The organism is Paenibacillus sp. MB22_1, from assembly GCF_047200555.1.
Lineage (GTDB): Bacteria > Bacillota > Bacilli > Paenibacillales > Paenibacillaceae > Fontibacillus > Fontibacillus phoenicis.
In genome coordinates this window covers 2,058,199-2,105,000 of record NZ_JBLADV010000002.1, presented here as the reverse complement: position 1 = coordinate 2,105,000, position 46,802 = coordinate 2,058,199, and the positions used below count along the sequence as shown (strand labels likewise).

General features: G+C 55.2%; 38 protein-coding genes and 1 riboswitch (2 of these 39 only partly in view). Of the genes, 9 read left to right on the top strand and 29 right to left on the bottom strand.

Annotated elements, in window-relative coordinates; all coding sequences use genetic code 11:
- The 7 genes from ACL02P_RS21430 to bcp all read right to left on the bottom strand — a co-directional run.
- A protein-coding gene (locus tag ACL02P_RS21430) for an NCS2 family permease (RefSeq protein ID WP_009226962.1) crosses the window boundary here: on the bottom strand, positions 1–205 show its 5' end (the start). The gene continues 1,196 nt to the left of window position 1, outside the view; 205 of the gene's 1,401 nt are visible here — the first part of the coding sequence; it begins with the start codon at positions 203–205; its stop codon lies beyond the left edge, outside the window.
- A gap of 241 nt (positions 206–446) precedes the next feature.
- A riboswitch (purine riboswitch) is annotated at positions 447–547 on the bottom strand.
- A 264-nt stretch (positions 548–811) separates the two neighbouring features.
- Complete coding sequence (gene guaA / locus ACL02P_RS21425) at positions 812–2,350, bottom strand: glutamine-hydrolyzing GMP synthase (RefSeq protein ID WP_260071747.1); 1,539 nt, start codon at positions 2,348–2,350, stop codon at positions 812–814.
- A 78-nt stretch (positions 2,351–2,428) separates the two neighbouring features.
- Positions 2,429–4,831 carry a transglutaminase domain-containing protein gene (locus tag ACL02P_RS21420; protein WP_323079027.1) on the bottom strand — a complete coding sequence of 801 codons (2,403 nt, stop codon included), beginning with the start codon at positions 4,829–4,831 and terminating at the stop codon, positions 2,429–2,431.
- The gene (locus ACL02P_RS21415; protein ID WP_260071745.1) at positions 4,818–6,056 is read right to left on the bottom strand and encodes a DUF58 domain-containing protein; all 1,239 of its coding nucleotides are present in this window, start codon (positions 6,054–6,056) and stop codon (positions 4,818–4,820) included. Before ACL02P_RS21415 ends, ACL02P_RS21420 begins: the two co-directional genes overlap by 14 nt.
- Entirely contained in the window at positions 6,053–7,021 is a 969-nt protein-coding gene (locus tag ACL02P_RS21410) for an AAA family ATPase (RefSeq protein WP_260071744.1), read from the bottom strand. Before ACL02P_RS21410 ends, ACL02P_RS21415 begins: the two co-directional genes overlap by 4 nt.
- A gap of 129 nt (positions 7,022–7,150) precedes the next feature.
- Entirely contained in the window at positions 7,151–8,521 is a 1,371-nt protein-coding gene (locus ACL02P_RS21405; protein WP_323079024.1) for a polysaccharide deacetylase, read from the bottom strand.
- 175 nt (positions 8,522–8,696) lie between these two features.
- Positions 8,697–9,182 (bottom strand): thioredoxin-dependent thiol peroxidase, encoded by a 486-nt coding sequence (bcp, locus tag ACL02P_RS21400; RefSeq protein WP_412838042.1) that lies wholly within the window; start codon positions 9,180–9,182, stop codon positions 8,697–8,699.
- Positions 9,183–9,312: 130 nt separating this feature from the next.
- Here bcp and ACL02P_RS21395 point away from each other — a divergent pair, with 130 nt between their 5' ends.
- The 3 genes from ACL02P_RS21395 (at position 9,313) to ACL02P_RS21385 (ending at position 13,454) form a co-directional block, all read left to right on the top strand.
- The gene (locus ACL02P_RS21395) at positions 9,313–10,407 is read left to right on the top strand and encodes an LCP family protein (RefSeq protein WP_323079021.1); all 1,095 of its coding nucleotides are present in this window, start codon (positions 9,313–9,315) and stop codon (positions 10,405–10,407) included.
- 627 nt (positions 10,408–11,034) lie between these two features.
- On the top strand, positions 11,035–12,345 hold the full coding sequence (locus ACL02P_RS21390; protein WP_412838041.1) for a glutamate-1-semialdehyde 2,1-aminomutase: 1,311 nt from the start codon (positions 11,035–11,037) through the stop codon (positions 12,343–12,345).
- A 137-nt stretch (positions 12,346–12,482) separates the two neighbouring features.
- On the top strand, positions 12,483–13,454 hold the full coding sequence (locus ACL02P_RS21385) for a bile acid:sodium symporter family protein (RefSeq protein ID WP_412838272.1): 972 nt from the start codon (positions 12,483–12,485) through the stop codon (positions 13,452–13,454).
- A 392-nt stretch (positions 13,455–13,846) separates the two neighbouring features.
- On the opposite strand, the gene ACL02P_RS21380 is transcribed toward ACL02P_RS21385, so the two are convergent.
- The 16 genes from ACL02P_RS21380 to ACL02P_RS21305 all read right to left on the bottom strand — a co-directional run bounded on the left by ACL02P_RS21380 (position 13,847) and on the right by ACL02P_RS21305 (position 32,693).
- Positions 13,847–15,313, bottom strand: coding sequence for an ABC transporter substrate-binding protein (locus ACL02P_RS21380; RefSeq protein WP_412838040.1), 1,467 nt, complete (start codon positions 15,311–15,313; stop codon positions 13,847–13,849).
- Positions 15,314–15,445: 132 nt separating this feature from the next.
- Entirely contained in the window at positions 15,446–16,312 is an 867-nt protein-coding gene (locus tag ACL02P_RS21375; RefSeq protein ID WP_009226949.1) for a carbohydrate ABC transporter permease, read from the bottom strand.
- Position 16,313: 1 nt separating this feature from the next.
- Complete coding sequence (locus ACL02P_RS21370) at positions 16,314–17,258, bottom strand: carbohydrate ABC transporter permease (protein ID WP_412838039.1); 945 nt, start codon at positions 17,256–17,258, stop codon at positions 16,314–16,316.
- Between the two features lie 104 nt (positions 17,259–17,362).
- Complete coding sequence (locus ACL02P_RS21365; protein WP_009226947.1) at positions 17,363–18,688, bottom strand: response regulator; 1,326 nt, start codon at positions 18,686–18,688, stop codon at positions 17,363–17,365.
- A gap of 20 nt (positions 18,689–18,708) precedes the next feature.
- The gene (locus ACL02P_RS21360) at positions 18,709–20,538 is read right to left on the bottom strand and encodes a sensor histidine kinase (protein WP_412838038.1); all 1,830 of its coding nucleotides are present in this window, start codon (positions 20,536–20,538) and stop codon (positions 18,709–18,711) included.
- 227 nt (positions 20,539–20,765) lie between these two features.
- Positions 20,766–21,398, bottom strand: a complete 633-nt coding sequence (gene pgmB, locus ACL02P_RS21355; RefSeq protein WP_323079012.1) for a beta-phosphoglucomutase — start codon at positions 21,396–21,398, stop codon at positions 20,766–20,768.
- Positions 21,399–21,444: 46 nt separating this feature from the next.
- Positions 21,445–23,814, bottom strand: a complete 2,370-nt coding sequence (locus tag ACL02P_RS21350; RefSeq protein ID WP_412838037.1) for a glycosyl hydrolase family 65 protein — start codon at positions 23,812–23,814, stop codon at positions 21,445–21,447.
- A complete protein-coding gene (locus ACL02P_RS21345) occupies positions 23,811–26,129 on the bottom strand; it encodes a glycoside hydrolase family 65 protein (RefSeq protein ID WP_412838036.1) in 2,319 nt (772 codons plus the stop codon). Before ACL02P_RS21345 ends, ACL02P_RS21350 begins: the two co-directional genes overlap by 4 nt.
- 271 nt (positions 26,130–26,400) lie before the next feature.
- Positions 26,401–27,660, bottom strand: coding sequence for a stalk domain-containing protein (locus ACL02P_RS21340; protein ID WP_009226942.1), 1,260 nt, complete (start codon positions 27,658–27,660; stop codon positions 26,401–26,403).
- A gap of 22 nt (positions 27,661–27,682) precedes the next feature.
- On the bottom strand, positions 27,683–27,931 hold the full coding sequence (locus ACL02P_RS21335) for a hypothetical protein (RefSeq protein WP_198136241.1): 249 nt from the start codon (positions 27,929–27,931) through the stop codon (positions 27,683–27,685).
- A gap of 56 nt (positions 27,932–27,987) precedes the next feature.
- Positions 27,988–28,857, bottom strand: a complete 870-nt coding sequence (locus ACL02P_RS21330; protein WP_009226940.1) for an inositol monophosphatase family protein — start codon at positions 28,855–28,857, stop codon at positions 27,988–27,990.
- Positions 28,858–29,060: 203 nt separating this feature from the next.
- Entirely contained in the window at positions 29,061–29,831 is a 771-nt protein-coding gene (gene fabI / locus ACL02P_RS21325) for an enoyl-ACP reductase FabI (protein WP_009226939.1), read from the bottom strand.
- Between the two features lie 102 nt (positions 29,832–29,933).
- On the bottom strand, positions 29,934–30,101 hold the full coding sequence (locus tag ACL02P_RS21320; RefSeq protein ID WP_009226938.1) for a hypothetical protein: 168 nt from the start codon (positions 30,099–30,101) through the stop codon (positions 29,934–29,936).
- Between the two features lie 62 nt (positions 30,102–30,163).
- A complete protein-coding gene (locus ACL02P_RS21315; RefSeq protein ID WP_009226937.1) occupies positions 30,164–30,484 on the bottom strand; it encodes a hypothetical protein in 321 nt (106 codons plus the stop codon).
- A 55-nt stretch (positions 30,485–30,539) separates the two neighbouring features.
- Positions 30,540–31,634, bottom strand: coding sequence for a D-alanine--D-alanine ligase (locus ACL02P_RS21310; protein ID WP_036646606.1), 1,095 nt, complete (start codon positions 31,632–31,634; stop codon positions 30,540–30,542).
- A 54-nt stretch (positions 31,635–31,688) separates the two neighbouring features.
- Positions 31,689–32,693 carry an amidase domain-containing protein gene (locus ACL02P_RS21305; protein ID WP_036646604.1) on the bottom strand — a complete coding sequence of 335 codons (1,005 nt, stop codon included), beginning with the start codon at positions 32,691–32,693 and terminating at the stop codon, positions 31,689–31,691.
- A 234-nt stretch (positions 32,694–32,927) separates the two neighbouring features.
- Between ACL02P_RS21305 and acnA the strand changes: the two genes are divergently transcribed.
- Positions 32,928–35,645: an aconitate hydratase AcnA gene (gene acnA / locus ACL02P_RS21300; protein WP_009226934.1), complete on the top strand. Its 2,718-nt coding sequence runs from the start codon at positions 32,928–32,930 to the stop codon at positions 35,643–35,645.
- A 79-nt stretch (positions 35,646–35,724) separates the two neighbouring features.
- On the opposite strand, the gene ACL02P_RS21295 is transcribed toward acnA, so the two are convergent.
- Positions 35,725–36,162: a GNAT family N-acetyltransferase gene (locus ACL02P_RS21295; RefSeq protein WP_412838035.1), complete on the bottom strand. Its 438-nt coding sequence runs from the start codon at positions 36,160–36,162 to the stop codon at positions 35,725–35,727.
- A gap of 145 nt (positions 36,163–36,307) precedes the next feature.
- Between ACL02P_RS21295 and ACL02P_RS21290 the strand changes: the two genes are divergently transcribed.
- Genes ACL02P_RS21290 through ACL02P_RS21280 form a run of 3 tightly spaced genes read left to right on the top strand, consistent with a single transcriptional unit; the run spans position 36,308 to position 39,462 of the window.
- Positions 36,308–36,694 carry a GntR family transcriptional regulator gene (locus ACL02P_RS21290; protein ID WP_036646601.1) on the top strand — a complete coding sequence of 129 codons (387 nt, stop codon included), beginning with the start codon at positions 36,308–36,310 and terminating at the stop codon, positions 36,692–36,694.
- Positions 36,695–36,700: 6 nt separating this feature from the next.
- Entirely contained in the window at positions 36,701–37,804 is a 1,104-nt protein-coding gene (locus ACL02P_RS21285; RefSeq protein WP_339301348.1) for a DUF1648 domain-containing protein, read from the top strand.
- A gap of 35 nt (positions 37,805–37,839) precedes the next feature.
- On the top strand, positions 37,840–39,462 hold the full coding sequence (locus ACL02P_RS21280) for an alpha/beta fold hydrolase (RefSeq protein ID WP_412838034.1): 1,623 nt from the start codon (positions 37,840–37,842) through the stop codon (positions 39,460–39,462).
- Positions 39,463–40,371: 909 nt separating this feature from the next.
- Here the strand turns inward: ACL02P_RS21280 and ACL02P_RS21275 are convergent.
- Positions 40,372–41,112 carry an IclR family transcriptional regulator gene (locus tag ACL02P_RS21275; RefSeq protein ID WP_412838033.1) on the bottom strand — a complete coding sequence of 247 codons (741 nt, stop codon included), beginning with the start codon at positions 41,110–41,112 and terminating at the stop codon, positions 40,372–40,374.
- 238 nt (positions 41,113–41,350) lie between these two features.
- Here ACL02P_RS21275 and ACL02P_RS21270 point away from each other — a divergent pair, with 238 nt between their 5' ends.
- On the top strand, positions 41,351–42,382 hold the full coding sequence (locus tag ACL02P_RS21270; RefSeq protein WP_412838032.1) for an alpha/beta hydrolase: 1,032 nt from the start codon (positions 41,351–41,353) through the stop codon (positions 42,380–42,382).
- Between the two features lie 68 nt (positions 42,383–42,450).
- Positions 42,451–43,893, top strand: a complete 1,443-nt coding sequence (locus tag ACL02P_RS21265) for a Fe-Mn family superoxide dismutase (RefSeq protein ID WP_412838031.1) — start codon at positions 42,451–42,453, stop codon at positions 43,891–43,893.
- A gap of 185 nt (positions 43,894–44,078) precedes the next feature.
- Here ACL02P_RS21265 and folE read toward each other — a convergent pair whose 3' ends face one another.
- The 4 genes from folE to queG form a co-directional block, all read right to left on the bottom strand.
- Positions 44,079–44,672 carry a GTP cyclohydrolase I FolE gene (gene folE / locus ACL02P_RS21260; protein WP_260071319.1) on the bottom strand — a complete coding sequence of 198 codons (594 nt, stop codon included), beginning with the start codon at positions 44,670–44,672 and terminating at the stop codon, positions 44,079–44,081.
- A gap of 42 nt (positions 44,673–44,714) precedes the next feature.
- Positions 44,715–44,957 (bottom strand): YneF family protein, encoded by a 243-nt coding sequence (locus ACL02P_RS21255; protein WP_009227073.1) that lies wholly within the window; start codon positions 44,955–44,957, stop codon positions 44,715–44,717.
- 97 nt (positions 44,958–45,054) lie between these two features.
- Positions 45,055–46,089: an HD-GYP domain-containing protein gene (locus ACL02P_RS21250; RefSeq protein WP_412838030.1), complete on the bottom strand. Its 1,035-nt coding sequence runs from the start codon at positions 46,087–46,089 to the stop codon at positions 45,055–45,057.
- A 27-nt stretch (positions 46,090–46,116) separates the two neighbouring features.
- Positions 46,117–46,802 carry the 3' portion of a tRNA epoxyqueuosine(34) reductase QueG gene (gene queG / locus ACL02P_RS21245; protein WP_412838029.1) on the bottom strand. The gene runs 505 nt beyond the window's last position, so only the last 686 of its 1,191 coding nucleotides appear in the window; its start codon lies off the right edge, out of view — the gene reads right to left on this strand; its stop codon occupies positions 46,117–46,119.

Here is a 46,802-nt window from a genome sequence, read left to right as displayed (position 1 = left end):
GGCCCATGGCAATCGTGAAAATCCCAGCGGAAAGCGCCGTTGCCAAGAATACGGAGTACCAACCCATTTCGATCTGGCCAAACGCCGTCAGCGTGTTCGGATTAACCGTCAGGATGTAGGCCATCGCCATAAATGTGGTCAGGCCCGCCATAATTTCCGTACGTACCGTTGTACCGTTCTGTTTCAGTTTAAAAAACCGATCCATGATAAAATTACTCCCCCTTAAAAATTGACAATCCAGGTTCAAACAACTGGCATGACAGCACCACTTTGTTGAATTTCCTTCGGAAAACGACAAAAAGCCCGAGGCGACATCCCTCGGGTTACCGTACATCCAGAAGAAACGATCGTTCGGATCAGCCAACAGCCATAGGCTTCCGTGAAGCAAGCATCGCAGCATTCGTCCGAGCAACATCCCCGAACTTTACCCAACCTGTTTCAACTATACGTTCGTTTCTTCCTTTCGTAGCCAGATCATTTACGGTGACCTCGTAGAGACTTCCGGGCCAATTCCCGGAATTATACGAAAAGAACTATGCGGTTTTGTCGATATCCAGACAAGCCATGTCAGCAAGGCTTATCACATGATTTATTCTAGGCGGAGGGTCCTAAAATGTCAACAGAAAAAACGAATATTCGATTCAATTCGTGATATTATTGTTCGTAATTTGAATTATTCGTGAAAATTTACACTGATTTCAAAGTAATCAAGAGACCCAAAGCAATAGATACAACAGTAAATTAACCAAAAATGCTCTCCTTTATTTGCCTGAACCGGCATCTAAAGGAGAGCATTTGTGAGTTTGATAACCTATTCCCATTCAATCGTGGCCGGCGGCTTCGACGTAATGTCGTACACGACGCGGTTCACGTTCTCGACCTCGTTGACGATCCGTACGGAAATCTTCTCCAGCACGTCCCACGGAATACGCGCCCAGTCGGCGGTCATGCCGTCGATGGACGTCACGGCACGGATGCCTACTGTGTAGGAGTAAGTACGAGCGTCGCCCATAACCCCTACGCTGCGCATATTCGGCAATGCCGTGAAGTATTGCCAAATCTCACGATCCAGTCCCGCTTTGGCGATTTCTTCGCGCAGGATGTAGTCGGAATCCCGAACGATTTGCAATTTCTCTTCCGTCACTTCGCCTAAGACGCGGATAGCGAGTCCCGGTCCCGGGAACGGTTGTCTCCACACGATTTCCCGAGGCAGACCCAGCTCTTCGCCAACCTTGCGGACCTCGTCTTTGAACAACGTTTTCAGCGGTTCGATCAGCTTGAACTTCATATCTTCCGGCAACCCGCCAACGTTATGGTGGGACTTAATCGTTTGGGCCGTTGCCGTGCCGCTCTCGACAATATCCGTATACAACGTTCCTTGGGCCAGGAATGTAAAGTCATCGAATTTCGCCGACTCTTCGTCGAACACGTAGATAAATTCGTTACCGATGATTTTGCGCTTCTGTTCCGGGTCATCCACGCCAGCCAGCTTCGAGAGGAAACGCTCGCGCGCATCAATCTTGACGACCTTCATGTCGAACTTGCCGACGAAGGTCTCCATGACGCTCTCCGCTTCGCCTTTGCGCAGCAGACCGTGATCGATGAACATGCAGGTTAACTGGTCGCCAATCGCTTTATGAATCAGCATGGCCACCACCGAAGAGTCCACGCCGCCGCTCAACGCGCAAAGCACTTTGCCGTCACCGACTTGGGCGCGAATATCGCGCACCGCGTCTTCGATAAACGTCTCCATGCTCCAGTTGCCTTCGCAACCGCAAATGTCGTAAAGGAAATTGCGGATCATTTCATTCCCATGTACGGAATGCCGCACTTCGGGGTGAAATTGTACGCCATACATCTTCCGGTCCGGATTCGAAAACCCGGCGATAGGCGCATGCTCTGTCGATGCATCAACCACGAAGCCGTCCGGAAGCTGGGTCACGTGGTCCCCGTGGCTCATCCATACCGTCTGCTTCGAATCCAAACCGCGAGTTAATGCCGAATGTTCGGCAAAATCCACGTCCGCTTTGCCGTACTCGCGTTTTGCCGCACGTTCGACCTTACCGCCAAGCTGGTGAGCCATTAACTGCATACCATAACAGATGCCGAAGATCGGCACACCGATGTCGTACACGGCCGGGTCAATGTGCGGTGCATCCTCCGCATAAACGCTGGACGGACCACCCGAAAAAACGATGCCTTTCGGCGCGATTTCCCGCAGGCGTTCTACCGGCGTATTATACGGCAGCAATTCGCTGTACACGCCTAAGTCGCGGATCCTTCTTGCTATTAACTGATTGTATTGTCCTCCGAAGTCAAGGACCACAATCATTTCATTAGGTTTATTCATGACCGAGCCTCCCTCAAATTATGACACCTATTATACGAAACGACAAAAGAGGTCGTCAAGGAAGCCCAAACGCCAATTTCAGCGTCGGCGAGAGGCCAACTTCCGGCATTGTTCTAGGAATTTCACGCTTTCCTGTCGCTCCAGCCGCAGGCCTCCATAGTAGATCCTTTCCCAGGTCCGCACGAACTGCTCAGCACACTCCGCTTGCGCCTGATCTTCGCTGAAAGCGCTCTGGATATATTCCCGGGCTGTCATGGACGCAGGCTTGGGGCCGTAAAGCAATGCCAATTCGTGCCAAACCCGATCCGCCGAAGCCAGCAGCTCGCGGCGTCCAGGAAAGGCACTGCTTAGCCGCAACCGTCCGAAGGCAAGAAGCAGCAAGTGTCCGCGCAGCCTCATTTCCCGTGCGAACAGCAAAGCGAAACCGGCAACCAAAGCCAAGGCAGTCCAATCGAACGGGCGCAGCCGCGGGTTCAGGTGGGAAAGTTGTTCGTAGGCGGCTTCCGCAAGCCTCGGTTGCAAGTGCTTGGCCACCTCAACTGCTTTGGCTAACCATGGAAAGGCCGCTCCTGCATCTGCTTCGCTTAATCTGTAATCCGCTAAGGTGCTGACGCTTAAAGCTATGGATTCGCCAAACCCCGGCGTCGGATCAAAGGCAACCCAACCCGCTTCAGGAAAATAAACCTCTACCCACGAATGCGCATCGGCATAGGTTACGGAATACCGGTGCATCTCTGCGGAAGCTGTACTGTTTGCGAACGAGGCGGACTCTAACCCGCTCCCCGCTCCGGCGGAAGCCGCAGCTGCAGATGGCGCAGGATCTCCCGGCGCGAAGCCCTTGACCCAGCGAGCCGGAATCCCGCCGCTGCGCAGCAAGATGACCATCGCCGTCGAGAAATGGTCACAATAGCCGATGCGGTCGACGAACAGAAAGTGGTCGACGAAATCGGCGCCTTCCGGCGGCTGACGGGAATCGAGGCTGTAAGCGTAGCGATGCTTAAGGTAGCTCTCGACGGCGGCCGCCGCATCATAGCGGTTGCTTTCTCCGGCGACAAGCTGCTCGCCCAACTTCCGCACCCGCTCCGGCAATGCGTCCGGCAGCTGCAGAAAGCGGTCACGGACCTCTACAGGGTCCGGCCCCTCTTCTTGGCGCAGCTTGTCCGCAGACGCCGTCGGCACCGCCGACGTCAGCTCATAGCCGTAAATCTGCTCCGCCGGGGCAGCATAGTCGACGATCAAGGCATCGGCCCAGGCATCAAACCGAGGCTCAATCTGCACCGACTCGTTTCCGTCACCGGCGATGATCCGTTCCGCCTGGACCGGAAGCCCGCCCGAGAGCAGGGCTACCCTCCCCGACAACGGCGCTTCGAACGTCACCGTTTGCCGTATGAGCTCGCGGCCGGTGTCGACCTGGGCCTCGGCTGTGATGGCTTCGCCTTCAGCCGCCTCGCCCGTTACGCCGCCGGAGCGCTCCGCCCCGGCGATCGCGGGCGCGCCTTCCCCGGCCGGTTGAATCCAGCCCCGGCCGGTGTACACGCTTTTGCTTTCGCCGCGCCAGTACGTATTGTACGGCGACAACGCCGTAAAATACGGGTCATGGCGCAGGCGCAGCGGCCCGCCCAGCTTGGAGTCGTCCCGGCCGTAGCCGGATACATTGACAGCCGCAGCATGGCCCGGCGTGCCTGTCAGCTCGGCTCCGCTCCACTCCGACAAGCTGCGCGCGACCTGCTCCCAAGAGATCGCCCGCACCGGCTGCAGCGGCAGCAGCGAGCTGAGCAGCGCTGCGCCCGCCACGCAGGCGAGCACGACGGCCCCGCCGGCGATGCTCCCGGTTCCCCGGCTCGGTCCAGACTCGCCGCGATGGAACGCTGCCGCCTGCAGGGCCAAGCCCAACGCCGCCGAGCGGATGACGCCCAAATACAGCTCCAAGCCGACGGCAGCTTCCAGCACGAGCAAGTAGATCACCGTGGCGGACAAGAACAGCAAAATACTCTGGCGCGATAACGCCAGCATCTGTACGGAAACGACCAGCAACGTCCAACCGATCAACAGCAGCAATGCCCGCGTCTCCATGCTGATGGAGAACAACCGCCCCGTATCCCAAAACGCCTCCAGATCGGCAGAGATCGTATGGGCGTAGCCGGCAAACCAGGCAATCCCTTCTCCTCTCCCGAACAGATACAACATGGCACCGGCGATCAGCAGCGGCGGCAGCGGCGCATACAGGGCAGTCGGCAGCCGCAGGCAGCCAAACAACAGCAAAGCTCCGGTGAGAACGAAAAACAGCGGAAGCAGCTCCGTCTGCCTTTCGGGAATCATCGCATGCAACGGATACAACCATTCCCCAAACAAACCAAACAGCAGCAGCGTAATCACGACCCGCAAGCCGACAGAAGGCGCAGAATGCCCGCCTCGCCGGGATGGTGTCACCGGTGCCAACTGGCCGCTGGAGGTGAGCACTGCCGGTTTAGGCGCCGACATGCTTGATCGCCTCCTTCCGCGGAGTTTTCGTCCGATACAACGTCAGATCCAACACCGTGACGCCCCGTTCTCGCAGCCGGGCTACCAGCCGCCCCAGATCCGATCCGCCGAGCCCGCCGGCGCACCAAACTTCCACGGTTACCCCCAGCTCGGCCCAATGCAGCACATCCCCCGCCAATTCAGGCGTCAGCGTGCCGGTGATGACCGTAAGGCTTTGCCCTTGGGAGAGCACCTCGGACCAATCCCGGCGAAGCAATTCTCCCGCAGACAAGCCGCTCCCTAAGCGGAGGCCGGCCAGCTGCTCCAGGCCGCTCATCAGGCCGTCGCGACCGTTCACCCGGCAAGCTCCGTCCATCGCGCTATGGCTGAAGCGAAGCTCATCGGCGCCGGAATCGCCGCCCGCTTCGCGCGTAAACCACGTGGCGGCTGCCGAAACCGCCAGTTCGAAGCCGGCGGAGGAAGCGTAATCCCCGTCCTGCGTGCTCAGCAGCAAATAGCGCGGCATGACCCCCTGCTCCTCGGGGATGCGGGAGAGCAGCTGGCCTTTTTTCGCCGAGTATTTCCAATGAATTCGCCGCAACGGATCACCCTCGACATAGGGTCTTAACCGGCCCGGAGTTGGAGACGATGCGACCAGCTGGGGCTGCCAAGCCCCGCCGCCCTCCTGCTCGCCCCGCTCCTCTGCCTTCGGGGGATCTCCTGCCAGCCGCAGCGGATGAACGACCATCACCTCAGAGGAAGCCGCAAGTCGGCTCCGCTTGAACCAGCCAAACGGATCGCCCCAGGTTAACCTAACGGAAGCATTCTTATAGACGCCCCGAGGCAAGCCCTGAATCGCATATGTCATCCGGTAATCCCGGCGAAATCCGGTAAAAAACAAACTACCGCCCCGGCCCCCCGGGCGGTTCTTCCCGTATTCTGAACCAACCGCGTCTCCTGCCAGCTGGTCCTCGATCTGCAGCCAAACCGGCGGCAGACCTCCCTCACAGCGGACCGTTAACGTGACAGTGACCGGTTCACCGGCAACCGGAAATACCGGCTGCCAAGCGCGCTCCACCTTGAAGCGCTTCGGGCCAAATGCTTGGACCAAAACGCCCTGCAGCATAATGAATCCGACCAGCAGCAGCAAGAATAAAGCCGACGCCCCGCCGCGCCAAGCGTACCAACCTCCCAAAGCTCCGGCGAAGGTGACGGCGATCAGCCATGCCCATCCTGCGTGCTTCATGACGAAGCCCCCGCTCTCCGTGCAAAAATCGGCACATTCACCTTAGCCAGCACTTCAGCTAGCGCCTTCTCCCCGCTGACTCCGTCGAGCTTCGCTTCCGTCCTCAGCACGATCCGGTGCGTGAGCACAGCGGGCGCGACCGCCTTCACATCGTCCGGCGTGACGAACGAACGTCCTTTGTAATACGCCATCGCCTGCGCCGCCCCCATCCAGGCAAGCGTTGCGCGCGGACTGAAACCCAGCGCGATTTGCGGATGGCGCCGGGATACGTCCGCCGCCCCAACCATATAGCGCTTGATGACGTCGTCCACAAATACACTGCGCACCTGACGCTGCATGAGGGCCATTTCCTCCGGCAGCAGCACCGGCTTCAGCTCGGCAAGATTAGGCGGATCCTGCATCCTCCCGAGCAGATCCACCTCCTGCTCTGGCTTCGGATACCCGAGCGTCAGCCGCATCAAAAAACGATCCAGCTGCGCCTCCGGGAGGCGATAGGTTCCTTCGTATTCCAGCGGATTTTGCGTAGCCAGCAGCAAAAACGGCTTCGGCAAAGCCCGCGTCTCTCCATCGATCGTCACTTTCCGTTCTTCCATCGCTTCCAGCAGTGCCGACTGGGTTCGCGGCGCTGCCCGATTGATCTCATCGGCCAATACGACATTGGCGAACACCGGCCCGGGCCGAAACTCAAACTGACCGCTTTGCGCATGGTATACCGTTACGCCGGTGACATCAGACGGCAGCAGGTCCGACGTGAACTGAATGCGGCCAAACGACCCGCCGATGCAGGCAGCTAACGTGCGTACCAGCATCGTTTTACCCACTCCTGGCACATCCTCTAACAAAATATGACCGCCGCTCAATATCGCTACCACCGCGAGCTCGATCTCTGTTTTTTTCCCAACAATCACCCGATCCACCTTATGGACGAGCCGCTCCAGCAGCGTCTGCGCTTGATCGTGATTCATCCTGACTTCTCCTCCATTTCTAAAAACCATGGCCGTAATCTATCAACCAGTATCTCCAGAAACTAGCGGAAATAGACATGGAAGAAAGGAAGAGGATGTCTGCGTCTGCCCCAAAAGAATCTATTAAACCTAGAGTGCCGAGACCCGTCGTTCCCCAGCGGTCGAGACGACCCCGACGATCGGATGACCTAACGCCTCCAAGAGCGGACGCAGTGGAATCCATAATGCTTGTGCCTTGCGGTCAAACGTCACTTCCCATTCCGCATTCGTCCCGTCTTGGCGTACGGCGGTCAGCACTCCGCGCCGTGTATCCGCTACGATGTAGGCGTCCCCCCAGTTGATGAAGGCGCTTTGCGTCGCCTCGCTCCAATAGACCTCAGCTCCCAGCCGCTCCATCACCATACGGACAGGAGCCACATACTGGCCGTCACGCAGCTCGTATTCCCCCGGCGCAAGGCGCGTTTGCAAGCCGCCGGCCTCCACGGTGAGCGGCAGCTCCGGTTCAAACAAAGCCGCATTCGGAACGACGTTGGACGCGATCCATTCGGCGGAAGGCGCTGGACGGTTCTTTTTCTTGCCTACCTGAGGATCCAGCGAAAATTGAACGGGCTTTTGCTCCGCAGATAATGTACGAAACTCGTAACCTAGTTTTTTATAGTAATGAATAATTTCCGGCAGCGCCTTGACGGTCTGCTCATGCCCGCCTCCATCATGCATCAACACAATCACTTGGTCCTGCAGCTTCGCGTTCTTGACGTTGGCTACAATCTCATTTGCCGGAACGCCTTTGCGCTTGGAATCGCCGCTGTCCACATTCCAGTCGAACACTTTATACCCACCCTGCTCCAGCAGGTTGAAATACGTCTTGTCAAAATGACCGTACGTCCCGCCCGGCGCGCGAACCAACGCCGTACGTGTTCCCGTGATCTCCCGCAGCACCTCTTCCGTTGCCTTGATCTGCTTCCAGAATTGGCCGAAGCTGTCGTACAACGCGTCGTAATCATGGTTATACGTATGATTCCCGAGGGCATGGCCGCCGTCGACGATTCGCCGGATCTTCTCTGGATAACGTTTGGCCTGCTCGCCAAGCACGAAAAAGGTAGCGGTCACCTCTTCTTCCCGCAAAATCTCCAGTACTTGATCCGTATGCGGGCTAGGTCCGTCATCAAACGTCAAATAAACGGTCTTGCCTTGCACTTCCTTTTGGTTTTCTTGCAGCGTCTCCGCCTTCTTCGTCTGAGACGCTGCCAAAGCCGCCGATGCGCCAGCCGAGCCTATGGCCGACGTATGGACGGGTTCCAACTTCTGGGGTGCAGGTGCAGCGAAATTCACTTTATGCGTCGCGGTTCCCCCCGCGGCTTGTTCTTTCATGGCCAGGGCTTTGACTTCGGGCAAGCCCTTGTGCTGGAAGCCGAGCGGCGTGCAGATCGCAGCGATCAGCACCAACGTAAGCAGCAGCATACGAACCAGCATTCGTCCGGAAATCTTTTTTTGTTTCATCGACTTTCTACCTCCGCGTTAGGATCAAATTCTTTTCTATGAATCCTTTGGCTTTCTGGTAGATTGTATGAAGGTAGAAACGCAAATAGACTTCCGGATTTACCGTTAACCGCAAAAAAATCGCCCCTCGTCACTTAGACAAGAGGCGACCGGCACATGGCCTTAGACTCCCCGTTTACTTACTCGTCTCCCGCAGTGCCTCCAGCACCTCCTCGGCATGCCCTTTCACTCGAACCCCGCGCCATTCGCGAAGCAGTTTGCCCTCCTCATCGATCAGGAACGTCGAACGGACGATGCCTTCGTATTCGCGGCCGTACATTTTTTTCAGCTGCCATACGCCAAACATCCGGCATACCTCATGAGACTCGTCCGATAATAGCGGAAAATTCAGCCCCTGCTTCATGGCGAACCTTGCGTGAGATTTCACCGAATCCCCGCTGATGCCAAGCACCACTGCCCCGTATTCGCCGTACGCCTGGGCAAGGTCGCGGAAATCACAAGCCTCCTGGGTACAAGCTGGGGTAGAGTCTTTGGGATAAAAATAAAGAACGACCTTCCGGCCGCGAAATTGCGATAATGAGATTTCCTCCCCGTTGGCTGCGGGCAATTGAAAATCCGGAACGTGCTGACCGATTTGCACTTGTTGCGTTTGTTCCGACATGCTCCTTCCTCCTCTGGCCTCTCCAACCCTGAAATTGATTGTATTTACAAAAAAAATTATAATGGAAAGACATGTAGTATATCTATAATAGAAACCGAATTTATCGCATGACTTGAAAGGAACGAACCCAATGACGAAACGCACAAAACGGGCGATTCTCTGGTCTGTGATCGGAGTGGTTGTCGCTCTCGCTGCCTTTGCAGCCTACTATTTTACGGCCCTCTATAACCAAGTGGACAATTTTCAAAAAGAAGGAGAACAGTCTCCTTTCTATAACGTGCAGCCAACCGAAACGAAAGTGCCGGAACCGCCCAAATGGGAAGGCAAGGATCGGGTGAACATTCTGCTGATGGGCGTCGATGCGCGCGGTTTGAAGAAAGGGGAAATCCCCCGCTCGGACACCATGCTGGTCGCTTCCCTCGACCCTGTGAGCAAGAAGGCCTACCTCTTCTCGATTTTGCGTGACACGTACACGAAAATTCCGGAGCACGGTTCGGACCGCATCAACACGGCGATTACGCACGGACCCAATACGGCGATGCAAGCAGTCTCCGACCTGCTGGGCATCCCGATACAATATTATGTGTATACCGACTTTCAAGGATTCATTGAGCTGGTGGATGCGGTCGGCGGGGTTGATTTTTATGTGGAAAAAGATATGCACTACACCAGCAAAGCGGATAACCATGAATACGATATCGATCTGAAAAAAGGACAGCAGCACCTCGACGGCAAAACCGCGCTGCAATACGTCCGCTTCCGGCACGACGCCCTGTCCGACTACACCCGGACCGAGCGGCAGCGTAACTTCCTGAAGGCGGTGGCGGAAAAGTTGAAGTCGACGACTTCAATTATGAAGCTGCCTTCGATTCTGGAGAAAATCAATCCTTACATCGACACGAACTTGTCGGTTCAGGATATGTGGAAGCTGGCTACCGTCGGGTATGACACAGAAATGGTCGCCAGCGAACAAATTCCGCCGATGGAACTGCTGGTTGAGAAAACCGTTGGCGGCTCGTCCGTCCTTGGCGTTCGCAGCGAAGATGAATTAAAGCAATACGTGCAGGACGTATTTAACAAAGCTGAGGAAAGCGGGACGGGCAGCGGCAGCGATGCTGACGGTGCCGAGGACAACGGCGGCAGCAACGACGACAGCGGCAGCTCGGGCCGTACCGGGGCGAACGCAGGCAGCAGCGGCGTGAACCTGGAGGCGGCCAGCCCTTGAGGCTGAGAGCCTTTTGGGGCGGAGGGCCCTAAGCCTGAGGTTAGCGAAGTCCTTGCCTGCTTAGGCGGCGGGCGGGAGTCCGTGAGATCGGAGGGCGTCTCTCGAGGCAGGCTCGGCCCTGTGGCCAGGCCTTAATCGAGAGGCGGCCTCCTCTCTTTTGGCCGGATAACCGCCATTTGGGCGCAAGTAACTGTATTTAGTTGCACCACTCCTGTCCTTTAGGGGCACCGGTAACTGCCTTGGATGGTACTACTGCTGTCTTATGGTGGCGACAGTAACTGCCTTTGCTAGCCCCCACTCTTACTGCCTAGTTCGGCATTACGAACTGCCTTTTTTTGATCGCCGCCTACCGTGAATCCGCGCTATTGGGCCTGTCAGCTGTAAAAGTGCAGTTCATATTGCCCAAAACCGCTCTTTTTCAGCATTCAAATGTAAAAATGCAGTTCATTTCTGCTGACAGGTCGCTTTTGAGGGCATATCGTGATGTCTGAGATGTACTTTTGCAGTTGATCGCGCGTAAGAGTCGGTTTTTCGGACAAATCAAATGTACTTTTGCAGTTAAATCGTAAGCTGGCTGGCACAATAACGAGCTCATTCCAGTAATTTAATTCAGAAAGGAAGATAGAGATGAATCGATCACAATCCGAACGATTGTATGAAGAAGCGTTGCAACATATTGTAGGCGGCGTCAACAGCCCCTCCCGCTCGTTTAAGGCGGTTGGCGGCGGGGCGCCTGTTTTTATGAAAAAAGCCCAGGGCGCCTACTTTTGGGACGTGGACGGCAATCGCTACGTTGATTATTTGGCGGCTTACGGGCCGATCATTACCGGACATGCCCACCCGCATGTCACGAAGGCCATCCAAGAAGCAGCCGCAAACGGCACGTTGTACGGGACCCCTACCGAACTGGAGATCCGCTTGGCCCGTATGCTCAAAGAAGCGATCCCTTCGATGGACAAGGTGCGCTTCGTGAACTCCGGCACGGAAGCGGTCATGACGACGATCCGTGTCGCGCGCGCGTATACGAAGCGCAACAAAATCATCAAATTTGCCGGGTGTTACCACGGCCATTCCGATCTCGTGCTCGTGGCCGCCGGCTCCGGCCCGTCCACGCTGGGCATCCCTGATAGCGCCGGCATCCCGACCAGCATCGCGCACGAGGTGATCACCGTACCGTTTAACGATGCTTCGGCGCTGAAAGATGCGCTCGACAAGTGGGGCGACGACGTCGCCGCCGTCATGGTCGAGCCGATCGTCGGGAACTTCGGCATGGTGATGCCGAAGCCCGGGTTCTTGGAAGAGCTTTGCCGGCTCGCACGGCAGTACGGCGCCCTCGTCATTTACGACGAGGTCATTACGGCCTTCCGCTTCCACTACGGCTCGGCGCAAACCTACGCCGGCCTCTCCAACCACGAAGCGATCCGGCCGGACCTGACCGCCCTCGGCAAAATCATCGGCGGCGGGCTGCCGATCGGCGCGTACGGCGGCAGCAAAGAGATCATGGAGCAGGTGGCACCGCTGGGTCCGGCCTATCAGGCCGGAACGATGGCGGGCAACCCTGCTTCTATCTCCGCCGGCATCGCCTGCCTTGAGGTGTTGCAAGGCGCTGGGGTCTACGAAGAGATGGACCGCCTCGCCGTGAAGCTGACCGACGGGCTGGCTGACTCGGCCCGCCGCCATGGAGTGCCGCTGACCATCAACCGAATCCGCGGCTCGTTCTCGACGCATTTCTGTGACCATCCGGTCACGAACTATGCGGAGGCGCAAGACACCGACAGCGAAGCGTTCGCTGCCTTTTTCCGCGCCATGCTGAACCGTGGGGTCAACCTCGCCCCGTCGAAGTTCGAAGCTTGGTTCCTGACAACGGCGCATACGGAAGCCGACATCGACTTTACGCTGGAAGCCGCTGAAGCGGCGTTTAAGGAAATCGCTCGCTAACCAATCAAGTCTGCCTGGTTCGTTTGTGAACCGGCAGACTTTTTTTGATGGGAAGAGATCGTGTTTTCGTCCCATTTACGATTCTCCGCGAACGTTCTATACTACAAGAAGCCTATCAACCAAAGGATGTCGTGACCATGCTGCAAACGCTAAACCGACAACTGAACAAATTAATGCCATTAATTACCCCTACTGGCATATTGATCGGCGTCCTTTGCGGGAGTCGTCTAGCCTCCTATACCTACCTGTCTCCATGGCTGTTTGCCTTCATGACCTTTGCCGGGAGCATTAGTCTCAGCTTCAAAGATTTCCTGAACGTGCTCAAAAAACCGCTCCCCCTGGTACTCTGCCTGTTTATCCTCCACCTGGCGATGCCGCTGGTGGCGATGGGAATGGGGCATTTGGCGTTCCCCGGGGATTTTTATACGATAACCGGCTTTATTCTCGCCGCAGCAATTCCAACCGGAGTCAGCAGCTTTGTCTGGGTCAGCATCTACAAGGGCAACATTGCCTTGACGCTGTCGATCATCCTGATCGATACGCTGCTGGCCCCCTTTGTCGTTCCCGGCATTCTGGCGTTGCTGGTGGGCACCAGCGTTCGGCTTGATGCTGTGTCGATGATGACCAGCCTGTTCTGGATGATCGTTGTCCCATCACTGGTGGGCATGCTGTTGAACCAGTGGACCCAAGGCAAAGTGATCACCACCTGGGGGCCTTGGTTGAACCCGTTCTCGAAGCTTGCCATGGCTTCGGTCGTGGCGATTAACGGCGCGGTGGTCGCCCCTTACCTGACCGATTTCAGCCCGCGGTTGCTGGGGCTCGCCGCCATCATCGTTCTGCTCGCGGCCATCGGCTACGCGCTTGGCTTCGGCTTGTCCCGGCTGATCGGCCTAAACGAAGCCGACAAAGTCGCGCTGGTCTTCAACGGCGGCATGCGCAACATCAGCGCCGGCGCCGTGCTGGCCGTCACTTACTTCCCCGCCCCGGTGGCCGTGCCGGTCGTGTTGGGCATGGTGTTCCAGCAAGTAATGGCCTCCCTCGTTGGCCTCGTACTCGGCCGACAAGCCCGCGCGCACCAGTCGACGGACAAAACGGCAACGTCGGCGTGATTTAGATTTAGAGAGCTCGGCAGGGCGCGCCGTCCCTCTCCGCTCCAGTCCCTTCTAACGGAACCAGATGACCTTATTCGCTCATTTCCCGGCCATTTCCCATCCTAACGGAACCAGATGACGCTATTGGGCTGAAATCCGTGCTGAACTCCACTCCAGACCGCAAATAACGTCTCTCCGGTCCGTTAGATTTCAACACGCGCCGAAAACCGCAAAATAAGGTCTCTCAGGTCCGTTAGCGGCCTACGCCTGGCATTAGCACTAGCCTCCTCCGCCACCATCGTCACTCTCCAATCGTACTCCCTACCTCCACCACTCCCGCCCCCTCCAACGCAAAAAAAGCCTCCCCCGGTCAACCTGACCCAAGGGGAGACTCCCTGCCAACTCACGAATTATTGCGCTTGAATTTTATCAAAGAAATTCTCTTGCACGTACTTCGCAGCGATATCCAGCTGCTGCTTGGAGTCCGTGCCCTTCTTCGAGAACGATTCCTGGACGACGTTGGACATCGTGGCGTAGTAGTCCTGCGTGCCGAATTGCGCTTCCGGCTTGCCTTCCAGCAGGCCGAAGAGCTGCGGATCGTATTTGTACACGTTGTCGTATTTTTCGTAAATGGCTTTCACTTTGCTGGCATACTCGGAATCTTCGCTGAAATACTCCAGCGGTGTCGGCACATAATACTTGCCTTCCGCTTTGCGGGCTTGAATCGTATCTTCAACGGCTTTCAAGGCATCGTCGGTGAAGTAATCAAACGTAATATAACGGAACGCCATTTCTTGTTCGTCTTTCGTCGCATTCGGGTTAATGACGAGGTAGTTGCCGCCGAGCACCCCGTAATGCTTGCCGCCTTTCTCGGCTGCAGGCATCGGATAAGCGACCACATCCTCCGGCTTCATACCGCCTTCATTCAGCGCGGCTTGAATGACGTCAAATGCACCGGCGATGACCATCGCTGTCCGTCCTTGTTGGAAGGAGCTGACGGCATCGCCCCAGCCCAACGCCCAGTCTTGCGGGATGGCGTTAGCTTCCCATCTCAGCTTCTTGTAGAAGTCCAGCGCCTTCACCCCAGCCTCGGAGTTGAACACGGCAGTCACTTTGCCGTTTTCGTTCTTTTGAATGTCGCCGCCGGCTTCAAACAGGAAGTTGGTCCAGTTCCAGCCTGCTTCGTTCCCTTTTCCCATCGGAGCGATCCCCGAAATCCCTTTCTTCGGATCGGCAACGCCTTTGGCGACATTGTACATATCATCCCAAGTCCAGTCGAACGGAGGAGCAGCAATGCCCTTTTCGTCCAACAGCTTCTTATTCACTACTGTCGAAGTGACGTAACCGTTTTGAGTGATCCCGTACACTCGGCCGTCTACGATAAATTGATTTTGCAGCACCGGGTTAATTTCGTCCTTATACTCCCAGTTGTTCCACAGATCAGTGATGTCAGCAACCCAGCCGCGTTCCACCAGGAATTGAGCTTCTGTGGCCCACGTATTGTAGAAGGTTGGCGCTTCGTTGGAAGCCATTTTTACGCCAATCTCATTGACGCTGTATTGCCAGTCGTCCTTCACGATTGTGACGTTAGGATACTTAGCTTGGAAGCGGGCGATTTTATCGTCCTCCTGTTGGCGAAGCGTCGTTTCGTCCGGCAACGGGTAGTGGATCTTGATCGTGACCTTGCGCTGCGTGATATCATCGGCTTCACCCGACGAAGCATCCGCATTGCCTCCTCCGTTATTGCTCGTAGCTGCCGTGTTTCCGCCGCTGTTACCGCCGTTATTTTGGGCTTCCTTGTTCCCGCCTCCGCCGCAGGCCGCGAGCAGCGAACCAAGCAACATCAGACACATCAACACTGCTGAAAACTTGCGCATTGAAACTCCCCTTTTCATAAGTTAGGTAATCTTGCATTTTTATCATAAAAGAGAAACATTTAGCATTCGATGTGTGATCTTATGACTTTCGTGTGCAGGCCTACGATTCTGTAAACGCTGCCACCCATCCGCCTATCCCTTAACTGCAGACAAGCTCACGCTGCGCATGATAAACTTCTGGAACCCCAGGAACACGAAGATCGGCGGAATCATCACCATAAACAAAATACTGAACTTAATGCTGCTATCCATGTTCCGCGCGTTAATTACATATTTGTAGATCGCGGTCGCCAGCGTATATTTGTCTTCCGTGTGCATTACCAGCGATGGCCAGAACCAGTCATTCCACGCCGTGGAGAAAATAAAGATCGCCAGCGTCGCGAAGATCGGCACGGACAGCGGCACCGCAATCCGCAAGTAACTGGTCCACTCCGAAGCTCCGTCAATCCGGGCCGCTTCGAAGATCTCCGGGTGGATGCCGTCGAAGAAATTTTTCATCAGCAGAAAATAATACGCGTTCGCTCCCGCCGGCAGCCAGAACGCCCAATAGGTGTTCAGCAGCCCCAGCTCCTTCAGGTTGACGAAGTTCGGGATCATATAACTGGAGGCCGGGATAAACAACGTCAGCAGGATAAAAAAGTAGATCGCCCGGCTATACGGCACCCGGATCCGTGAAATGCTGAACGAAGCGAGACCCAGCACCAAAATGGTCATCAGCAGGTTGCCGCCGAAGATAAGCAGAGTATTTTTCAAAAACATCGGCAAATCGATGTAATTCCAGGCTTTCGGGAAATTGTCCCAATGCCATTCCTGCGGAAAAAATCGCGGCGGAAACGAGTTGACCTCCTGGTTGCTCTTCAGCCCGTTAAACATCGTCATCGCGATCGGATACAGCATCGTAAACGTCATCACCGCGATGCACAAGACCATAAATCCGTATACCACTTTATTCAGCGGCTTCTGCAGATCGGAGGGCGACAGGATGCCTCTTTCTTTCATATCAGTACTCCTCCTTGTTCAGCTTGTATTGCAACACGCCCAGCACGCTTAGCACGATGAACATCAGAACACCCAGCGCGGTCCCGGCCCCGTAATCGAGCTGGGTAAAGGCGTATTTGACTGTCAGGAGGGCGTAAGTTAACGTCGCCTTGTTTGGCCCGCCGTCCAGCAAAGCTAACTGCGATTGGTACGCCTGGGAAGTGCCGATCAGCTGTAAAATCAGCATCAACACGATCAGGTTCCGCATCGATGGCAGCGTGATGTATTTGATCCGGGCCCAGACGCCGGCTCCATCGATTTCCGCCGCTTCGTACCAGTCCCGCGGAATGCTCAGCACTCCGGCCAGGTAAATCAGCATCGCTGAACCAAACTGCTGCCACGTCTCCATAAAGACGATCGAGACCATCGACCACCTGCCGTCGGAAATAAAGGACACCGGATCGGCTCCAAACCATCCGAGCAAGGCGTTGATCGGCCCCACCGGATCGTACATCCAGCGCCACATCCCATAGAGGACGACGCCCGGCACGACAAACGGCAGGTACGCGGCAATCCGCGCAAATCCCTGGAACCAGCGCAGCTCGGAAATGGCGATTGACGCCGCGATCGGCACCCAAAAGCCGATAACCAAGCAGAGGAGCATATAATACAAGGTGTTGCGAACCGACAGAAGTACGTCTGGGTTATGAAACACCTTTACGTAATTGTCGAATCCGACAAATGTGTTGCCTTTGACGAAATCGATATTGTAGAAGCTGTAAACCATCCCTTTGATGATCGGGACCCACAAGAACACGATAAAGATGGCAATCGCCGGTACCAGAAAAAGATACCCCCACATGTACTGCTTCCAGTTCGACCCCCGCCGCGGCTTCCGCGAAGCGGAGGCGGATGCTTTAACCGTGCTCTGCTGCATGTTCCCCGGTGAAATCACGGGTTCCCCCATCGTTCTCCCTCTTTTCTACGTAATGTCTCTTTTCATTTTAGAAAAGGGGCTCCCCCGCGAACATGTCTAAAACTATGTGAACTATAGTCGTTCTTACTTCATCTTTATTTCTTCAGCTCGGTAGGACTGACGCCAAAGTATTTCTTAAATATCTTGCTAAAATGCTCCGGCGACTCATATCCCACGCGTTCGGCGATCTCGTAACGGCGCAGATCCGTGTTCAGAATCAGCGCTTTGCTCTCTTCCATCCGCAGCTTAATCACGTATTCCCAGAGGTTGTAGCCGGTATTTTTCTTGAACAAGTAGCTCAAGTAATTGGGGCTGACATGATTGTTGCGGGCCACCTCGTGGATGGTCAGCCCCTTCTGCCGGTAATTCTCCTCGATATACTTCTTGGCGCTCTCCACGATCCGGTTATTCTGCTTCGTCAGCTCCTCCGTGGAAGGATCCTGGGTATAGTTGTGCCAGTTAAAATCGCCATAATAAAACACATGGTGATCCCCGTGTTCTCCTCCCCACAGCATCGCTTTGTCCGCCTGACGGCTTAGCAAGCTCAGAAACCCCGTACCTTTGAGAATCTGGCTGATCCCCACCGTGCACCGCAAGCCAAGGTATTTATGGATGTGATGATGCAGGCTGCGGCCTAGCATTTCGAGCTGGTTGATTTTATTGAGATTGGGTTCGGCGTACTCCGTTTCATTCCACTGCAAGATGAGGGCGATCTCCAGACTCTGGGTATAAAAAGATGCCGCGCGCCACTCCTGATGCAGCAGCTCGTTCACGATATTCAGCGCCGCGTAGCGGAACAGGCAGGCATCCCGATCCTGGTCCACGGATAGCTGCTTGTCAGCGGGGATGGCCAGCTTGATTTTGATCACGGAAAAATACGGCCCCGTCAGCCCCAATCGCTCAGCTTCCGCAAACCTCTGCTCTTCGTCCCCTTCGGCGGGATCACTTAACAGGCGGTTCAACCGTTCGCCGTATTCCGGAAGCGGCTCCTCCATGCGGAAATGTTCAGCGCCCCGGGACAACAGCTCCTCGCTCTGCGGCATCGGTTTATCCATCTTGAGCAGCGCGTTGCGCACCGAATCCAGGAACTGCTCACTGTTCAGCGGCTTAATCAAATAGTCCTTGGCGCCAAGCCGGATCGCCATCTGGGCGTATTGGAACGTTTCATGCGCGGAGATGATGATCGTCTGTACCCATGGCTTGATCAGCTTCGCCTGCTGCATCAGCTCGATCCCGTTCATTTCTCCCATCTGGATGTCAGTGACGAGCAGATCTACTTCCTCCATTCGGACATAATCCAGCGCTTCGTGCCCGTTATACGCGGTGTAGATCTGGCCGATATCCAGTCCTGAAGCGGTTAAAAGTCCCGATAATCCTTTGCAGATCAACGGTTCGTCGTCGACGACCAATACGTTGTACATCGTGGTTCCCCCTGTTCGTTTTATTCGTTCCGGTTCACGGTGAGCGGCAGGGTAATGGTGACGATGGTTCCGCCTTCAGGGCGGCCCATATATTTCAAACCGTACTCCGGCCCAAAATGCAGCCGAAGCCGCTGATGAATATTGCGGATGCCGTAACCAAACGATGGGCTTGGCGTTTCGTCATTCAGCAGCTTGTCGATGGCGTCGAAGTCGACCGGCTTATACCCGTTGTCGGCGATCCTAATGTATACACAACCCTGCGCTTCGTCCGCTTCGGCGCGAATCATGATTTCGCCATCTTCTCCCATATGTTTAACGCCATGAATGATAGCGTTCTCAATAAGCGGCTGCAGCGTGATTTTTGGAATGATGGTGGAATGCAGTTCCGATGGAATGTCCCAGGTCACGCGGAAACCATACTCATAACGATGCTCCTGCAGCTTGATGTAAGCCGAAGCATGCTCCAGCTCTTCCTCCAGCGTGATCAGCTCCCGGCCGCGGCTCAGGCTGATTTTCATCAGCTTGGACAGCTCCTTGATCATTTCGGCGGAGGCGGTGTTTCCTTCCATCGCGCTTTTCCAATAAATACTCTCCAGCGTGTTGTACAGCAAATGCGGGTTAATCTGCTGATACAAAATTTGCAGCTGGGCTTCCTTCTGCTTGATGTCCATCTGATATTTATAATGAATCAGTCCATTGAGGCGGCGAGCCATCTCGTAGATTGTAGAAATGAGCACGCTGACCTCGTCGTTTCTTTCCCGGTACGGCGTCTCCGGCACCACATTGCCCGGCTCGTAACGGCGGACGAAATAAACCAATTTTTGAATCGGGGTCATCAGCGACCGCCAGAAATATAAGATTAACACCAGCCCCACCACAAAATAAGCGATGGAAATGAGCTGAATAATCCGTTTGATTTCGTTTTGCTGTTGCAGCATGGCCTTGATGGGCACTTTGTACACCAGCTTTTGCTGCAGAACGTAATTATAATTAATCACATAGATGAAATCCTCGGTGATGAGATCCTTCACCCCGATCAGCGAATCGCCTAAATCCGCCTCTGGCGGTAAATCCAATATCGAACCAGTTGGCGTTGGCGTCAGGCTTGGTGTGGAGGTCAGAATCCGGTTGTTCCAATCGGTAAAATACAGCTCACCCTCCGGAATGGAGACGGTTTGCAGCGATTCGCCGATGCGCCCGTCAACATTGGACACAACCAGTACGCCGATCGTACCGTTTTTGTAAATGCTGTTGATCGCCCGAATATAAGCGAGCGTTTTTTGATTTGGCAGGCCTTGGCCGGAGGGAGACAGGTGCTCAATGAGGCGCAGGTAACCGTTTCCTTTTTGCGCGACGGCTTCATCAAACCATTCCGGCTTCTCGTTCTCGAGAAAAAAATAGACGCCCGCCTTTCGCGCATCCGGATAATATGGGGCAAAGAAATACGCGTTGTCCGGATCGTAGACGTATAGCGAATAATACACCGGCTCCCGCTGATCGGTTTCCTGCGAGTAATTGAGCAGCAGGTTCTCCAGCCTCTCGTAGTTTTTGACCCGATCCAGGACGGTCTCTGAGCTTTCACCGCTGGGGTTCAGCTGCTGGAGCAGCGGATGCTGGAATACGGTTGACGTAACCTTGTTAATCGCCTCGATATCCCGGGTAATGAGCCGGAAATTCTGCTTATTCAGCTCGATATAGGCGTTGGTGACATTTCGCTTCAATACTTGATCCGCTTTATAGTTGCCGTAGGCGTTCAGAATAAATAACGGAATGACCATCACAATAAAGAGGAGGATCATCTGCTGTTTAACGTTCAAATTGGCTAGCGGGTTCTTGAGTTTTAGCTTCAATGGTGTTGCACCTCCGGCAATTTAACTATAGCAATTCTAAAAACCGGCAAGTATGCGCGTTTCTACGAAGATCGTGGCGGTTCCTCCTGTTCTCGCGGATGGCGGGCCCCTGCCTAATTCTTAGTGTAGGGGATTTTGAGTTTCTTGCCAGTTAAAAAAACAAAAAGTCCCTCGGAAGTTTCCGAGGGACTTACTTCACTGTCGGGCCAAGCGATCAAACGTGCCCATTACACCAGTTCATGCAGCCCGCTGACGACCCGATCGGCTTCAGCCAGGATGTCTGGGCTGCCGATGCCGACGACGCGGCAGCCTGCGGCTTTGCCCGCCTGCACGCCCGCCTCTGCGTCCTCAAACACGACGCATTCAGACGGCGGCAACGCCAGCGCCGAGCAAGCCGCGAGGAACACCTCCGGGTCCGGCTTCGCCTTGGACACCTTGGTGCCGTCGATCACCGCGTCGAACAGCTCCGCGATGCCCAGCCGGGATAAGATGAACCCGGCGTTTTTGCTCGCCGACCCAAGCGCGACCTTGACGCCCCGCTCGCGCAGCTGCAGCAAATACTCCTTCGCCCCCGGCAAAATTTCCGAAGGCTCCAGCTTGGAAATATACTCGACATATTCGCGGTTCTTCTCTGCCGCCATCCGCTCGCGTTCTTCCTCCGTGGCTTCCACACCGCCCACCTCAAGCAGGATGCGCAGCGATTCCATGCGGCTGACACCTTTCAGCCGCTCATTATCGGCTTCGGTAAACTCGAAACCTAGCCGTCGCGCCAGCGCCCGCCAGGCGAGATAGTGGTATTTGGCTGTATCAACGATCACGCCATCGAGGTCGAAGATCGCACCTTTCATTGTTTCTAACATGATGGATTCTCCTTTAATCTTTCGTTTGCACTCCTAACGGACCGTATCATACGGGGATCCGAACCTCCTGGCCCGGCGCTACCGCCAGCTCTCCTTCTCCTACGGTAAACCGCAGGCCAGCTGGATTATCGCCATGAGCCGTGATGACCACCTCTTCCCGGCTGACACGGATCCGATAAGAGCCGCCGCCTAAGCGTACCGGGAATTCGATCGCCTGCCAGGCTGATGGCAACGCCGGACGAAGCACCGCCTTGTCTCCGTCATACCGTAAGCCGGCAAATCCCAACACCGCCGCCATCCACGCCCCGCCGTTGGCAGCGGGATGCGTGCCGCCGATGTACAAGTCACCGACGTATTGCTTGGCATCGCCGGTTAGGTCAATCGTCGCCGTCCGCATAAAGTAAGGGTAACCCCAGTCCGGTGATCCCGTATCCGCTGCCACCAGTGCATAGATGCAAGCACTGAGGCTCGATCCGTGCTCGGTGCGCGGCTCGTAGTAAGCCCAGTTCGCTTTTTTGATTGCTGGATCGTAATCGTCCTTAAACAGGTGCAGCATCAGCACTACATCGGCTTGCTTGAGGATTTGCGTTGTCGTCGCAAGTCCGTTTCCCCCGCCGAGATATTCGTGGGGATGCAGCATTCGCGATTTCAGTTGCGGCAGCGCAACGTCCTCCAGCGCGTAATAGCGGTCAAACTGCTCAATCAACCCGCTTTGGGCATCCGGCTCTGGAACGTACAACCGTTCATACATGTCGCGAATGTGCTCCGGCTGTATATGGCTGCCTGCCAGCAGCTGCTCATACCGCTCGGAGTTGCCGCGCTTTAGAATCTCCATTGCATCCAAAGCGATGCGCAGACATTCCTTCACCATCCGGTTCGTGAACGCGTTGTTATTCACCCGCTCATGATATTCGTCCGGCCCCGTAACGTCGAGGATTTCGTAACGCTGCTTCCGAGGGTTGAAATACCCATACGAATAAAAGAACTTCGCACACTCCCACGCGACCTCCGCCCCGCCATCCAAAAGCAGACGGTCATCGCCTGTAAACGCGTAAACCTGCCAGATCCCGTACGCCACGTCCGCGCTGATATGCACCTGCTTATCGCGGAAATAGGTTCGCATCGGTCGGCCGGTGAACACGTCATTGACGTTAAACAAGGTGCAGGCATCCTCCCCTGTTTCCTGGCTCTCCCAGGCATAAAATGCGCCTTCATAGCCGTACTCGGCGGCTTTGCGCTTCGCTCCGCCCAGCGTATGCACCCGGTACATCATCAGGTTCCGTGCCACCTCTGGCTGGGTATACAGGAAGAACGGCAGCATAAACATCTCCGTATCCCAGAACACCGCGCCCTTGTATACCTGGCCGGACAACCCGCGAGCCGGAATGGACACTTTCTCCGAGCGTTCCGGTGCAATGATGTGGAGCTGGTACATACTATAGCGCAATGCCAGCTGGGCTTCGTCATCGCCTACAACGATAATGTCGGAGGCGCTCCACTTGCGCTCCCAATATTCGGCGTGCTCGCTCAGCAGCCGATCGTAACCAAGTTGCCGCGCTTCCCGGGCCGACTGGATCGCTGCCGCCTGAACCTGGTTAGCCGTTTCCCCTTCCAGTCCGGCCACCACGGCGACAGCTTTTACGAGCACGACCGGTTCCCCGGCCCGGCAACGCACGTGGATCCGGCGGCGGATGGATAGATCCTCGTGTAAAACTTCATGCTCCCCGCCGCTCGCAACCTCTGCCGCTTCCGCTACGGTAATCGGCAAGCCGAGCTCCTGCGTCGAAGCGGTAAGTGACACGACCTCCCAGGTTGCGTCATCCCCTGCCGCATGCGCTCCGCTCTCCATCCGCACAAGATGCGGGCCATTGATGTCCCAGACGTCGCCATTAATGCCGGTGACGATCGTCAGCTCGCCATCCTGGCTGCTCTCCACGGTGAAGCGGCATACGATCAGCTCCGTGCGCGCCGCACTGCAAAACCGCTCCGAAGTGATCGTGACCTCTGCGCCATCCCCTGTGCGAAAAACCGACCGCCGGCGGTGTACCGCCTGACGCAGGTTCAGCGACTGCTCGTGAGCCACAAGCTCTGGTCTGCTTCGATCGCGCTCTCCGCCTGCACTCTCGCTCTTCACTGCGCTATCCCCTGTGGCCACATTTCCGGCCTCCAACACGCTTAGCCGCGTGCCGTTCCAAAAAACATTCGTCTCCAGCCCGTTAGGGGCATTCACCGGCTCACGCCACTTGCTCCCAACTTGGTCGTACAGGCCGGCGACGATCGTTGCGGTCAGCTCACTTTTGCTGAACTCCTCCAACGTCCCCCGGTAACCAAGAACCCCGTTCCCGATCATAAACTTATTGCCGTGATGTGCGATCCGCTCCGGGTCAAACCCGCTTTCTCTAACGATCCAGCTCATTGAACGACCGCCTTTCGGAGCGGCAACCGAATCCCGGCTTCATCGATGTTGACCAGGTTGCCATACACCAAAATTTCCGCCACGCCGCCGGACATCGCACGGATGCTAACCTGATTCTGGTCCACTTCAACTTGCAGTTTCGTGCCGCGATACGTCACCATAAACCGGTAACTTTCCCACCGTTCAGGGATACTTGGATTCAGCGCAAGCAACTCCCCATCGGACCGCATCCCGCCGAACCCGTACACAATGTTCATCCAAGCTGCCGCAATTGACGTGGTATGCAAGCCTTCCCGCGTATTGCGGTTATAGTTGTCCAGGTCTAACCGGGTCGCAAATTCAAAGAACTTATACGCCTCATCCGAACGTCCGATTTCCGCCGCCAAAATCGAGTGGATCGACGGCGACAGCGACGATTCGTGAATGCAGCGGGGCTCGTAATAATCGTAGTTAGCGCGTTTTTCCTCGAGCGAGTATTCGCTGCTGTACAGGAACATGAACATCAGCACATCCGGCTGCTTAATCATGTCGTAACGGTAGAGTCGATCATACGACCAATGCGAATACAGCGGGAACTCCGTGACCGGAATGGCGTGAATATCCAGATGCGGCAGGTCAAAAAAGCCATCATGCTCTTCAAAAATCCCCGTCCGTTCATCCCGCGGAATTTTCATATGCTGCGCCTTGTTCTGCCAATCCTGCTGTTCTTCCTCCGTCAGGCCAAGCCGGGCTGCCAGCTCGTCATAAGCAGCGGAAGCCTCATTCCGCATCGCTTCCAGCACCTCCAGCGTGTACTCGAACAGCTTCTTGGCCATCAGGTTGATATAACAGTTGTTGTTTACCATCAGCTGGAACTCATCCGGGCCCATGACGCCGAAATAGCCGTATTTACCCGACTGCTGCCCCCACTGACCGCGTGACGCATAAAAACGGCTGATCTGAATCAGCATTTCCGCACCTTTTTCATACAAAAACGACTTATCGCCCGTAATCTTCACATAATGGCGCAACCCGTACGCAACCGCCGTGCCGACATGCAGCTGCAGATTCGAGTGTTGCCACAGATCGCAGCTTTCCGTTCCGTCGATGGTCGCAATCGGATAAAACGCTCCTTCACAGTCCAACTCCTTGGCCCGCTTCAGCGCCTCAGGGAGCGTCCGGTAACGGAACTCAAGCAAGCTCCGCGCTGCCTTCGGATTGTTGAAAATATAAAACGGCAAGCAATACGACTCCGTATCCCAGAAAGCCAGCCCGCGATACGCCTCGCCGGTCAGCCCCTTCGCCCCGATGTTAAAGCCGGGGTTATCCCCATGGTAAGTCTGATACAGCTGAAAAATGCAAAAGCGAATTCCCTGCTGATTCTCCGGATCACCTTCGATGACAATATCCGATTCCACCCATACCTGATCCCAGTATGCCCGCTGGTCAGCCGCCGCCGCATCAAATCCAGCCTGTGTGAGTTGCGCTGTCAGCTCGATCCCTCGCAGCCAAAGGTCATTATCCTGGGTGGAGCGATCTTTATCAGCCACGTTCACCACCAGTTTATCCAGCGTGCTGCGCTTGCCTTGCTCCAGCGTCAAAGTCAGAACCCGGCCGATGTAGCTGTCTTCCTGCACCAACTCGTCCGTAACCGCGTCCGGTGCAACGACATGAAACCCGGAAAACAACCGGTTCCCCGTGTTCACTGTCTCCCCTAGAATTGCTGCGATCGGGGTTCCATCGCTCGCCTCGGCTTCATCTTGCTTCAGTTCCTTCCAGTAACACCGTTGCTGATCCTCATGAATCACCTTCAGGTTCAGGCCGGTTTGTACCTGGATTGAACCAGAGAAATTGAGCGGTGTCAATGTGATTCGCTGTGCCCCGAGATGAGACACCTTCATGCTGACGAAGCGTTCAAATGTGAGCTGAACATCTTTCCCGCTGGCAGTATGCCACACGAACTCCCGAGAATAGATGCCTGTGCGAAAATCCAGCTCCCGCCGAAAGTTGCTGAACCGGCTCACCGCCAGATCCAGCGTTTCCCCATCCAATGTAATCCGCGTATGAAGCCAATCCACCGCGTTCACCATAAAGCGCAGCGATTTAATAATCCCCTTGTAATGAGCCGTCACCGGGCTCTCCTCAAACAGCCCATTGAAATAGCTGCCCAGCAGCGTATCTCCGCTATACCCTTCCTCCGGGTAGCCTCTGACCCCCATATATTCATTCCCCAGTGAAAAAATCGACTCGCTGACCCGGTTACGCCCCGGATCAAAACCTACCTCCACGACCTTCCAGGGGTCGACCTGTAAATATTTGTCCGCGATTTTCGGCATGTTCCGCCATCTCCTTTTATGTGTATCCCTAAAATAAACCTCTCCCACTTAGCTTAGCGGAACGCCCTTTGCGGCCAAATGTCCAGGACTAAGGAGCTTATGTGTGATCATACGGATTTGGCATCCCTTTCATTCACTCCCCCTGACTCATCGGGATAATATCGAGAGAAGCCGGCAGCCATATACATCTGGGGGGCTGGCGCCAGCCGCAACACAAAAAAACCGGAGCGTTCTCCACGCTCCGGCGATTTGTCGGCCAACTATTTTAATATTAAAGTTCGTTGATAAATACCGTCTTCATTTTGCTGCTGTATTGAACATCCAGCCCAAGCCCCTGCACGAGCAAAGCGAGCGGAACATAGGTTTTGTTCTCTTTGCCGACCTTTTGCAGGAAAGCTGGAGTTGCGGTCGTCGCCGGCGTTCCATCTACTTTGATTTGCTTCGCGCCAATCGGGATCACAACCGTCCGGCTGCCATAGGTAACCGTCGCAGTGGAGGTGCGGGAATCCCATTTGCTTTGCGCTCCAATCGCATCAGTGATGTCCTTAATGGCCACAAACGTCTGCCCGTTCTTCAAGATCGGCGGATACGGCGTGTTTAACTCCTTGCCCTTAACCACAACGGATATCGGGGCTCCACCGGTCTTGGCGGTTGTCGTCTGATAGCTGCCCCAAACCGATTCAGCGAAAATCTTGGCGATTTCCTCATATCCGGCTTGGTTCGGATGGATATCCGTGTCGGAGAAAATATGCGTCAGCGAAATTTCCCGCCCCGTAAAAGCCGCTGCTACATGGGCTGCTTTTACCGGCTTCGCATCACCTGCGTGATCAGCAACAATGCCATCCACGATAGCGGTAAACTTACCGGCGAGCTGCTGCAGCTCATCGTAGATCGCTGCGCCGGCCAGCTTCGGCACCGGCTGATATTGGTCCGCAATCACGATTTGCGCCGAAGGATTCAACTCCAGCAAGATGCGGACGATCTCGCGCAGGTTGTCACCATAACGCGTCAACACCTCATCGCCTTGGGCGCGGAGCTGATCGAGCGAGATGTTTTTCACATCAGGAAGCAGTTTCAGCAGGTCGTTCCCGCCGATCGTAATCGTGATCAAATCGGCCTTCTGCAGCTCAGCCTTCGCTTGGGCAATCCCCGCCGCAAAGGAAGCAATACGCGGATCGGGCACGTTCGCTTGAATGTCTGCAGCAGCCGCCGGCACACCCTTCTGGATCGCGGTAACGTAATTTTTTAAGCCTTCGCTGGTCAGACCCAGAATGCCGTAATTGACGGCAGACGTCCGCTCATGAAACAGCCCTTGTTCTCTAAGACGTTCGACGAAGCCGTAGGGGACGCTCTGCTCGGTCATGCCCGGTTCGTACCCGGCTGTAATGGAATCGCCCAGCGCAACGATAAGGTAGTCGTCGACAGCCTCCGCAGCTTGGGCCGGTTTTGCGGCGATGCCGCTGAACAAGATTAGAACGAGGGCAAGCGCTCCCGCCAAAACGAAAGCCTTGTTCATCCGATGATGCTTCAAGCTTTTCAACTCCTTGACTGCGTTATTCCGGTTTTTTCTCCGCGCGCCCGGTCCTTTTCAAATACTCATCATAACGGCCATCGACTTCCTTGGCCATCTTCCGATAATTCAGCGTCTCCTCCACGATCGGGTCCAACGTGGTCTGAATTCGGATTTCGTACTTCGGTGACAATCTTCTGCGTTCCTCCTCACGGCGTTCTTTCTCATTGCCGTATTCCCCTTCCGTCAGCATCTCGCTGAGCTCGCGTTCCAATTCCTTGCTATCGCTCATCCTGGACACTCCTTCCGGTAAATATGGATTAAACATTTGCTGTCGCCAAACTCGTTTTACAGGCCCGTCGCATCGGCAGCCCGGATAACACTCAGCAGCTCGTCATGGATTTTGCCATTGCTGGCAACCAAATGACGTACGCCGATGTGATAAGGGTTACCTGCGGTATCTGTCACTATTCCTCCCGATTCCTTCACGATCAGTGCGCCGGCGGCGACGTCCCAGGCGTTCAGTCCAACCTCATAATATCCGCTTAGCCGACCAGCAGCAACATACGCCAGATGCAAAGCGGCTGAACCCGCGGCGCGCAGGCTGCGCACTTCACCGGACAACGCGTTCAGTCCACGCATGTTTACCGGCAAGGCAAAATCCCGGTCCGGGTTAAACCCTACCGCAACGACGCTGCCGGACAAAGTCGCATCGGCGGACACCTTCGACGGCTGCCCGTGGATGTAGGCGCCTTTGCCTTTCTCCGCCACAAACATCTCGTCGCGTATAGGGTCATAAATCACGCCGATAATGACCTCACCTTTATATGCCAGCGCTATCGATACGCAGAAAAACGGAAATCCGTGCACGAAATTGGTCGTTCCGTCCACCGGGTCGACGATCCACAAATACTCCGACTCGCTCCCCTGCTTCAGCGCTGCAGCAGATGCCGCCGCTCCTGGGGCTACACCTTCTTCGCCAAGGATCTCATGATCTGGAAAATGCGTCAAGATCAGCTTGCGAATCATCGCTTCCGCACCCTTATCCACATCCGTTACCAAATCCTGCGGCGATTGCTTCGTACTCAGATCACGGTAGTCCCCCAGCCGGCTCTTAATCCATTCTCCCGCTTTCGCAGCGCAGTTGATCGCTACGGCCGTCGGACTCTTGCTGCCTACCACATATGGAACTTTCGGATTCGATTCCAATCGATTCACTCTACTTTCATCTTATACTGATAATTTGCTTCCTAAAAACTATACGTCCTTAAATTTGCAAAGTTGCGTCCTTTCGCCTGCCCGCCTTGGAATTCAAACGAAAGCCACTTTACTTTATATGCAAAAAGTCCGTGTCCAATAGCAGGGAATGTGTCCCCTCCGGAAACGAACTTTTTGCTGACTAACCGCATGCGGTCTTTACGTTATGCACCTACGATATTATACCCGCCGTCTACAAAAATTACCTCCCCGGTAATTCCGCGGGACAGATGGCTGATCAGGAACATCGCCGTGTCACCAACTTCAGCGGTGTCCGTCGTTTTGCGCAGCGGAGCTTTCTCCTCAACTTGCTTGAGGATGGAGTTGAAATCGCTGATCCCCTTCGCGGCCAGCGTACGGATCGGCCCAGCCGAAATCGCATTGACGCGGATGTTCTTCGGCCCGAGGTCGTTAGCCAGGTAACGTACCGATGCTTCCAGTCCGGCCTTAGCTACGCCCATCACGTTATAGTTGCGCATCACGCGCTCCGATCCCATGTACGTCATCGTCATAATGCTGCCGCCTTCCGTCATGAGCGGAGACAGGCGCTTCGATACGGCTACCAGCGAATAGACACTGATGTCGTTAGCCAACGCAAAACCTTCGCGGGACGTGTCCATAAACTCACCCGCCAGATCCTCGCCTTTGGCAAACGCAATGCTGTGAACCAGACCATGCAGAACGCCAAATTCGGACCGCAGTGCGTCGGCCAGTCGATCGATCTCCTCATCCACCGTCACGTTGCACGGCAGGATCAGTGAACCTGGAATCGTTTCGGCCAGCTTGCGAACCCGGCCCTCTACGCGTTCGCTCTCATATGTAAAAGCCAGACGGGCGCCTTGTTCTGCCAAGCTTTGCGCAATCGCCCACGCGATGCTGCGCTCGTTGGCAACCCCCATCACGATCACATTTTTCCCCGCTAACAAATTACCCATGAATATCCTCCTCTTTTAAGTACACCTTCATTTTGTACAACTTACCGTATTTCCCTTCATTTTTCAAGAGAGCCGGCGTTCAGCGACGGCTTGTCCTCAGAATTACGGTTGGATGCGCACGCTCGCTCCATCCAAAATTTCCACGCCTTCCTCCCGATACCGCGCTAAATCCTCCATTAACGCAGATAGCGCCCCGTCCTTGAGCTTCGCCTCCAGCATCACATCCACCCGCTCGGTGATCGGGGCGATACTGCGCAGAAACTCAAGCAAAGGAAGGACGATAACGTGATCGGCGTGTCCGCGCGGATCGCTGCTCCAGGGTCTCGAGGTCGTTAAACGTCTGGATCTCCGAAGAACATTTCGTGCGCCAGAGCGGTCTGCACGGCAGACTCCTCCTCCGTCAGCGGACGGATCAGTTCCAGCTCAACCGAAGTAACTTCCTCTCCATTGAAGTTGATCTCGGCAACACAAGCGGTGATCTTCACGATCGCCACCGCCTTGTTATCCGGTGAATATGCGATGACCTTCTGTCCTGTCGGGAACACGCGCAGCCCTTCTTTGAGCATTTTGCCCTTGCCGTATTCCAACAGTTCGTAAAGCTCCTGCTCTTTCTTGAACTTACACACTGAGTTGAATTCCGTTTGAAACCCCACCGTTACCCCTTCCTTTCATTCAGCCGGCCGTCCGGGCGGCAATCGCCGCCGCTGACTAAATGCCGCTTTCGAATTCCAACGCCTGCCGGGCTTCATAGCGCTCCAGCGCCAATTCAATCAAGCGATCCAGCAGCACCTCATAAGCCACTCCGGTTTCGCGCCACAAGAGCGGATACATGCTAAACGGCGTGAAGCCTGGCATCGTGTTCACTTCGTTAATCCAAATTTTATGATCCGACTTCCGCACAAAAAAATCAGCCCGGCACAGCCCGCTGCCGGCAATCGCTTTAAACGCCTTAACCGCCAGTTCCCGGATGCGCTCAGCCAATTCGGTATCGATCGGCGCAGGAATCAGCATCTGCGATTTTCCATCCAAATATTTGGCTTGATAATCGTAGTATTCGCCTGAGGAGACGATTTCTCCTGGTACTGAGGCCAGCGGCTCATCGTTGCCGAGCACCCCGACCTCCACTTCGCGGGCGTCCACAAATTCCTCAACGATCACTTTCAAATCATAACGGAAGGCCAGCGCCACGGAGGACAGCAGCTCCTCACGGTTTCGCGCTTTGGATATCCCTACGCTGGAGCCAAGGTTCGCCGGTTTGACAAAGCACGGATAGCCAAGCTTCTCCTCGATGCTCTGGATCAGCGTGTGGCTTGAGCGCTCCCACTCGGATGCGGTGAAATAGCAGTACGCACATTGCTCGAGTCCGGCCTCGGCGAACAGCTTCTTCATGATGACCTTATCCATCCCGGCCGCGGAAGCCAGTACGCCTGCTCCGACGTATGGCAAATCTGCCATTTCGAACAGCCCTTGAATCGTGCCGTCTTCGCCGTTGGTGCCGTGCAGCAGCGGGAACACTACGTCAATTTCCGATTGGCCCGTCGACAGCTTGCTGAACAACAGCCCCATCGCAGCAGCCGTATCGCCCTTGCTCTCCTCAAGCTTCAGCTCCTCCAGTGCGGCAAACGGCGCGTGCAGCTTCTCGCCCACCTTCCATTTGCCCTGCTTATCGATATAAAAAGGAAGTAACTCGTACTTGTCAAAATTAAACGCCTTAGATACGGCGAAGGCCGTCTGCAGCGAAACCTCATGCTCTCCTGATTTACCCCCGTAGATGAGGCCTACGGTAATTCTGTCCTGTCCCATGAGCAACCTCTTTCCTTAAATATGTAGTTCAATGAACCTTCATTGAACTCAACTCTAGAAGCGGTCCGCGATATGATAAAAACGATACACCGTCTTTTCGGTCCAGGCGTAGGAATCCCGGTAATCCCAATAACGGTGCTTGCTTGGCGTCGTATGGGCGTTAACCAGCGGCATGCCGCCAGCGTCGAACGCGGTCACGATCGTATTGTGTTGAAACGTGCCGTTGCCGTCCCAGTCGTAGGCGATCACATCGCCAAGCTGGAGTTGCTCCGGACGCTCGAGCAGTTCGGCGCGAAGTCCGGTTCGGCTCTGGCCGAGATAGCGCGCTAACGCATTGGCCACTGACCAGCTGTAGCTCCACAGCTCCCGTCCGCCGACATAACCTTTGTACCACCAGCCCGATTCTCTTTTTCCAGTATAGTTTATTGGGGCTCCGCCTGCAAAGAGGCACTGGGAGATATAGTTCGTGCAATCCACCTCAAAGGCGGCGAATTCCGGATTAAAGCTGTCCCACCACCGATCAGCGTATATCACGGCTTCCTCGCGACGGTAAGCGATGCTGCGTGCGCCGCCTATCCCGAGAACTTCGTGGTTCAAAAACGGCCGCGGCACAGCTCCCTTGCTCCCCGCCGCTTCCTCTTCATTATGATCAGGGAGCACCATCACCGGATGCCGCTCAGGCACCGGCTGTTCCACCTTGCTGACGATCCAGCCGGAACCGTCGCGCGCCAAGGTTAGGCGCTGCTTTTCGATTCGCTCCTCCTGATGGCGGGCTCCGCCTTTTTCATAGTATATTTTGCGGGACAGCTGCAGATCGACCTCGATCTCGCCCTCGCGCTTCTCGATCTCACGCACCAGCTTGGCCCGGGTCTCGCAGCGCAGCGGCGAGGCTCCCCGAAGGCGATACCAGCTCTCCAGTCTGCGCTTCCGCTCACCCCGCCGCATTAGATAATCCACATCGGTTACGACCGTGCCTCCGCTAGGCGTGCGATAGTCCACTTCGTCCTGGTTCTGTTCGTTTACATAAACCGATAACGTCTTCTTCCATTCCTCCGCCATACGTCCACGCCTCCTTTTCACTATTAGCCATTATATGAACGCCTGGGAGGGAGTATGTTTTACACCTGGCCGGCCTAGGCTTGAAAGCCCATTCAACCGCACCGATACAGCCCAAACGAGCCTAAATCAGGTACAAAAAGTACTTTACTCCCCACGGTAGGAAAGGTATACTTAAATCAGGAATTTTTGAAATAATGTTTCATCTAGTGAAACTACAATCAAGGAGGTTCATTCATGTCAGCGAACGATTTTTTTTCCGCTGCCCGTACGCTGGAGGTCGGCGGCAAGAGCTACCGCTACTATGACCTGCAAGCTCTTGAGCAGCAAGGTCTGGGGAAGATTTCCAGACTTCCGTTCTCCATTAAAGTATTGCTTGAAGCCGCTGTCCGCCAATATGACGGAAGAGCGATCACCCAAGAACATGTGAAGCAAATCGCCGGTTGGAGCGAGGGCCGCGATGAGAATAAAGAGATTCCTTTTATCCCCGCTCGTATCGTATTGCAGGATTTCACCGGTGTACCGGTCGTCGTCGACCTCGCCGCGATGCGCGACACCGTGAAGAAAGCCGGCGGGGATCCGAAACAAATCAACCCGCTCGTGCCGGTTGACCTCGTCATCGACCACTCCGTCATGGTCGACGCGTTTGGTTCCCCAGATGCGCTTGAGTACAACATGAAGGTTGAGTTTGAGCGCAACGAAGAACGTTATCGCTTCCTGCGCTGGGCGCAAACCGCCTTCAACAACTTCCGCGCCGTACCTCCGGCTACCGGGATTGTTCACCAGGTCAACCTGGAGTATCTGGCATCTGTGGCCGCTACGAAGACCGTAAACGGCGAAACGTTCGTTTACCCAGATTCGCTCGTAGGCACCGACTCCCATACGACGATGATCAACGGTCTTGGCGTCGTTGGCTGGGGCGTTGGCGGGATCGAGGCCGAAGCGGGCATGCTGGGGCAGCCGCTCTATTTTGTCGCTCCGGAAGTTATCGGGTTTAAGCTCACCGGCAGCCTGGCTGAGGGCGCTACGGCCACCGACTTGGCGCTGACCGTTACGCAAATGCTGCGGAAGAAAGGCGTTGTCGGCAAATTCGTGGAATTCTATGGCCCAGGCCTGACCAACATCAGCCTTGCCGATCGCGCGACCGTGGCAAACATGGCCCCGGAATACGGTGCAACGATCGGTTACTTCCCGGTAGATAAGGAAACGCTCGCTTATCTGCGCAGCACCGGCCGCTCCGAAGAGCAAATCGCGCTGGTTGAAGCCTATTACAAAGCGCAAGGCATGTTCCGCACGGACGATACGCCGGATCCGGTATTTACCGATCTGATCGAGCTGGATCTTGGCTCCGTCGTACCAAGCTTGGCCGGACCAAAGCGTCCGCAGGACCGCATCGAGCTTACTGCGATGAAAGAGAGCTTCAACTCCATCATCCGCACGCCGGTTGAGAAAGGCGGTTACGGCCTGACCGAAGAGAAGATCGAGCAGTCCGTACCGGTGAAGCATCCGGACGGTTCAACCAGCGAACTGAAAACTGGCGCCGTCGTTATCGCGGCGATTACGAGCTGTACCAACACCTCCAACCCAAGCGTTATGGTCGGCGCTGGCCTGCTGGCGAAGAAAGCCGTTGAACGCGGTCTGACCAAGCCGGGTTACGTGAAGAGCAGCTTGACCCCAGGCTCCCTCGTGGTAACGGAGTATCTGCAAAAAGCCGGCTTAATCGAGCCGCTCGAAGCACTTGGCTTCCACGTTGCCGGTTACGGGTGCGCAACCTGTATCGGGAACTCCGGTCCATTGCCGGACGAAGTCAGCGCAGCGATCGCCGATAACGATCTGACGGTTGCGGCGGTACTTTCGGGGAACCGGAACTTTGAAGGCCGCGTCCATGCACAGGTGAAAGCGAACTATCTGGCTTCTCCGCCGCTGGTCGTTGCTTACGCGCTCGCGGGTACGGTGAATATCGACCTGCAAAACGATCCGATCGGCTACGACCGCGACAACAAGCCGGTTTACCTGAAGGACATCTGGCCTTCTTCCCAAGAAATTAAGGAAGTGATCGGCCAATCGATGAGTCCGGAGATGTTCCGCAGCAAATACGAGAATGTCTTCACGCAAAACGAACGCTGGAATTCCATCCCGGTTCCGCAAGGCGAGCTGTACGAGTGGGATGAGAAATCGACCTATATCCAAAATCCGCCGTTCTTTGAGAAGATTGGCGAAGGCTTGTCCGACATTGCAGACATCCGCGGTGCACGTGTGCTGGCCTTGCTCGGCGATTCGGTAACGACCGACCATATCTCTCCGGCGGGCAACATTTCGCCAAGCAGTCCGGCGGGCAAATATTTGACAGAGCATGGAGTTGAACGCAAAGACTTCAACTCCTACGGGTCCCGCCGCGGTAACCACGAGGTCATGATGCGCGGCACGTTCGCCAACATCCGCATCCGCAACCAAGTGGCGCCAGGTACGGAAGGCGGCGTAACGAAATACCTGCCGACGGACGAAGTGATGTCGATCTACGACGCTTCGATGAAATATCAAGCTGAAGGCCAAAACCTCGTTGTCATTGCCGGCAAAGAATACGGTACCGGAAGCTCCCGTGACTGGGCAGCGAAAGGCACGTACCTGCTGGGTGTCAAAGCGGTTATCGCGGAGAGCTTCGAGCGGATCCACCGCAGTAACCTTGTCGGCATGGGTGTACTGCCACTGCAATTTAAGGAAGGCTTAAGCTGGAAAACGCTAGGCATCGACGGCACCGAAACGTTTGATATCGAAGGCCTGAGCAACGACGTGAAGCCGGGTCAAGAATTAACCGTAACGGCAACCCGCCAGGATGGCAGCACGTTCCAGTTCACGGTGATTGCCCGCCTCGACAGCATGGTCGATGTGGATTACTATCACAACGGCGGCATCCTGCAAACCGTATTGCGTCAAATGATCGCAGCAAACGCGTAAATCAACGCTTCAAATCAAAAACGAGTTCTCTTCACGGTGTGTGAAGGGAACTCGTTTTTTTCATCTTATGGCCATGCTTTTAGCTTACATGTGTAGTAATCTCCCGGGTATTACCGAAATAACGCAGCGTCCACTCCTCCGAATCGCCAAACGCATGTGTGGAGCAGCGCACCATAAATCCGAAATCCTTCAGCGTTTCCGGGCGAAGCGCGAGGTTCGGGTTCCTGATCTCATCGCTCGGTAAAGCGAGAAACTCCATTGCGTACTGCGATTTGTCAAACTGGGCGCCAAGATGCTCCATGGTATGTTGACCGGCATCCGAATCCGCCGGAACTTTAAATCGGCAGGCTTGAATCCCCTGCTCGCGCATGTCCGTTGCCGCCGCCTCCAGCAAAGTTCGGAAAATACCTTGGCGGCGCTGCTGCGGATGCACCATGGCATTGATGATCGCCTCCACCCCATCCGCTGAATACCAGCTGAAGTATCCGGTCAAACGCCCCTCCGTCTGATCCGACACCTATAACTCCCCCATTCATGGTCAGGATCATCTAATCATGATTTCAGGTACCCGTCAATCAATCGCTCCTGCAGCACTTTACACCACACAAACTATCTGTTATAGTTAATGTATAACAGTTAGAACAAAAAGGAGATGCCTGTCCGTGATCATTCAGTTGGATTTACAATCGGAGGTCCCGATTTATACACAACTGGTTAATCAAATTATCGAAGGGATTGCCAGCGGACGGCTTCAACTGGGCGAACCCTTGCCCTCCGTACGCAGCTTGGCTTCCGATATCGGCGTTAACCTGCATACGGTGAACAAAGCCTATACGATTCTGAAGCAGGAAGGTTACATCCAAGTCCACCGCCAAAAAGGCGTTGTCGTCGATCCGGTGGCCATGCCGCCGATTACGCCGGAATTTCGCGAGAAACAGCGGCGCGAGCTGCGTCCGATCGTGGCCGAAGCCATCTGCCGCGGGATGGAGAAGGAAGAACTGCTTCGGATTGTAGAGCAAATCCACCAAGAGATTTCTCGAAAGGAGTAAACCGAAATGCAGCTACTATCTACATTTCTCTTATTGTTGATGTTTTTGCCCTTGCTGGCGTCCTTAGCCTTGATGCCTTATTTAACTCGGGAGACGGTAAGCTTCGGCGTATCCGTTAGCGAGGAGCAATACTGGAGCGAACCGGTGCGGCGGCTGCGCAGGCTGTATGCCTCCATCAGCGGAACCATCTATTCACTCCTGCTGATTGCCTGCTTCGTGAGCCTGTGGAACAAGAATGGCAATGAGCAGGGTATCCTGTTTGCCATTTATCTCGGAGTGGTCCTCGTGATCTCCACGGGACTCCATCTAGCGTTTTACTTCCGGATGAAAAAACTCCGCCCGTCCCTGCCCGCCGCTCCGGACTCTCCGGCCTTGATTGCGGTGGACACCGGGTTTCGCCGGCAAAGGCTGGCATTATCCGGCAAGTGGTTTCTGATCCACGCCGTCATCATTGTCGTAAGTGCAGCCCTGACCCTGAGCCAATACGCGTCTATCCCTGATACGGTCGCAATGAAGTTCGATTTTTCGGGTCAAGTGGTCAGCAGTGCCGCTAAATCTTATCGCATCGTGTTGTTTCCTAACGTGATGCAGATCATCTTAACGTTGCTGTTCTGGTTTGTGAATTGGTCGATCCATCACAGCAAACAACAGCTCCGGACCTCCGATCCAGAGCGCTCGCTCCGTCAAAACGCCGCGTTCCGCCGGAGATGGTCCGTCTTCACAGTAGCCTCATCCTTGGCGTTGATCCTGATGTTTTCGTTCATTCAAGTTAACATGATTCGTCCCATGGATATCAGCGTGATCACGATGGTTAGCCTGGCCGTCCCTGTATTTATTGTCTTATTTGCCATGGTGCTGACCTTTACGACAGGCCAAGGCGGCAGCCGAATCGGACGCGGGCGTGTCCCCGGCAATGCAAGCGCCGCGCCGGTTAACGATGACCGTTACTGGAAGCTGGGAGCGATTTACTTTAATCCGCAGGACCCAACTCTTTTTGTGGAGAAAAGAACCGGGATCGGCTGGACGATGAACTTCGCAAATCCGATATCATGGCTCACCCTGCTGGGCATTCTGGTCGTCATCGCCTGGTCTGCCTGGCTTACTAAATAGATGAAGTTCATTTGATATTTAAGGAGGAAAATGAAATGACCCAACGATCCCAACTATTCAAGCATGCCGCCGCTGTTGCACTCACCCTTAGTCTGGCACTTCCGCCAGCATCCGCTCTGGCATCTCAGCAAAGCGCCACTGCGCTCATCCCTGTACGGAAAGCGGCCGAAGACTTTGGCGCGCAAGTCGATTGGCTGCCGGAAAGCCGCAGCATCCTCATCACCAAGGACGGACATAAGCTGGAGCTGACCCTCGATTCGTCGGAAGCGTTGGTGGACGGGAAACGTACTATTTTAGGGGAGCCTGTACGTATAACGAACGGCCGGGCGCTGGTCGATGCCAAATGGCTGGTTGAGGTGTTTGGGGAAAATGAATCGGCGCAGACGGATGCGGAAGCTGCGGACTCCGCCGACTTGTTCCTGAAAGCGCTGCTTGCCGGTAACGGCGCCGAAGCGGCGAAATACGTCAGCGCCTCTGCATCTTCTTACCTTCCGGCTTCCCTGCTGAACCAGCTATGGGCCAATTATGAAGCGGTGTTCGGCAAAGTGGTTGGCACTCCATCCAAGAGTGAAACGTCCAATACCGTCCACCGCAACGTAACGTACGCCTTTCAAACGGCCGCAGTTCCTGTGAACTTAACGCTGCGGCTGAATGCCGCCGGTGAGATCGACGATATGTATATCGCTGCCGCTGCCAGCTCGGCCTACCAAAAGCCTGCCTACGAAGATGCCGCCGCTTATACTGAGCGGGAAGTCACCGTTGGGGAAGGCGCCATGGCCTTGCCGGGCACCTTAACGCTGCCTGTGGGCAACGGCCCGTTCCCTGCCGTTGTGCTGGTGCACGGCTCCGGAACCAACGATCGGGACGAGGCGATCGGCAGCGCCAAGCCGTTCCGTGACCTGGCGGTGGGCCTGGCTGCGCAAGGCATCGCCGTTCTGCGGTACGACAAAGTCACGTACGAGCATACCTTTAAAGTGGCCGCCGATTCGAAGTTTACGCTGAAAAAAGAGACGGTCGACGATGCCCTGAAGGCGGTCGCGTTATTGAAACAGACACCGGAGATCGATGCCTCCCGCATCTTTGTCGCCGGCCATAGCCAAGGCGGTTATGCGATGCCGTTGATCATCGCAGGCGATACCAGCGGCGACATCGCCGGGACAATCTTGCTGTCCGGACCAAGCGGCAAATTCGCCGATGTGTTGGTTGAGCAGCAAGCGGAGCTCGTCAGCCGTGTGAAGGAGCTCGGCCTGGACCCGGCGCCTTACGAGCAGCAAGCTGCGATGTATACGTCGATCGCCGCGATGGTCAACGACCCGCAGTATACGGTTGACCATATGCCGGAGCAATTCCCGACCCAACCGGCGTACTGGTGGTTTGAGCAGAAAAACTACGTGCCGGCCGAGCTCGCCAAGCAGCAGTCCGTTCCGATGCTGATCCTGCAAGGCGAGAACGATTGGCAAGTGACGATGAAGCAATTTGAAGGCTGGAAAACCGCGCTGCAAAACCGCAAAGACGTCGCGTTTAAATCGTATCCGCAGGTCAACCACCTGCTGGCCAAAGTGGATGGCCTCTCGATCGGCGCCGAGTACGCCCAACCGTCCAACGTCTCCAAGGAGATCATCGACGATATTGCAGCTTGGGTTCAGGGGATCAAGTAAGCCGCGTTGCACTTATTATGGCGTATATTGGGCCTAATAAGGCCATATATTACCGCTATTCGCAGCGAAGCTTATCTCCGTGAATATATAGCGGTAAAAAGTGGCCTTATTGCTAGCTGCTTCGCCTGTTGTGGCGTTTTTCGAGCCCAATAAGGCCAAAGATTACCGCTATTTGCGGCGAAGCTTCGTCCTTGTGCTCTTATAGCGGTAAAAAGTGGCCTTATCGCGGGCTGCTACGCCTGCCGGGGCGTTCATCGAGCCCAATAAGGCCAAAGATTACCGCTATTTGCGGCGAAGCTTCGTCCTTGTGCTCTTATAGCGGTAAAAAGTGGCCTTATCGCGGGCTGCTACGCCTGCCGGGGCGTTCATCGAGCCCAATAAGGCCAAAGATTACCGCTATTTGCGGCGAAGCTTCATCCCCGTGAGTATATAGCGGTAAAAAGTGGCCTTATTGCTGGAAGCTTCGCCTGTTGTGGCGTTCATCGAGCCCAATAAGGCCAAAGATTACCGCTATTTGCGGCGAAGCTTCGTCCTTGTGCTCTTATAGCGGTAAAAAGTGGCCTTATCGCGGGCTGCTACGCCTGCCGGGGCGTTCATCGAGCCCAATAAGGCCAAAGATTACCGCTATTTGCGGCGAAGCTTCATCCCCGTGAGTATATAGCGGTAAAAAGTGGCCTTATTGCTGGAAGCTTCGCCTGTTGTGGCACTGGCGTTGCATAAAGAATTAAAAAAAGGAGCAATGTTGCATTTTTAATAAAATAAAGCACATTTTTTTCAAGCCCTATTGAAGCCATTTCGGAGTTATCGTGATTCCAATAACAACGTAAAAAACGCCTGCGCAGGGTTCCCCCCTCGCGCAGGCGTTTTGGCCATGCAAGGCATGATGATCGCGGCTGCCGCCAGGCGCGCCTACATCAGCATGCCCATCTCCCGGGCCGCCTCCACCAGGATCGGCCCGTATTCCTCCAGCCGCTGCAGCGTCAAGCGGCTGACCGGCCCCGACACGGACAGGGCGGCTGCAAGCTTCCCTGTCCGGTCAAATATCGGCGCGGAGACGGCGGACGCCCCCGGCTCCCGCTCCTCGTAGCTGGTGGCATATCCCGCCTTGCGGATATCCTCCAGCTGCGCCACATAGGCCGCCTTATCGATCGTCGGCGGCCAGTCCGGGCTGTCCAGCACCGCCTGGAGCACCTCTTCGCCCGAGTAGGCGACGAGCACCTTGCTGGACGCGCCCACGTACAGCGGCAGCCGCGCCCCGACCGGCGCGACCCGGCGGATGGCCTGGTTGCTCTGCACCGCCTGAATCCGTATCCGCTCAATGCCGTCACGTAAATAAAGGCTGACCGTCTCGCCGAGCCGGTCGCGCAGCCGCTCCATCTGCGGCAGCAGCAGCACAGCGGGATCGTCGCTGTGGGACATATGGGACGACAGCTCCCAGATCTTCAGGCCGAGACGGTACTTCTCCGTAGCAGGATCACGGATCACAAAGCCCCGCTCCTCCAGCGTGGTCAACAAGCGATGGACCGTGCTTTTATGCAGGCCGATTTCGGCGGCGATCTCCGTCAGCCCCAGATCGCTTGCTTTTGTGAAACATCCCAATATATCCAAAGCCCGCTCAACCGCGCGCACCGTCAGCTTCCGGTCTTCCATCCGGCATCCTCCTTAGGTTTCACTATATGAAACTCGGTTACATAAATTATATGAAAGAAGCGAAATTCCGTCAATGAAACACCTTCCATTGACATTCAACAGGGATCGACTTACGATTAAATTCAGGGGAATCGTGTTATTTCGACATTTTCTTCGATCCCCCTCCATTAAAAGCGTTTTCTTCAATTGTAAACAGTCCAAATTTCAATCATATAATCTAGTAATGGGAGGGAAGCGTATGAGCCACACCGGTCGAAATGATCTTCCCTTGCCTCCTTCGGCGTACGTTTCCGGCGATGTTCCCGCGGCAACAGCCCGGCACATCAGCATCAAAAACATTATCATTGCCCTCTTATTATCCGTGCTGTTCTTCCTGATCTTCTGCTTTATCTCGCTGCACGGCTATATCGCCTGGGTGCTCTCCAACCCCAAGGTGGCGCCGCTTTATTCCAATCCGAAGCTGTCTATTCATTTGGATTACCAGAACATCACCTTCCCCGCGGCTGACGGGAGCCGAATGATGCAAGGATGGTATATTCCGGCGGAAGATTCCGTCAAAACGATCGTATTTAGCCATGGGTATGGGGCCAATCGCGAGGAGTACTGGATTCCGATGTATGATCTGGCCAATTTTGCCCATCGTCTGAATTTTAATGTCCTGATGTTTGATTACGGCTTTGCTGCGGAGAACAGCAAGGAGGTCGCCACCGGCGGCAAAAAAGAAGCCCAGCAGCTGCTCGGAGCGATCCAGGTTGCCAAACAACTGGGCAGCCAAGAGATCATCGTCTGGGGCTTCTCCATGGGGGCCGGCACTGCACTGCAAGCCGGTTTAAAAAGCCCGGACATCGACGGCATGATTCTCGACAGCACGTTCCTGCTGGAGCCGGATACGATGTACCACAACATCCGCCAGCACATCGACCTGCCGCGCCATCCGTCGCTGGAGATTATCGGTATGCTGCTTCCGGTGTTAAACGGTACCAGCCTGCGGCAAATTCCGTATACCCAGGTCAAATCGGAAGATTATCCCTTCCCGATCCTGTTCATCCACGGCACCGAGGATGAGAAAGCGCCTTACCCCATCGCTGAGAAACTGGCGGCCAACCAAACGAACCCTATTTCTAGCGTATGGATCGTAGACGGCGCGCATCATGAGTTGATTTTCCGCGAGCATCCGAAGGAATATCTGCGTAAAGTGTCGTTGTTCCTGGGCCAGATCAAGCTCGCCTCCCAAAAAACGAATATTCAAACCGGGTCCGCATCCGAATAGCATAAGCCAACCCTCCTCACCAATAAGCTGGTAGTAATGTACTTCTTATCCCTGAGGAGGTAGGCCGAATGTTGTTTGTATACGGGCCTTTTTTGCCTGTGCGCATATTGGAGGAAATCCGTTTCTGGAAGCAACAAGAAGCGGAGCACACGGAAGTCATTCAGGCGATTGTTCCCCGCCTGGAGGCCGATTACGTTCGGCTGCTGGAGGAATGGAAGCCGATCTTTGAAGGGACGGAGGCCGCAGCTGACAAGCTGCTGCAATACGCCTTGGCCACACCTCACGCCGCCTCGAGTCCAGAGATCATCCGCCAGACGGAACGGCTTCTGCGAGCCTCGTGTCAGCAGTCGCAGGAATTTATCCGCCATCTGGAGTACATGCTGAAGCATAGCGCGGCCGTGAAGTCGGTGCCGCTGGCTCCCGTGGTGCTGCTGCACATCATCCGGGAATCGGCGTATTTCCTTGAGGTGCTTGAGCGGCTGAATCGGCCGGGAGAAATCGCCGGCAGCATGGCCGGAGCGCCGCCGTATCCCGATCCTTACCACGCGGCTGCTGGGCAGCCAATATACCGCGAACAAGCGTCTTTCGACTCGGCCAACGAAGAAGAGCCGCAGGAGTTAACAGCCTTCACCACGTCCGAGCAACTGGACTTGACGGCCGAAACGGACGCAACCACCTCCGCCGAGCAAAACAGAGCGGACGCCTCCGAAGCAGCAAACACGCCCGAGGAGCAAGACGTGCCAGGAGCGGCGGACGTGTCCGAGGCCACCCTTGCAGCAGAAGTCGTGCAGGTGCATGTGCAGGAACAGGATGAGCTCAGCCTCCGCCAAGAACCAGCCGCTGACAACAACGCGGAAGCGATTACGGCGCGCGTACCGGAACACTCCGTCCCGATCGGCGGACATACGCTCCCTCCGCTGCCTTATCCATACAACGCGCTTGAACCCTATATCGATGAACAGACGATGCGCATTCATCACGACAAGCATCACAAGACGTATGTTGACGATTTGAACAAAGCGGAACTCAAGCTGCAGGAGGCGCGGAAATCCGGCAATTTTGATTTGGTAAAGCATTGGGAGCGGGAGCTGGCCTTTAACGGTGCGGGACATTACCTGCATACGATTTTCTGGGACATTATGAATCCGAAGGGCGGCGGCAAACCGCAAGGCGAGCTGCTGGGGCAGATCAAACGCGATTTCGGCAGCTACGACGCGTTCCATAAACAGTTCTCTGAAGCAGCTGCCAAAGTCGAAGGCGGCGGCTGGGCCATCCTGGTGTGGAGCCCGCGCGCTCACCGGCTGGAGATCCTCACAGCGGAGAAGCACCAGAACCTGTCGCAATGGGACGTCGTTCCGCTGCTGCCGCTGGACGTTTGGGAGCATGCGTATTACCTGAAGCATCAAAACGCTCGCGCCAACTACATCAAAGATTGGTGGAACGTCGTCTATTGGCCCGCCGTCGCCAAACGGTACGAAGCCGCGAAAAAACTAAAATGGCAGCCGTTTTAAACGACTGCCATTTTGTTATTATGGTTCACTTTCTTTTGCTCACTTTGAAGAGGATAAGAGCTAGTAACAGAATAATGATGGTGTTATTTAATTGCTGTACAACGTGTCCGTACCAATAATAAGAACTATAAAAAGACCTTTGGTTCACGAGGCTTGTACTCGAAACCAAAGGTCTTTGATAAAGGCTATTCTTTGATGAGCGAAAGGAACTCCGCCCGGGAAGCCGCATCCTTCCGGAAGCTTCCGCGTACGGCCGAGGTCACGGTCTTGCTGCCTGGCTTCTTGACGCCGCGAGAGCACATGCACAGGTGCTCGCCCTCTACGACAACCATCACGCCTTTCGGCTGCAGCACCTCTTCCATGATGTCGGCAATTTGCGAGGTAATCCGTTCCTGCACCTGCAGGCGTCGGGTTACCGCTTCGACCAAACGGGCCAGCTTGCTGAGCCCGGCGATTCGACCGCTTGGAATATATCCGATATGGGCTTTGCCGAAGAAAGGCGCCATATGATGCTCGCATTGACTGTAATAGACGATGTCCTTCACAATGACAAGCTCTTCATGGTTTTCCTCGAAGGTAACTCCCAGCACATCCCGAGGATCGACTTCATACCCGGCAAAAATCTCTTCATACATCCGCGTCACCCGGGCCGGTGTTTCGAGCAGCCCTTCGCGTTTCACGTCTTCCCCGATCAATTTCAGGATTTCCCGAACATGATATTCGATTTGCTCCCGATGATCGCCTACCCGTGTATTGACGTAATCTTTCAATCCGGACATCTTCAGCGCCCCTCCTTTCATAGAGTATGGCGAAACGTTACTTTATTTTCTCTTCTTCGTCGTTCGTCCCGCCCCCGGCAATGGGCCGCCTTGATTCTTCATCAACTGCTGCGCACGCTGCATCTGCTTGCTGTTCAGGTTATACCCCATTTGCTTCGCCATCTTCTGCAGCATTTGCGGGTCGTTTTGCATCTTCGTTAACTGTCTGCGGAGGTAAAAGACCCCGATCACAAAACCGCCAACCAGACCGACGATTAAAGTAATAATTGGAATAACGATATCCATGTTTCAGCCACCCCTGAATCATAATCGTGCTGCCTTTCGCTTGTAAGGCTTGCACACTCCAAATATCATAGCATCCAGCCTCACGCGATTCAAGAATTCACGCCAAAACCGCCTCGATAAACAACGTTGTCTCAGTCGCGAGATCAACCTCATTCACGTCCAGCTCATCGCCGGTGCCCCGCACGATCCGAATAACAGGCCGGCCCGGTAATCCCCGGTGTTGTCTGACCACCACGCCGGTTTCCTTCGTCCCAAGACGAACTGAGGTTCCGTTCGGGTACACGGAGATAATGCGCATAAACTCCACCAGCACCTCGTGATCCAACTCCTGTTCCGAGCAGGCCATCAAATGCTCGCAAGCCTCATGCGGCAGCAAGACCCGCCCGTCCTTGCTTGCACCGCTGACCAAATTATCGTACATGTTCGCAACAGCGACGATGCGTGGAAACAGATGAATTTCATCCCCGGATATCCCCCGCGGGATTCCTTTGCCGTCCAGCCGTTCATGATGTTGCAGTGCCGTATGGGCAATCAACAGATTAAATTCGCGTTTGTGGCGAAGCAGTTCATAGCCTCTCCAGGTGTGATGGTGCTTCGGGTCCTTGGCGTTGGCGCCTTCCGGCAGCGGCACCGATTTGCCGATATCGTGCAGCAGCGCGCCAATCGCCAAATCCTTGAGTTGGGAGTACCCGAGCCCCAAGTTCAGTCCAATCATCGAGGCGATCAAGCTGACGTTCACCGCATGGATATATGCGGCATTGTCCGCTGTCCGAATGTCGGTGAGCTGTAACAGAACCTCTTTGTTATTCAACACGTCGGTTAACAGGGAATCCACGCTGGCGTTGATTTTGCGTGTGCTCCAATCCTTACCGGAACGAATCGCCTGCAGCGTCTCGGACATTTCCCGGAACATCGCCTGCTTGGTCGCCTCGCTGAGCACATCTTCGATTTCGATATCATCGAAGTCCGGATCTTTAATGTATAACATGGTCACACCGATCCGCTTAAGCGTGTTAATCATAAAAACCGTAAGCTGAACCCCTGCCGACAATAACACGGTGCCGTTGGCGGAATACACCGTTTTACCTAAATATTGCCCCGGTTCGATATCCTCGATACTGATGAAACGCATATTTTATGTTATCCCCCTTGCTGGATATCAGTCCCCGTTGGAAGCCTGCAGCTTCTGCTTGGCTGTCTGAAGCCGAACCCGCACTTCTTCCTCCTGCTCGGCGTCAAGCGCCCGGTCGATCGCTTCCTCGGCCTCCTTGCCGCCGATTCGGCTCAGCGCCCAAGCTGCAGTTCCTCTTAGCTCTGGCCGCGGGTCATGAAGCAGTATATCTATTAATTTCGGCACGGACGCCGAATCTTTGAAGTTGCCCAGCGCGATGACCGCGTTGCGTTGGATCGGTTTTTTGCCCCTCCAAGCTGCAGCGCTGTCACCAAAACGTTCTTTAAACTCACGGTTACTTAAGTCCAGCAAGGGGAGTAACAGCGGCTTAACCGTTTCGGGATCAGGGGCCAACTCCGGCCGATGATTCCAAGACTTTCCTTTATTTTTCGGGCAGACAATCTGGCAAGTATCACAACCATAAAGGCGGTTGCCCATCTTCACCATAAATTCCTCGTCCAGAAAGCCTTTCGTTTGCGTCAAAAAAGAAATGCACCGCTGTGCGTTTAACTCCCCGGGACCCACTAACGCTCCCGTCGGGCACGCGTCGATGCATTTGGTGCACTCACCGCAATCCTCCTCCACCGGGGTGTCGGGAGGAAACGGAATATTGGTGATCAGCTCGCCGAGGTAAATCCACGAGCCCCACTTGGGGGAGATGATCGCGCAGTTTT

Bases quoted from the DNA above. Each gene is read 5' to 3' on its own strand.
- guaA (WP_260071747.1), bottom strand. From the start codon at position 2,350: ATGAATAAACCTAATGAAATGATTGTGGTCCTTGACTTCGGAGGACAA.
- ACL02P_RS21420 (WP_323079027.1), bottom strand. From the start codon at position 4,831: ATGTCGGCGCCTAAACCGGCAGTGCTCACCTCCAGCGGCCAGTTGGCA.
- ACL02P_RS21415 (WP_260071745.1), bottom strand. From the start codon at position 6,056: ATGAAGCACGCAGGATGGGCATGGCTGATCGCCGTCACCTTCGCCGGA.
- ACL02P_RS21410 (WP_260071744.1), bottom strand. From the start codon at position 7,021: ATGAATCACGATCAAGCGCAGACGCTGCTGGAGCGGCTCGTCCATAAG.
- ACL02P_RS21405 (WP_323079024.1), bottom strand. From the start codon at position 8,521: ATGAAACAAAAAAAGATTTCCGGACGAATGCTGGTTCGTATGCTGCTG.
- bcp (WP_412838042.1), bottom strand. From the start codon at position 9,182: ATGTCGGAACAAACGCAACAAGTGCAAATCGGTCAGCACGTTCCGGAT.
- ACL02P_RS21395 (WP_323079021.1), top strand. From the start codon at position 9,313: ATGACGAAACGCACAAAACGGGCGATTCTCTGGTCTGTGATCGGAGTG.
- ACL02P_RS21390 (WP_412838041.1), top strand. From the start codon at position 11,035: ATGAATCGATCACAATCCGAACGATTGTATGAAGAAGCGTTGCAACAT.
- ACL02P_RS21385 (WP_412838272.1), top strand. From the start codon at position 12,483: ATGCTGCAAACGCTAAACCGACAACTGAACAAATTAATGCCATTAATT.
- ACL02P_RS21380 (WP_412838040.1), bottom strand. From the start codon at position 15,313: ATGCGCAAGTTTTCAGCAGTGTTGATGTGTCTGATGTTGCTTGGTTCG.
- ACL02P_RS21375 (WP_009226949.1), bottom strand. From the start codon at position 16,312: ATGAAAGAAAGAGGCATCCTGTCGCCCTCCGATCTGCAGAAGCCGCTG.
- ACL02P_RS21370 (WP_412838039.1), bottom strand. From the start codon at position 17,258: ATGGGGGAACCCGTGATTTCACCGGGGAACATGCAGCAGAGCACGGTT.
- ACL02P_RS21365 (WP_009226947.1), bottom strand. From the start codon at position 18,688: ATGTACAACGTATTGGTCGTCGACGACGAACCGTTGATCTGCAAAGGA.
- pgmB (WP_323079012.1), bottom strand. From the start codon at position 21,398: ATGTTAGAAACAATGAAAGGTGCGATCTTCGACCTCGATGGCGTGATC.
- ACL02P_RS21350 (WP_412838037.1), bottom strand. From the start codon at position 23,814: ATGAGCTGGATCGTTAGAGAAAGCGGGTTTGACCCGGAGCGGATCGCA.
- ACL02P_RS21345 (WP_412838036.1), bottom strand. From the start codon at position 26,129: ATGCCGAAAATCGCGGACAAATATTTACAGGTCGACCCCTGGAAGGTC.
- ACL02P_RS21335 (WP_198136241.1), bottom strand. From the start codon at position 27,931: ATGAGCGATAGCAAGGAATTGGAACGCGAGCTCAGCGAGATGCTGACG.
- fabI (WP_009226939.1), bottom strand. From the start codon at position 29,831: ATGGGTAATTTGTTAGCGGGGAAAAATGTGATCGTGATGGGGGTTGCC.
- ACL02P_RS21310 (WP_036646606.1), bottom strand. From the start codon at position 31,634: ATGGGACAGGACAGAATTACCGTAGGCCTCATCTACGGGGGTAAATCA.
- ACL02P_RS21305 (WP_036646604.1), bottom strand. From the start codon at position 32,693: ATGGCGGAGGAATGGAAGAAGACGTTATCGGTTTATGTAAACGAACAG.
- acnA (WP_009226934.1), top strand. From the start codon at position 32,928: ATGTCAGCGAACGATTTTTTTTCCGCTGCCCGTACGCTGGAGGTCGGC.
- ACL02P_RS21285 (WP_339301348.1), top strand. From the start codon at position 36,701: ATGCAGCTACTATCTACATTTCTCTTATTGTTGATGTTTTTGCCCTTG.
- ACL02P_RS21280 (WP_412838034.1), top strand. From the start codon at position 37,840: ATGACCCAACGATCCCAACTATTCAAGCATGCCGCCGCTGTTGCACTC.
- ACL02P_RS21275 (WP_412838033.1), bottom strand. From the start codon at position 41,112: ATGGAAGACCGGAAGCTGACGGTGCGCGCGGTTGAGCGGGCTTTGGAT.
- ACL02P_RS21270 (WP_412838032.1), top strand. From the start codon at position 41,351: ATGAGCCACACCGGTCGAAATGATCTTCCCTTGCCTCCTTCGGCGTAC.
- ACL02P_RS21265 (WP_412838031.1), top strand. From the start codon at position 42,451: ATGTTGTTTGTATACGGGCCTTTTTTGCCTGTGCGCATATTGGAGGAA.
- folE (WP_260071319.1), bottom strand. From the start codon at position 44,672: ATGTCCGGATTGAAAGATTACGTCAATACACGGGTAGGCGATCATCGG.
- ACL02P_RS21255 (WP_009227073.1), bottom strand. From the start codon at position 44,957: ATGGATATCGTTATTCCAATTATTACTTTAATCGTCGGTCTGGTTGGC.
- ACL02P_RS21250 (WP_412838030.1), bottom strand. From the start codon at position 46,089: ATGCGTTTCATCAGTATCGAGGATATCGAACCGGGGCAATATTTAGGT.